The organism is Paracoccus onchidii, assembly GCF_028294535.1.
GTDB classification, from domain to species: Bacteria; Pseudomonadota; Alphaproteobacteria; order Rhodobacterales; family Rhodobacteraceae; genus Paracoccus; species Paracoccus onchidii.
This window is the reverse complement of record NZ_JAQBIE010000027.1, coordinates 1-49,502: the sequence shown is the minus strand read 5'-3', so window position 1 is coordinate 49,502 and position 49,502 is coordinate 1. Positions and strand designations below refer to the sequence as shown.

The following is a 49,502-nucleotide window of genomic DNA, read 5'->3' as shown; positions in this document are numbered from 1 at the left end:
GACCTTCAGGTTATGAGCCGATCAGAGGCGAAAATCGGAAATCTAATAAATTCAGCACGTTACGCGACAACCGTTTGATTTCTCGCGATTTCCATTCCTGCATTCGACTGCATCAAGCGCCTTCGAACGGCACAACACGCGCAAAAACCGCAGCCGAGGGTTGAGGTGGCGTTGAGGTAGGCGTTCTGTTGCTTAATCGGCCAGCTCTTTCTCGACCGATCAGTGCCGAGAAAGAGCGCGTTCTTGATGGCTCAACAGTATTTGCCTGCCATCAATCGGTATCGAGCGTTTCGCCGTCGAAAGGCTGCTTCTCCTTTACGCGGAAGAAGCGTCCGAGAACGATCGGCGCAACGAAGCCCGCAATTGCGAAAAGCCAGATGCCGATGGCGAGCGGGCTGTCGACAAGCGCCCACCAATCGCCGTCCGAGATGGTCAGTTCGCGGCGCAGGTTGGCCTCCATCAGCTTGCCCAGCAACACGCCGAGGATGATCGGCACCAGCGGGATGTCGAGTTTGCGGAACAGCCAGCCGATGACCCCAAACGCGATCATCACCAGAAGGTCAAAGGTCGAGCCGGATATGCCATAGACGCCGACGAAAGAGATCATCGCGACGGCTGGCATCAGGTAGCGGGTCGGCACCTGCAGGACTTTGACGAACAGCTTGATCAGCGGCAGGTTCAGCGCCAGCAGCATGATATTGGCGATGAACAGCGCCGCAATCAGGCCCCAGACCACATCCGGGTTCTGCTGGAACAACAGCGGACCGGGCGTGATGTTCAAGGCCAACAGCAGCGACAGCAGCACCGCTGTCGTGCCCGAACCCGGCACACCCAGCGCCAGCATCGGTACCAGCGCCCCACCGGCGGCGGCGTTATTGCCGGCCTCGGGGGCGGCGACGCCGCGTGGATCGCCCTTGCCGAAGGTCTTGTTCTTGTCCGAAACCTTCTTTTCCAGCGTATAGGCCAGAAACGAACCCAAAGAAGCGCCTGCCCCCGGAAGAACCCCGGCGACAAAGCCCACGACCGTGCTGCGGGCCATGGCCGGGGTCGTCTCGATCAGATCCCTTTTGGTGACGGTGGTGCGGCCCAAGGGCACGCTGTCGGTATCCATCCCCCCGCCCGAGCGGTTTTCGAGGAAGATGAACACCTCGGACAGGGCAAAAAGGCCGACGATCACCACCAGAAAGTCGATGCCGTCATAGAAATGGACATTGTTGAAGGAAAACCGCGTCACCCCGGTCTGTTGATCAACGCCGATCATCGCGATCAGCAGGCCAAAGCCGGTGGCCAGCAGCGATTTCATCTGGTTGCTGGCAGCGACGCCGCCGATGGTGGCAAAGGCGAGCGCGAACAACGCGAAATACTCGGCCGGGCCGAACAGCAGCGCGACATCGACCAGTTGCGGCGCAAGAAAGACCAGACCCCAGGTGGCGAAGAACGCGCCCACGAACGAGGCGATGCCCGAGATCGCCAGTGCTTCCCCGGCCCTGCCCGCTCGGGCCATCGGATAGCCGTCCAGGCAGGTCATCATCGCCGGTTCATCGCCGGGTATGTTCAGCAGGATCGAACTAATCCGCCCCCCATACATCGCCCCGTAATAGACCGAGGTCAGCAGGATAAGCGCAGGCGTCGCGCCAAGGCCAAGGCTGAAGGCCAGCGGGATCAGGATCGCCACACCGTTCGAGGGGCCAAGCCCCGGCAGCGCGCCGATGATCGTCCCGAGCAAACAGCCGATAGCCGCCAGCAGTAGGCTCTGCATGCTCAGCGCGACAAGGAAACCGTCGCCAAGTGAAGATAATGCTTCCATGATAGCCTCCTAGAAGCCAAGCGGCCCGACCGCGAGGGTCAGTCCAAGGGCAAGGTGAAAGACGGCGTAGATCCCCAGCGAAATTCCAATGCCGGCGATCGCCGCCTGAACCGGTGGGGCACCAAGCCGCCAGGCAAGGATGCCACCGGCGAAGAAGGTCGCGATGATGAAACCCAGGACGGGCAGCAATTCCGCATATGCGATGAAGACGACGACACCCAGCCCCACCTCCATGAAGCCGGACAGCTTGGGCCAATTTGGCTCTGCGTCCGGCTTCAGCATGACGCCCAGCCCAGCCAGCGCAAGCACGGCACAGATGATCACCGGAAAGGTCTTCGGTCCCAGCGGGTCCGAGATGAACGGAATTTCGATCAGGGTCGTTCGCCAGATGAAGAAAACAGCGACAAGGATGGCTATCCCGCCGACAATTCTGTCAGTGCGTAACATTCTCTCCTCCCAAAACAGGAATGGTGGCGGCCCGTTCAAGGGCCGCCAGGTGATCACTTGATCAGGCCGATCTCGCGCGAGAGTGTCTGGATCTCTTCGACAGAGCTGGCGACGAATTGCTGGAACGCCTCACCCGACAGATCCAGCGGTGCGATGCCGTTGGTCTCCATAACCTGTTTCCACTCTAGCGAATCGTAAAGCGTCTTGAGGTTTTGCGTCCAATATTGATAGGCATCGTCGGTCATTCCGCCGGGGGCGTAAAAGCCGCGCCAGTTGGCGCCGACAGCGTCGATGCCCTGTTCCTTGGCAGTCGGGAAGCCGGCGAAATCTCCCTCCATCCGCTCGGGTGCCAGAACTGCCAGCACCTTGATGTCGCCGGAATCCACAAAGCCCTTGGCTTCAGACGCATCGCCGGTGAATGCCTGAACGGAACCTGCGAGCAGCTGGGTGATCGCCTCGCCGCCGCCTTCGAAGGCGACATACTTGACCGTCCGGACATCTTCGACCCCAGCCTTCTTGGCCATGGACAGGACCTTCAGATGGTCCCAGCCGCCGACGGCAGAACCGCCCGCGAAGGCGACTGAGCTAGGGTCGGCTTTCACCTGGTCGATCAGTTGCGGCAGCGTTTCGACGGAGGAATCCGCTGCGACCGCGATGATGCCATAATCGGCCCCGACCGAGCCGATCCAGCGGACCTGATCCATGTTACCGCCTGGGAAAGCCCCTTGCGCAAGCCGTGTCGCCGTGGCCGATGATGCGGCGACGATGACATTGTTATCTTCGTTGCGCTTGTTGGTAATCTGGGCAAAGGCCACGCCGCCCGAACCGCCGGTCAGGTTCGTCACCTGCATTGTGCCCGAGATAAGGCCCAGATCCTGCAGGGTCTTGCCAACCTGACGGCAGGTGAAGTCCCATCCGCCGCCGGGATTGGCAGGCGCGATGCACTCGGTCGCGCCGGGATCAAAGGCCATTGCGGCACCGGGGAGCGTCAAGCCGGCGATGATGACGGCCGCTTTTGCGAAGTAGACATATTTCATAGGTAGTTTCTCCTCTCCATGTAAGGTTTTCTTGAGACGGGACGGGGTCCTCCCGGCTGCGTCCGCAACATCACTCGACATTCCGGGTGACCCATTCGGCCAGGAAGCCAGCGATCTCTAGATTGTTTTTCTCGAGCATCATCATGTGACCGTTTCCCTTGATGCCGTGGTCCTCGAGCCGTACGAAGTCGACATCCGCCCCCGCCTGCGCCAGGTAGCGGGCGGTGCAATGGTCATAGACGGCGTGGTAAGACGCCTCTCCGACAGCGATCAGGATCGGGATCCCCGCCAGGTTTGGGATCTTTCGCGCTGGCTCCGGCTGCATCCAGCACACAACGAGATCCGGCGCGTCGGCCTGTGCCTGCTTTTGCGGTTTCAAGTCCTCGGGCGCGCTTACCGGAGGGTCATAGGTAATCGCAATGTCCGTCGGCCCCCAAGGCCTGGCAGCACCGTCACCCAGAACCGCATCCTGAAAAGGCGGGCCAAGCGGCTCAATCGATACGATGCCCTTCACAAGGTCCGGGCGCGCGTCTGCGATCAGCCAGCCGAATGCTCCAGCTTGGGAATGGGTCAGCAAAATGGCAGGGCCAATCCTGTCAAGAAGTGCCGCCCCAGCCTTTTTAACCAGCGCCTGCGTATCGGCATTGCTTTTCAGGAATTCGACTTGCGTCGCATAGAACGCGTCGAAGGTCTCGTCGCCCTTCAGGCCGGTTCCAGGCCACTGATCGTGTTTTTGGGCCTGAGTCCATGTTCCTCCGTCGCGCGAGGCCGTGAACAGCTTCTGGATGATTGGCGCCGGAAAGTTTCTGAGTTCTCCATCGAATTCGGGGTGATAGGCAGAACGGCCGCGAGCTGGCTGATCAACCATGTAGACGACAAACCCAGCCTGCAGAAAGTAATCTGCCCATCCCTCGCGGCCATCGGGCGTCCCCATCCAATTGGTCGCGGTCTGCGCCGCACCGTGAAACAGAACCAATGGATAGGGCTGCGTGACATCATTCGGGACCAGCACCTCGACATACATCGCGCCGTCGACGACCTCTGCGCCTGGCTCGCCGACATACTCGCCGCCGGCGAAGAAATAGCCGCGTGCAGCCAGGTGAGCCTGGTCCTGAACGGCTATGCTACTCGGAACTTCATAGGCCGACGGTTTTGTTTCGGCTGCCGGCGTCTGAGCTGACACCGGCGCAGAGAAAGCAAGGATTGCTGCACTTGCCATGAATACTGTCTGTATCCGCTTCACGTTATGCTCCTTCCGACCCGACAGTCCGTTCACCCGGAGCCGGGCCGTCATAGGTGTAGAGAAACCGGGGCGGCACGGGCCCCTTGTTACGTCCGCCCTGCTGGGTCTGCTCCCAGGCATGGGCAAGGATTCCGACCGAGCGGGACAGGCAGAACAGCCCACGCGCCAGCGGCGGCTCGCAGCCCAGTTCGGCAAAGATGACGGCCGTGGCGCCGTCGATATTCATCGGCACCGGTGTACTGCGCCCGGCGCCGAGATGGTGCTCGACCGCCTCGCCGATATCGGCAAAGCGGCCCGAGACGCCGCCCTTGACTGCGACATTCCGCACCAGCTCCAGCAGGCGCGGCGCCCGCGGGTCCCCATACTTGTGGAATCGATGACCGAAACCGGGGATGAACTTTGTGCGGGTCTGCTGCCAGTCGGCAACTGCGGCTGCCGTTGCATCCTCAAGCGATGCGCCTGCATCCTGACGGGCAGCGATGTCGTAATAAAGCTCCAGCGTCTGCTGGCCAGCGCCGCCGTGCACGTCACCAAGCATATTCACCGCGCTTGCCATGGCATTGTTCAGCGCCAGCCCGCAGGTCACGGCGCTGCGCGCTGCCGCGATCGAAGGCGCCTGCGGGCCGTGATCGACACCGGCAACCAGTGCGGCGTCGAGTAGCTCGGCCTCGGCGCTGTTGGGCAGACGACCCGCAACCATCAGCCAGATCATCGCCGGGAAGCTGACATTGCCGATCAGCTCCTGAATCGGATATCCGCGGAACCCGATCACCCCGGGATGCATGTCGATGATCGACGTGCGCCACCAGTCACGGACGTCCTGTGCGTCGCTGCTCATATCTCTCCCCTTTCTCGCATGGACTGAATGTCGGCGGCCGCGTATCCCAGAGACGCTAGGATCGCGTCGTTATCGGCCCCGAGCGCTGGTGGAGGTGCCGCGACCGAGGGCGCCTCGCCATCCAGTTTGATTCCCGTTCGAAGCACCTGGACGGGCTTGCCGACGCCCGGCACATCAGAAAACTCGGCGACCATTCCGCGCGTGCGGATGACTTCGTGTTCAAGTACTTCCGGCAACTCGAGCACGGCGCCCGCAGGCACACCAAGGCGGTTGAGCTCCTTGGCGATCTGCCTCGCATCGCGCGACGCAAGTGCCGCCTCGATCTCGGCTTTCAGCATCATGCGGTTCTTCTTGCGGTCCTCTCGCGTCGCGAACTCGAGGCGCGACAGAAGATCCTCACGGCCGATATGTCGGGCAAGAATCTCCCATTGCTCATCCTTGTTGGCAGCGATGTTCAGCGGGCCTGTCCCGGTCGCGAATGTGCCCGAGGGCGCAGAAGTGAGGTTCTCGTTGCCGTTCGGCGTCGGCCGCTGGCCCGCAACCAGCCAATTCGAGACCGCCCAACCCATCGTGGCGATCAGCGATTCCAGCATCGACACGTCGATGAAGGTGCCCCGCTTCGGCGCATTCAACGCGGCCGCGATGGCGAAGGCGGCGGTCAGCCCGCCGACCGTGTCGGCAACCGGATAGCCGACACGCAAGGGCGCGCTATCGGCGTCGCCGGTGATCGACATGACCCCCGAAGCCCCCTGCACGATCTGGTCATAGGCCGGCCGATGGGTCCACGGGCCAGTCTGTCCGAAACCCGAGATCGCGCAATAGATCAGTTCGGGCCGCGCGGTCTTCAGAACGTCATAGCCAAGATGCAGCCGGTCCATCACGCCGGGGCGGAAGTTCTCAACCAGCACATCGGCCGTCCGAACCAGTCGCTTCAGCAACTCCTTGCCTGCCTCGGTCTTCAGATTGGCAGTCACCGATTTCTTGCCTGCATTCTGAGCAAGAAAGGACACTCCCATTCCCGCAACATTCAGTGCTGGGTCGGCGCCAAGATTGCGGGCCAGGTCGCCAGTCTTTGGCACTTCGACCTTGATCACCTCGGCACCCAGATGTGCCAGTTGGTGGCAGCAGAACGGACCAGCGAGGACATTGGTCAGGTCAAGAACTCGGACGCCCTCAAGTGGCTTATTCATGACCTGCTCCTTTGTATTTGAGAATGGAAACGGCAAGGATCACGGCGCCACCCAGGAAGGCCGTCCACCAGCCGGGCGCCATGATGAAAGCTGCTGCCAACCCGAGTGCGAGCCGCAACGGAATGCTGAGTTTGCCGAACAGGAAGCCAACATGCGCCGCCGAAAAGCCGAGGATCGCCAGCAGCAGGAACGGCATGATCATCAGCGCGTCGATGACGCCCGTGTCCTGCGTGCCGACCATGATCTCGGGGTGATAGATCCACGCAATCGGCAGGACGAAGCCAACAGCCGCAAGGCGCAGCGCGGTCATCGCAAGCCGGATTGGATTTTCCTTGGCAATAGCGGCGGCGGCGAAGATCGCCAGTGCAACCGGTGGCGTGATCGCCGACAGAACCGCGTAGTAGAAGACGAACATATGCGTCGACAGTTCCGAGATCCCGAGTTCCATGATAGCGGGGCCGGCGACGAAGATGACCATCAGGTAGGAAGCAGCCGTCGGCAGCCCCATGCCCAGCACGATCGAGCAGACTGCCGCCAAGACCAGGGCTGCCAGCAGGTTCTGATCGCCAAGCGCGGTGATCTCCTGGTTCAGCTTGATACCAAGGCCGGTGGAGGTAATGGCGGCGATAACGATGCCGATGGCCGCACAGGACAGCATCACCGACAGACCCTCGCGACCGGAATCGACGATGAAGGTCGGCCAGTCAGACCCTTTCAGCCGCGTATCGGGCAGGATCATGGCAACCGCGACGATGACGCCGCTCGCCACCAGGCCTGAATATGTCGCGGGATATCCCAAAAAAAGCAGCGTCAGCAACGTGCCGAAGCCCACTACCAGCACGGCCGCACGGCTATACATGCGGCGGTCCCATGCCGGGGCCTCGACGTCCAGCGGCGCGATGTTCAGACGACCGGCCTCTAGCGCGACGGCAACCGAGAGCGAAACCAAATAGAGGATCGCGGGCACGATCGCGGCCAGCATGATGGTCACATAGGGAATGCCGGTCACATCGGACATAATGAATGCACCGACGCCCATCACCGGCGGCATGATCTGCCCGACGCAAGATGCGGTCGCTTCGACCCCGCCCGCGAAGCGGCCGCTATAGCCGGCCTTGCGCATCATCGGGATCGTCAGGACACCGGTCGAGGCCACGTTGGCCGGCGCCGAGCCGTTGATGGACCCGAACAAGGCGGATGCAATGATCGCGCATTGCGCAGGACCCGAACGCTGCCTGCGCGTCAGCATCAGGGCAAGATCGTTGAAGAAATCGCCCGCTCCAGTCAGCCGCAGGGCGACGCCCAGGATCACGAAGACCAGCACGATGTCGACCACGGACCCAAGAGCCACGCCGAAGATGCCGCGATAGCCGTAGGAAATCTCCAGCACGCGGTTCATCGACATCGGCCGATGCTCCAGCAGGCCGGGCATCATGTGTCCGAAGAACAGGTAGATCAACGCCGCGATCACCACCCCGGTCAGCAGCCAGCCTTCCGCCCGATGCGCGCCGATGACCACGACCAGCGAGCCGATCGCATAGCAGAGCAGGTCCCAGTTGTTGGGAAGCCCTTCGCGGTTGGCGGCGATGTCGTCATACTGGTTGGTGTAGTAGGTATAAGCGAAGGTCGCGCCCGCAATCAGCAATGCGGTTACGACGAGATCCAGCGGCCGGCGCCGCCCGTACTTGTCGACAAACGCGGGGCGCAGGCAGAAGATGGCAACCAGCCCCAGGTAGAGAACGGTCCCATACTGCACTTCCGAGGGAAAGCGCCCGAAAAGCTGGGTGTATATGATGAATAGCGGGATCAGACCCGCCGCAGCAAGTCCAAGGGCCTGGACCGCCGCGTAAGGTGCACGATCATCTGCCGTGTCCGGCATGAGGCCGCGCACGAAGGCTTCAACCGAGACATTCATATGCTCGTTCCTTCGATAAGGTTGGCTGTTTGGCTAAAAGGATCCCCGGGCGATGCGCCTGGGTTGATTGACGGGCGGCCATAACGGCCGCCCGAATGCAATCACATGCGCCCGATCTCTTTGTAATAGCGGGCGGCACCGGGATGCAGTTCGGCCGAGATGGAGGTCAACGCTTCGTCAAGGTTGACCAGCGACAGGCCAGCAGAAGCATCGTTCACCTTCTGGATATTCTCCCACAGCGCCTTGGTCAGCTGATAGACGATTTCCTCGTCAATCTCGCCGCGCACCATGATCTGATAGGGGAAAGTCCAGAAATAGGCGTCCCCGTCAGCGGCGACCCGCCCTTCATAGGCCTTTTCGATAACGTCAGCCGGAACTCGCTGATAGACGTAATACTCGCCGTTGGTGATTGTGCTCTGGAACTCTTCCAGCGTCGTCGGATCGGGCGAGACGAAGCGCAGTTCCATCTGGCGCGACGCGTTGTCGATCACCGCGGTCGGGATCGATCCCCAGACAAGGGTGGCATCCATGGTGCTCGCCGCCATCTGGTCCAGCGCGGGGCCGTATTCGATCGCCTGTGCCTGGACCGAGTCGGCGATGCCATGAATCTGGAACAGCGTTTCTGTCACCTTGCCCGCATTGCCACCGGGTCGGCCGATACCGACCTTGTGGCCGGCGAGGTCCTTGAAACTCTCGATACCGGCATCCGAGCGCGCCACATACTGGGCCATCCCGACGGGCAGCGCTAGGATCGCCTTCATGGTCTTGTAGCCTTCGCGTAGGTCCTCGGGATCCTCGGAATAGCTACCGGTTCCGTCGACGGCGTCGAGGTAGTGAGGCGCCCCGACACCGACCATGTCGACCTCTCCCAGCGCTGCCTTACGCATCCCCGCGACGGTGCCGTTCTCGACCACCGTCATCGAAAGGCCCGCCTCACGCGCGATGCCCGACCATACGACACCCAGCTGGTAATCGTCTGACGTGGTCGAGACCCCGCTGAAGATGATGTCCTGCGCCTTGGCGACACCTCCGCTCATCGCGATGGCCGTCGACAGGATCATTGCCCGGTAAGTGAACGTCATGGCTTCTCCTCCCAATCGTTCTATCTAACAGAATGTTATTGCATCTAATAGAACGTTATGCTTTATTGATGCTGTTGTGTCAATCTTCTCCGAAAGGGAGGGACGAATGACCGAGGCAAAAGGCGTCGAAGCCGTTGAACGCGCTCTACAAATTCTCGATTGCTTCGATCCGGAATCGCCCGATCTCAGCTTGGCCGAGATCTCGAAACGAACAGGGCAATACAAAAGCACGATTCTCAGGCTGGGTGTCTCACTTGAGCGATTCGGCTACCTGATCCGCGACGAGGGCGGCCGCTTTCGCCTCGGCCCGACTGCTTGGCGTATCGGTTCGAACTATCGGCAGAGCTTCGACTTGGCAGGGGTAATGCGCCCCGAATTGAAGCAGCTTTCGGATGAAACCAACGAGACCGCTTCATATTACATCCGCGAAGGCGACAGCCGGGTTTGTCTGTTCCGCAGCGAGCCATTGCGTGCGATACGCCATTCCATCATCGAGGGCGCCCGGATGCCGATCACGCAGGGCGCCAGCGGCAAGGTGCTTCTCGCCTTTTCGCCCAAGCTAGGGGAAGGCGATCCAGTCATCCGCGCAGCGGGTCACGCCATTTCGCTCGGAGAACGCGACGGCGATGTCGCCGCCATCGCGGTTCCGATCATGTCAGCCAACGGCCAGCTTATTGGCGCACTTGCGGTATCGGGCCTGATCACGCGCTTCGCTCCCGATACCCGCCCCAGCCTGATCGCCGCCCTAGAGGCCAGCCGGCAACGACTGGTCAATCAATTGACCGCCTGAGGAGAGAAATCATGTCCTTCTACCCAGCACCACAGATCATCGACGCAGATGTCTGGACCACCATGCCTTCCGAGTTCCGCATCAAGAACACCTCTCCGGCTTGGGCTGCCGCCAACAAGCCGGGCCGAGAGATCGACAGCTTTCTTGAAGGCCCCAGCTTCGACCGCGACGGCAATCTATGGGTAACGGATATTCCCTATGGACGAGTATTCCGAATTTCTCCCGACCGAAAATGGTCGCTTGTCGCGGAATATGACGGTTGGCCGAATGGCCTGAAGTTTCATGGCGATGGCCGAGCATTCATAGCCGATTACAAAAACGGCATCATGGTGCTTGATCCGGTGACCGGCACTATCGAGCCGGTGGTGACCCATCGCCACTCCGAACATTTTCGCGGCTGCAACGACCTCGTCTTCGACAGTCGAGGAACGCTCTATTTCACCGATCAGGGTCAGAGCGGGATGCAAATGCCAAACGGCCGCGTCTATCGCTATCAGCCCGAACAGGATCGGCTCGACCTGCTCATCGACACAGGCCCGAGTCCGAATGGCATCGTGCTGAACGAGCATGAGGACGCGCTTTATGTGGCAATGACACGAGGCAACAGTGTTTGGCGACTTCCGTTGATGGCGGATGGTTCGGTTTCCAAGGTTGGTGTGTTCGTCCAGCTTTCCGGAGGTCTGTCGGGCCCGGACGGCTTGGCTGTCGATTCACAGGGAGGACTGTGGATAGCGCATGCGGGGAATGGATGCGTTTGGGGCGTTTCAAGAATGGGCGCGCCGACATATCGCGTTGTCAGCCAAACAGGCGTCACGACGACCAATCTCGCATTCGGCGATATGGCTCATCCTAGCCTGTTCATTACCGAATCCGACACTGGCAACATCCTACATGCGAGCCTAATGGTCGAAGGCCGGTCCATGTTTGGACAGGAGTAACGTTCCTCCTAGAACGTGCTTAGGGTAACTTCTGGGGCTTTCCTATGAAGGTCTGCGGGAACGGCCATCAAGATTGGTGTCTATCTGTTCAGTACCGGCACGTCTCCCTCCGACTTCCGCCACCTTCCGCCTCCCTGCCGGTCCGGGCGGCGATGTATGACTTGCCATGCGCGCGAGGCTGAGCCTCATGTGGGATGCAAGAAGGAGGCGCTGGGCATGGTGAAGCGATTGAGACTGAACGAGAAATCGGTGCGGGAGGCGGTGCCGGAACCGGGCCGGGACTATCAGATCTTCGACAGCGAGGTGCGGGGGTTTGCCATCTGCATCTACCGCTCCGGCAACCGCGCCTTCACGCTGGATTACCGTCATGCCGGGCGGCAGCGGCGGATGACGCTGGGGCGCTGGCCGGAATGGTCAACGGCGGCGGCGCGGGAGCGGGCGAAGGAGCTGCGGCGCGATATCGATGCCGGGGGCGATCCGCTGGGCGCAAAGGAGGACGGGCGGGACGCGCCCCGGTTCAGGGACCTGGCCGAGCGCTATGCCGAGGTGCATCTGCCCAATCTGGCCAAGACCAACGCCTCGGATCAGCGATCCATGCTGACGAAGCTGATCGGGCCGGACTGGAACAACCGCCTTGTCACCGAGATCACGCCCTATGATGTGGAAAAGCTCTTGAACCGGATCGCGGAGGGGCGGTGTCGGCCACACAAGGCCAAGCCCAACAACCGCGCGCGGAAGCTGCAGGGGTCGAAGCCCACCCCGGTGCGCGCCAACCGTGTCGGCGAGGTGCTTCGAAAGATGTTCACCTATGCCCAGAGCTGGGGCTGGCGCGAGGACAATCCGGCCTCGGGGTTTCGCCGCCGCATCGAAAACCCGCGCGAGCGATTCCTGTCGCAGGAGGAGATCCGCAAGCTCGCCGCCGCGCTGGACGCGGCCGAGGACCGACGCGCGGCTGATATCATCCGGCTCTGCATGCTGACCGGGGCGCGGGTCGGCGAGGTCCGGCAGGCAAGGTTCGAGCATTTCAACCTCGAACATCTGAGCTGGTCGAAGCCCGCCAGCATGACCAAGCAGCGCAAGATTCACCGTCTGCCGATCTCGGATGAAGCCGCCGCCATCGTCCGTCAGCGCCAGTTGCTGGTGCCGTGCGGCTGCGCATTTCTGTTTCCGGGCGATGTGCCGGGTCAGCCGGTGAAGGAAATCCGGAACTTCTGGAAACGGATCCAGAAACAGGTCGGGATCGAGGATGTCCGGATCCACGACCTGCGTCACACCTTCGCCTCGCTGCTGGTCAGCGGCGGCGCCTCGCTGGAGATGATCGGCAAGCTCTTGGGCCACAGCCAGACCCAGACGACGGCGCGCTATGCCCATCTGATGGATTCGCCGCTGCGCGCCGGGGTCGATGCCGTGGCCAGCGCCTTCCGCCCGAAGCCGGTGCTGGTGCATGATGCCGGGGATCAGGCCCGCAGGAGCGCCTGATCCTCGCCGCGCTGGCCGGTATGCTGCCCTGCCTTCAGGCATTCTCCCGCAGCATCTTCCAGATCGGCCCCAGCCTTCGCCGGATGGTACTTTCATCGGGGATGTCGCCGCCCTCGGAATGCTGCGCGAACCAATCCAGTGCGATGGCGATCAACTCGCCCTGTGTCGCGGGCACGCCCTCCCCATGTACCCGATGGATCAGAAAGGCCAGCAGGCCTTCCCAATTGTGGCGCGACGGCGCGCCGTTATTGATCGTCAGACGCCGCATCAGCCCGTGGGTCGTTTCGAAGCGGTGCATTTCCTCGACAGTGATCATCAGGCGACCAAGGTGAACCTTAACAAAATCGGCTGGGCTCTCGATCAGGATCCAGTCTTCTGTGCCGACAGGGCGAAAGCGCCGCAGGGTTGCGACGTCCGGCGCCCCGTGACCTGGCCAAAACAGCTCCAGAATATCAGCCGCCTCTACCACGACAAAGCCAGCATGGACATGGCCACCCTGAATCATCGGCCGGATCGCCGTCACGATCTCCAGTTTTCCGGTCGCGGCCCATCCAGCGAGGTCGCTCAACGCGCATTCCCAGCGAAGTGCTGCCTCCTGAACTGTGTAAAACGCGCGTTGTGGCAATGCCATTGGTGTCATCTCCCTGTCTTCCTGCGCCGGACAGTCGGTCCTTCCGACCATCGGCGCCCTGCCTCGATCACCTCCCTAAGGGCACAGCTCTAGCGTTCGCGGACTGCGCTGCAAGTCCACGTAAGTCGGCCGCTTCGGGCGTGATTGGGCAGATTTTTTCACCACCGGGACGCGATTTGGCAAGAGCCAATGGCTGGGGATAAGGGGAACATCGTTCTTGACACGTTCTGCACCGCAGCAATTGCAGATGTTTCCCGAACATGCAGCATAATGTCACACCGGCATGCTCGCCGCTTCGCCGGGGCGCCTGCCGGTCGAACGGATGCGAATCGCGCAAAACCCCAGCAAAATATGGGGTGGCGTAAGTCCGGGGGAATTACGCCACCTTCCGCCTCCCTGCCGGGGCTTTCGATGTGATTGTTCTTCTCCCCGTCAGCCGCCCGGTTCGGGCGATGCGAGAAGGAGGCAAGAGCATGACACAACCCATGAGTGCGGAACCGGCAATCCAGCCGCGCCTGCTGCGCGGCTGGATCAGCCGATATGACCTGGCCCAGGAACTGGGCCTCACGGTCGACACGCTGGGGCGCTGGGAGCGGCGGCGGAAGGGCCCGGCCTGCGTCCGTGCCGGCCGCAAGATCTTTTACCGGATGAGCGTTGTGCAGGACTGGCTGCAGTCGCAGGAGATGCCGAGTGTCGCGAAGAAGACCGCCAGCAAACCTCGGGGGCGGAAATGAACGCAATGTCACCGATCCACACCTCCGACGTCGGTTGCAACAGTACGGATGCGGCGCCCTGCCCGTCCGACTGGCCAGCCCAGCGTCTCACTGAGGCACGCGGAATCGTCGCCGACTTCGTGCATCACCCGGACAGCCTGATCGTCCTCGCCTGCCGCGCTATTGCCGCCCACAGCCCCGACCCGCAGGAAAGCCGCGAGGCACTCGCCCTCGCCGGTCTGCTGATCGCCGTGTCGAGCCGGAAGCCGAAAGGCGGTGCCGCATGACCCGCCGCACCCCTGAGGCCGATATCCAGCGCGCCATCGTCCACACGCTGCGCATCGTTCTGCCGCGCGATGCCATCATCCACCATTCCGCCAACGAGGTCGGCGGCGGCGGCAAGGCTGCCCGCCAACGCCAGGCTATTCTGACCGGCATGGGCGTCTGTCCGGGCTTTGCCGATCTGATCGTCCTCACCGGCGGTCAGGTACTGTTTCTGGAAGTCAAAAGTCCCTCCGGCAGGCTCAGCCCCGAGCAGATGGCATTCCGCGACATGGTGAAGGCGCAGGGCTTCGGCTGGGCGCTGGTCCGCTCGGTCGAGGACGCGCTGGGCGCCCTCGCCGATCACGGCATCACCACACGGGCGCAGGCCCTGAACCCGCGCCGGAGGGCCTGCGCATGAGTCACTATGCGACCAACTGGGCCATCCTGCAGCGCGGGTTGAAACCCGCGACCAAGATCGTGCTCTGGCATCTCTGCGATCGGCACAATCCCGATTTCGGCTGCTTTCCGACACAGGCGCGGTTGGCGGCGGATTGCGAGATCAGCCGATCCGCCCTGAACGACCATCTCCGCAAGCTGGAACTGGCCGGTCTGATCCGGCGCTGCGCCAGCGTCGACCCGGTGACGAAACGCCAGCAACCGACCCGCTACATTCTCGGTTTCGAGGACAGCTTCGATGACCCCCGATCCGACCCGTCTCCGGAATTCGGACATGGCGATTTTCCCGGGTTTTCAGACGATCATCCTGACGGCGAAAGCCGTCCAACGTCGCCCAACGCTGTCAACCCGTGTCCGGAAACTGCACACGGAGCCGTGTCCGGATTTCGGGCAGAGCCGTGTCCGGAAAATGGCGATTTCCGTGTCCGGAATCCGGACACTAACCTTGTAAGAGAACCTTTAAGGGAACCAGTAAAGGAGGAGGAGGAGGGCGCGCGAGCGCGCGATGATCGATTTGAGGAATTTTTTGGAGAGTTGCTCGACGCCCTCGGTTTCGACTCCGATGCCGGCCTTCCCGGCTGGTGGCAGGGCTGGCCACCGAGGGAGCACGTTCGTCGCTGGATCACCGATCTCGGCCTCAGCGAAGACCGGATCGTCGCCGTGGCGCGTGACAGCCGCAGCACGCATCCCGCACCGCCGGACGGACCGAGGGCGCTGGACAGGGCGATGGAACGGGCGGCACGGACCGCAGAGGTCAGGACAACCATTGAGGGCGACAAGCGCCGCAAGCGCGGCGGCAAGCCCGCTGACACACCTCGGGCCAGCATGGACGAAATCGCGGGCTTCTACGCCGGGCTGGTGAACGGGGATGGCTATCTGCCCTCCAACGCCATCTCGAACACGGTCCGCAATGCCATGCTGGAGCGCGGCCTGGTGACGGCCGAACGGCTGCGAGAACGGGGCGTGGCATGAGCATCCATGCACGCTTCCCGAACCGCTCATCCCGCATCCGCCGCACGCTTGGCGTCCAGCAGGTGCTGGAATGGGCCTTCCGGACCGAGAAGGCCCGGCTGGAACTGCCCGAGCCGCCCGACTCCGAACGCGGCGACGGTCCCGGCTTCGGCCTCGAATACGTGCTGATGCAACGCGCCGCGCTGGGCTGCCGCATCGATGGTGGCCGGTACAAGCCCGACAGTTCGACGCACGAGGATGCCGAGGTGATCGCCGCCTGTGTCGCGGGCCTGCCGACGTCGCTCGGTGGTCTGCGCATGGCCATCCGCATCGCCGAGCTGGCGCGCGCCGGCATGACGCCCGACTGGATGCCGGGCGCCGTGCCCCGCTGCGTGCCGGTCGAGATGAAGCGCAACCAGCATGGCGAACGCTCGATCACCATCGCCGTCGGCACGGTACGCGTGCTGTCACGCGGCAAGTGGCGGACGGTGGAACTGCGTGCCTGCCCGGTCACGTTCTCGCCGCACCCCGACCAGATCGACGCCGCGCATCGCCATTACGAGCGGTGGTGGCTGGCGCTCGGCTGGGTGCGGGAAGGACTGCGCGAAGGGGGCATGCTGCGGAGCATCGAGGTCACCGATGCTATGCCGAAACGGCAACCGTGGGCGCCCCGACCAAGACGCGAACAATTTGGCAACGAGCCCTGTTGACAGAGCTGCCCCTCTTGACTCATACATCAAACATCGAAGACGAGCACCCGGAGAATGGACCCCATCAGGCGCTTTTCGCAAAACCCTTCCAGCCCTACCCCCCTGCCATGGTTCCTCCCCGGCGCGATCCGTATTCGGGGGGGCGCAGCGCAGAAGTTTGCCAGCGTCAGGCGATTTCGCCGGGGAATCCACCCGGAATCCACCTGAGCCAACCGAGCGGTGTTTCGACCAATAAAACAAGGCTTTGAGCATTCCGCAGGGGTGGATTCCTGCTGGATTCCGGCGGGATCCAGGAAGCCACCTGCGGGATCCAGTTCGCGGAAGCCACCGCCAGCGGAATCCACCGGAATCCACCCGCCCTGAAGCCGCCCAAAACCACAGGACCTCCTCACTCCATGGACCTCGCCTTTGCGCCGCGCCAGATCGAGTTCTGGCCGATCGAGCGGCTGCGCCCCTATGCCCGGAACGCCAAGATGCACGGGGCCGATCAGGTCGCGCGCATTGCCGCCAGCATGGCCCGCTTCGGCTGGACGGTACCCTGCATGGTCGGTGACGATGGCGAGCTGATCGCGGGCCATGGCCGGGTGCTGGCGGCGACGGAGCTGGGGCTTCATGAGGTGCCGGTGATCCGGCTGGGCCATCTCGACGAGGCGGAGCGCCGGGCCTATCGCATCGCCGACAACAAGCTGACCGAACTCGGCGACTGGGACGAGGCGCTGCTGCGCGACGAGGTGGCGGGCCTGCTGGCCGATGACTTCGATCTGTCGCTGCTGGGCTTCGCCGAGGACGAGCTGGAAGCCCTGCTGCAGGATCCGGATCTCGGCGAAGATGGTGCCGCCGAGGGCGAAGACGAGGTGCCGGAACCGCCAGCCGATCCGGTCTCGGTGCCGGGCGATCTCTGGCAGCTCGGGCCGCACCGGCTGATCTGCGGCGACAGCACATCGGCCGATGTGGTCGCCAAACTGCTGGGCGATGTCCGCCCGCTGCTGATGGTGACCGACCCGCCCTATGGCGTCGAATACGATCCGTCATGGCGCAACCAGTCCGGCGCCTCAGCGACCAAACGCACCGGCAAGGTGCTGAACGACGACCGCGCCGACTGGCGCGAGGCCTGGGCGCTGTTTCCGGGCGATGTCGCCTATGTCTGGCATGGCGCGTTGCACGCCACCACCGTCGCCGACAGCCTGATCGCGGCCGGTTTCGATATCCGCTCGCAGATCATCTGGGCCAAGGACCGCCTGGTCCTCAGCCGGGGCGACTATCACTGGCAGCACGAGCCCTGCTGGTATGCGGTGAAGAAACGCGGCAAAGGCCATTGGGCCGGGGATCGCAAGCAGACCACGCTCTGGCAGATCGCCAACAAGGATCAGGATGCCGAAACGGCGCATGGCACCCAGAAGCCGGTCGAATGCATGCGTCGGCCGATCCTGAACAATTCCAGCCCCGGGCAGGCGATCTATGAGCCCTTCATGGGTTCCGGCACTACGCTGATCGCGGCCGAGACCACTGGCCGGGTTTGCTACGGGATCGAGCTGAACCCCGCCTATGTCGATGTCGCCATCACCCGCTGGCAGAACCTGACCGGCCAGGCTGCGGTGCTGGAGGGTACCGACCAGAGCTTCGCCGACCTGACCGCCAACCGACGCTGAGACAATGAATGACCTGGCTTTACCTGCCCCCGGACGCGATTCCGGGGCCGATGACACCTGCCTCTTCGGCCTCTCCCTCTGCTCCGGCGCGGGCGGGATCGATCTCGGGCTCACCCTCGCCCTGCCCGGATATCGAACTGTGGGCCATGTCGAGCGGGAGACCTACGCTGCGGCCACTCTCGTGGCGCGGATGGCGGACGCGGCCCTGGATCAGGCTGTTATCTGGGACGACATTGCCACCTTCGACGGCAAGCCTTGGCGCGGCGCGGTGGATATCGTCTCTGCGGGCTATCCGTGCCAGCCGTTCAGCGTGGCGGGCAAGCGCCGAGGCACCGAGGATCCCCGCCATCTCTGGCCGCATGTCGCCCGCATCATCGGCGAGGCCGAACCGCCCTTCGTCTTTCTCGAAAATGTCGCTCATCATCTCCGCCTCGGCTTCCCCGAAGTCGCCAGCGGATTGGTCGGCATGGGCTACCGCCTTGCGGCGGGATTGTTTACGGCGGCGGAAGTCGGCGCGCCCCATCGCCGGGAACGCCTGTTCATCCTCGCCATCCGGGAAGGCGACGAGCTGGCCGACCCCGCGCGCCTGCTCCGGCACCCGTTCGAGTGGCGGCAATCGCAGCGAGATCATGCGCCTCTGGCCGACGCCCCGGGCCAGCGCCAACGAGAACCGGCAGACGAAACCGACGCCATCACAGGCGGCGGGCAAGCACGGGATGAACCTCGCCACGAGGGCGGCGATGTGGCCAACGCCGCAGACCGACAGCTTTCGCAGCCGGGGCGGTGTGCGGAAACACGAAAAGGGGCTGGACGGCATGGCCCGGGACTGGCCGACGCCGCTGGCGACGGACGGCAACAAACCGAGCGCGGGCAATCGCAAATCGGCCGATCTAACCCATGCCAGCCGGATGTGGATGACGCCGACGGCGCGCGACCACAAGGATGGGGCGACCAGCCTTGCGAACACACCGGTCAAAGGCCTCCTTGGCCGCCAGGTCCTCACGACGCCGATGGCTGGACCCGATATTTGCGATCAGCGCCGGACCTTGAACCCGCTATTCGTCGAGGCGCTGATGGGCTGGCCTGCAGGGTGGACCGGCTCCGCCTCTGCGGCAATGGCGTGGTCCCACTGGTTGCCGCGCATGCGCTCCGAACTCTGGCGCATCAGTTGCTGGAAGATGGGTGATGCGGCGCCACATCAGGCCGAGTTCAGCCTATAGACCCTGCCCCTCTCGGCGAGTTTCTCGGATGTCACAGTCAGGCCCAGCTTCTTCTTCAGCGATCCGGAAATGGCGCCCCTGATGCTATGGTGCTGCCAGCCCGTCGCCTCAGCGATCTCGGCGATGGTCGCGCCTTCAGACGCCTGCAGCATGGCGATCAGCTGCGCCTGTTTGGTGCCGGGGCGCTGGGCGGCGGCGATGGCCTCGGGCTTGGCATCGCGCAGCGCGGCCATGGTCTTGACCACAACCGGATCGATGCCGATGGCGTCCATCCCGGCATCCGTGGCGATTAATGTCGTACCATGGCCATCGCCGGTCTCGCGCCAGAGCGGCTCATTGCGCCGGCGGTTGGCCTCGACCTCCTCGATGAAGCCGAGTTTGATCATCCGGCTGATGGCCATCTTCGCGGCGGCGCCATGCAGCCCTTCGGGCAACGGCAGCGCGAGATTGCCCGGCCGGGCGCTGGCCCGGGTCAGGATCAGGGCTTGGGTGTCGGTAAGTTTCGTCATGTCTGTCTCCGTGCATCGCCGCCGCAGGCTGCGGTCGGCTTCTACGGAGCCGGGCCCCGTTATCCGGGGCGTGGCGGGCGCCACTTGCCAGCCGGTCAGGCGGCGTGTTCGCCCTCGCCGAAGGCAAAATCGCTGATCTGCTTCAGCAGGTTCGCCTGATATTCGAGGCTGCCAACGTCGGCCCAGTTCAGACGTTCGGGATCTGCGCCGAAATGATCCTCGCTGAACGCCAGCAACCGGGCCAGCATGGCGTCGATTTCGGCTTTCTTCGCGATGAAGGCAGCGAGGGCGGCGTCGTTGGTTCGGGCGGGCTTGCGGGTCATTTCGGTCTCCGGGAGTTGCGTTTCGTTGATGCAGCATCGCTCTGGGGCGTCCTGAAGTGTAGAGAATTCGGAGCAATAACAGTGCTTTCTGATGCACATCACCATCATCTTCGGCGGCACCCATGCGGGGCATGAGCGAACGGGCCTATGCGGCCCATGCCGGGCTGTCGCGCGGGGCGATCCAGAAAGCGCGCAAGAGCGGCCGGCTGGTCCTCTTCGCCGATGGCTCCATCGACGCGGCGGCGTCGGACGCAAGGCGCGCGGCGACCACCGATCCGGATCAGCAGATCCGGTCGAAGGGCGGCACCGCGCGGCAGGCGGCGACATCCGAACGGGCGTCGCGGCCCGATACCAACCTCACCGCCCCGTCGATCTCCGGCCCGGGTGACAGTTCCTCCTACCTGAAGGCCCGGACGGCGCTGACGGTCTATCAGGCGCAGGAACGCCAGATCGCCATCCAGAAGAAGAAGGGCGTGCTGGTCGACCGGGCGCGGGCCGAGACGCTGGTCTTTCGCCTAGCCCGGCAGGAACGCGATGCCTGGGTGACCTGGCCCGCCCGCGTCGCCGCGATCATGGCGGCGGAATTGTCCGCCGAGATGGAAAAGACCACCGGAGAAGCAATGAGCATCGGCACCGGGGTGCTGCAGAGGGTGCTGGAAGCCCATGTCCGAGACCAGCTCACCGCCCTCGCCGACCTCAAGGTTTGTCTTGAATGATGACGATGGGAGCGATGATCACAGCCCCGATCTGAGTTTCGACGGCGCCCATGATATGCTGCGCGCCTGGTCGCGCGGCATCCGGCCCGATCCCGATCTGACGGTGTCGGAATGGGCCGACAGACACCGCTGGCTGTCGTCACGGGCGGCGGCCGAACCCGGGCGCTACCGCACGGCGCGGACGCCGTACTTGCGCGAGATCATGGATGCGCTTTCGCCCGGCCATCCGGCGCAGCGCATCAGCTTCATGAAGGCTGCGCAGGTGGGTGCCACCGAGGCCGGGAATAACTGGATCGGCTTTGTCATTCACCACGCCCCCGGCCCGATGCTGGCGGTGCTGCCTACGGTCGAGATGGCCAAACGCGCCTCGCGCGGACGCCTCGACCCGCTGATTTCGGATTCGCCTGCGCTTCGTGAGAGGGTCAGCCCGGCGCGATCCCGCGATGCCGGGAATTCGATGCTGTCGAAGGAATTCCCGGGCGGCATTCTGGTGCTGACCGGGGCGAACTCGGCCACCGGTCTGCGGTCGATGCCCGCGCGCTATCTGTTTCTGGACGAGATCGACGCCTATCCGCCCTCCGCCGATGAGGAGGGCGATCCGGTGACGCTGGCCGAGGCGCGCAGCACCACTTTTGCGCATCGCCGAAAGGTGTTTCTGGTCTCGACCCCGACGATCCGGGGGCTGAGCCGGATCGAGCAGGAATTCGAGGCCTCGGACCAGCGGCGCTATTTCGTGCCCTGCCCGCATTGCGGCGCGATGCAATGGCTGGAATTCGAACGTCTGCGCTGGGAGAAGGCCAAGCCCGAGACCACCGCCTATGCCTGCAATGCCTGCGAGGCGCTGATCGCCGAGCATCACAAGACCGCCATGCTGGAGGCAGGCGAATGGCGCGCGATGGCGGTTTCAACTGACCCGCACCATGTCGGCTATCACCTCTCGGCGCTTTATTCGCCCATCGGCTGGAAGAGCTGGGAGCAGATCGCCCGGGAATGGCTGGCCGCGCAGGGCAATGACGAGATGCTGCGCGCGGCGCGCAACACGCTGCTGGGTGAGACCTGGGTCGAGCGCGGCGAGGCACCGGAATGGCAGCGGCTGGCGGATCGCCGGGAAGCCTTCGCGGCGCAGATCCCCGAAGGCGGTCTGTTCCTGACCGCCGGGGCCGACATCCAGAAGGACCGGATTGAGGTCGATATCTGGGCCTGGGGGCGCGGGCTGCAGAGCTGGCTGGTCGATCACGTCGTCATTCCGGGCGGGCCGGACAGCCCGGCGGCATGGGCGGAACTGACCAAGCTGCTCGGCCGTACTTGGCAGCACGCCCATGGCGCGGTCATGCCGATTGCAAAACTGGCGATCGATACCGGCTACGAGGCGGCAGCGGTCTATGCCTGGGCGCGGGCGCAGGGGTTCGAGCAGGTCGTGCCGGTCAAGGGTCTCGAGGGCTTCAATCGCGCCACGCCGGTTTCCGGCCCGACCTTCGTCGATGCGACGGTGGGCGGCAAACGCCTGCGCCGGGGCGCCCGGCTGTGGTCGGTGGCGACCGCCACCTTCAAGATCGAGACCTATCGCTTCCTGCGGTTGGAACGGCCCGAGGAGGACCGGCCCGATCCGCCGGGCATGATCCATCTGCCGGACTGGGCCGACAGCGAATGGCTGAAGCAACTGGTCGCCGAACAGCTGGTCACGGTTCGGAACAAGCGCGGCTATGCCCGGCAGGAATGGCAGAAGCTGCGCGAACGCAACGAGGCGCTCGACACCCGCGTCTATGCCCGCGCCGCCGCCTGGATCATGGGTGCCGACCGCTGGGACGAACGCATGTGGCGGCAGCTGGAGGATCAGGCGGGCGTTTCGCCTCCAGTACCGGATGCGGGCGCAGCCCATTTTACGGACGACTCCGTGCCCACCGCAGAGCCGCCTGCCCGGCAGGCCGGTGCGCCACCAACCACGCCACGCCGCAAGCGGCAAACCTATACTCCGCGTTTCATGAGGTGAGAGATGGAGATCGACCGGATGCGGGCGCTGCTTTCGGCCCTGCATGAGGCCCGCTTCAGCGGGCTTCGTTCTGTCAGCTATGACGGCAAGACCCTGACCTATGGCTCTGATGCCGAACTGGCAGCCGCGATCAGCGATCTGGAAGCCCGCATCGCCCGCGCAACTGGTGCGACCCGCCGTCGGCGCTGGGGCACCGTGGCGACGAAAGGGCTCTGATCCATGGCGCTTGACGGCATCCGGGCGCGCCTCGGGGCGATCATCGGCGGGTTCGACGCGGCGCAGTCACACCGCCGGTTGCGCGGGTTCCGGGCATCCCGCGCCCATGTGAACACGCTGATCGCGGGCGCGGGCGAGACCATCACTGCGCGGGCCCGCTGGCTGGCGCGGAACAATGGCTATGCCTCGGGCGCGGTGGAGGCCTTCGCCAGCAATGTGGTCGGCGACGGCATCAAACCATCGTCCTCGATTGCAGACGCAGGCCAGAAGGAAACGCTGCAGAAGCTCTGGCACGCCTGGACGGATGAGGCCGATGCCGAGGGGCTGACGGACTTTTACGGCCTCCAGCGCCGTGCCGCGCGCGAACTGTTCCTGACGGGCGAGGTGTTTCTGCGGCTCCGCCCGCGCCGCCCCGAAGACGGGCTCTCCGTGCCGCTGCAGCTGCAAATGCTGCCCTCGGAGATGCTGCCGATGGATCTGAACCGGGAACTGCCCGGCGGCGGGACCATCCGACAGGGTATCGAATTCGACGGCATCGGGCGGCGCATCGCCTATCACCTGCTGCGCCGCCATCCGGGCGACATGACCGATCCGGGGCTGGTGGGTGAAACAGTCCGCGTGCCTGCCTCGGAGATCATTCACGTCCTTGACCCTGTCGAGGCCGGCCAGCTGCGCGGCGTCTCCCGTTTCGCACCGGCCATCGTCAAACTCTTCACGCTGGATCTCTATGACGATGCCGAGCTGGAGCGGAAGAAGACCGCGGCGATGTTCGCGATGTTCATCACCTCGCCTGCCCCGGAAACCCCGCTGGAACCGGCCGAAGAGGATCTGGAGGTCGAGCCCGGCCAGGTCGTCCGGCTGGACCCGGGCGAGGATGTCTCGACACCCGCCACGCCCGACTCCGGCTCGACCTATGAGCCCTTCCAATACCGAACCTTGCTGCAGATCGCAGCCGCGCTGGGCATTCCCTACCCTTACCTGACCGGCGATGCGGCACGCGGGAACTTCTCCAACACGAGGGTCGCGCTGCTGGACTTCCGCCGCCGGGTCTCGGCGATCCAGCACAGTGTGATCGTCCATCAGCTCTGCCGCCCGGTCTGGCAGCGCTGGCTGGATCTGGCGGTGCTGTCCGGTGCCATCGACCTGCCCGGCTATGACCGCGACCGGCGCGTGTTTCAGGCCGTCAGCTGGCTGCCGACGCGCTGGGACTGGGTCGATCCGATGAAGGACGCCTCGGCCGAGATCCTGCAGATCGAGGCCGGTCTCAAATCCCGCAGCCAGGCCATCTCCGAGCGCGGCTACGACGCGGAACAGGTCGACCGCGAGATCGCGGCCGAACGGAAACGCGAAGCCGCGTTGGGCCTCGATTTCCGCCGCCCTGGCTCGCCCGCGCAGGGACCGAAGGGCGAGGCTGTTGGCGATCGCGCCGACGCCACGAACGGCAAGGACGATGATGAAGACGGCGCCACCGACCCCGATGACGACGAGACCAAACCAAAGGAGGACCGCTGATGCATCACGCCCAGATCGCCCAGCGCGCCTTCGACACGCCGCTGATGATCGCCCCCGCCAAGGCGCTGGCCTTTCTGTCGGGTCTCGGACCCCGGATCACCGGGCAGGAAATTCGCTTTGACGGCATGACGGTCGCAGAACCGGAGCTGATCGCCGCACGGCAAACCACCCATGCCTCGCTGATCGGCGGCGATCTGGTCGGACGTCATGGTGAATACACCGATGCGCCGTTTCCGGTGATCGACGGTGTTGCCGTCATCGCCATCGCGGGCACACTCGTCCATCGCGGCGCCTGGATCGGCCAGAGCTCTGGCCTGACTTCGTATGAAGGCCTCGGCGCCCAGATCGACGCGGCGGTTTCTGACGACGCCATTCGTGGCATCGCGCTCGAAATCGACAGCTTTGGCGGCGAGGTGGCCGGGGCCTTCGATCTCGCCGACCGCATCCGCGCCGCGCGGGATGCAAAGCCGGTTCATGCCTTCTTGGCGGAACATGCGCTTTCGGCCGGTTACGCGCTGGCCTCGCAGGCAGATCGCATCACCCTGCCCCGAACCGGCGCGGCGGGCAGCATCGGGGTGATCACCATGCATACCGACATGTCCGGCATGCTGGCGCAGAAGGGCGTCGCGGTGACGCTGATCCACGCCGGGGCGCAGAAAGCCGATGGTAATCCCTATGCCGCCCTGCCGGAAGGCATTCGCGACCGGCTGCAGGCCGAGTTGGAGGATCTGAGGATCCTCTTCGCCGAAACGGTGGCGGCGGGGCGCGGTGCCAGGATGACCAGAGACGCGGCGCTCGCCACCGAAGCCGCGATCTTCCGGGGCCCGGCAGCCGTCGAGGCCGGTCTGGCCGATACCGTCGCCGATCCCCGTGCCGCCTTCCGCGCCTTTGCCGACAGCCTCGACCGCCCGGTTCTATCGGTCGGACGGACGCCGCCGCGCCAGACCCTTTTACCACCCCATCCCAAGCAGGAGATGATCATGAGCGATCAGACGGATGCCGATGCCCAGACACCGGCCCAGCAAAACCCGAAAGCCGCAGCACCCGGTGCAACCGCCACACCGCCGCAACCCACCACGCCGACGGCGCAGCAACCGGCAGAAGCATCGGCGCCAGCGGTTGAACCGTCCGCGCCCGCAGCCGCAGCGCCGAGCGATGCCACCGCCGATGCCATCCGCGCCGAGGCCGCCGAAGTGGCCTCGATCTGCGCCCAGGCGGCAAAGCTGGGTGTCACCCTGGACGCGGCCGATGCGGTAAGGCGCGGAGTAAGCCCCGATGCCCTGCGCGGCCAGATCCTCGACAGCCTCGCCGCCAAGAGCGACGCCAGCGGCATTCTCGCCAGTGCGCCCGGGCCCACCAACAAGCCGAGCCCGCTCGTGGCCGCTGCCCGCAAATCCGCCGACAGCGCCGCGCGCTGATCGCCTGACACCTTCAGGAGACCAAGATGCCCGTTCTGACCCAACCGCCCTCGATGGGCGATGCACTCAAATATGAGCTGAACCCCAACTATACCCGCGAGACCGTCACCCTCGCCGCGGGCACCGAATACCCGGCAGGCGCCGTTCTGGGCCGCATCACCACCAGCGGCAGATACACCTTCGCCAGCCATGGCGGCAGCGATGGCGCCGAGGTGGCTGTCGGCATTCTGCTCTATCCGGTCGATACGCGTCTCTCCGAGGCGACCGGCATCCTTCTGGCCCGTGGCCCGGCGATCGTGTCACGCGACGCCCTTTTCTACGATGGCAGCGTCGATGATGCGGCCAAGATCGCAGCCAAACATGCGGAACTGACCGCGCTGGGCATCGTCATCCGAGACAGCGCCTGACCGGCGGCTGCGACACCTCTTCCCCTCCTTCCCGACAAGGTTTCCCCATGACCATCATCCGCAATCCCTTCGATGCCGGCGGTTATTCGCTGGCCGAGATGACTCAGGCCATCAACATCCTGCCGAACCTCTATACTCGCCTCGGAGAACTGGGCCTCTTCCGCTTCGAGGGCGTCTCCCAGCGCAGCGTCATCATCGAACAGATCGAGGGCGTGCTGAACCTCCTGCCCTCGGTCCCCTTGGGCGGTCCGGCCACCGTCGGTTCCCGCGAGGGCCGCGCCATGCGCAGCTTTGCGCTGCCCTGGATCCCTCATGACGATGTGATCCTGCCCGCCGATATTCAGGGTGTGCCGGCGGTCGGTGCCGGGGACGAGGCCGATCCGCTGGTCGCGGTGATGACCCGCAAACTGACCCTGATGCGCCGCAAGCATGCCCAGACCCGCGAATATATGGAGATGAACGCGCTGCGCGGCATCGTGAAGGATGGGGCGGGCACCACGCTCTACAATTACTTCACCGAATTCGGCATCGCGCAGATCAGCGTCGATTTCGTGCTGGGCACCGCTGGTACCAACATTCAGGGCAAGGTCCGCGAGGTGCTGCGCGCCGTCGAGGACAATCTGCTGGGCGAAAGCATGTCGGGCGTCCATGCCCTGGTCAGCCGCGAATTCTTCGACAAGCTGATCTCGCACCCGAAGACCGAAGAGGCCTACAAGTTCTATGCCGCGACCGGCGCCCAGCCGCTGCGGCAGGATGTGCGGCGCAACTTCCCCTTCGCGGGCATCCTCTTCGAGGAATATGCGGGCGCGGTCACCCTCTCGACCAAGGCATCGGAACGGCTGGTCCCGGCGAACGAGGGCATCGCCTTCCCGACCGGCACCATGGACACGTTTACCACCTATGGCGGTTCGGCAAACCTGCTGGAGACCGCCAATACCATCGGTCTGCCGCTCTATGCCCGCCAGCATCTCGACCCCAAGGGCCGCTGGATCGACCTGATGACCGAGGCCTCGATCCTGCCGGTGAACAAGCGCCCGCGTCTCGCCATCCGGCTGCACAGCTCGAACTGATGAACGCGTTTGCCGCCGCCATGGATCGCATCTTCGCGCATCCCGACATGTCGGTATCTGCCGTCTGGATTGCGAGTGGCACATCGGAGGAACGCCCGATCCGCCTGATCCGCCGCGCGCCGGACCGGATCACCGAGTTCGGATCGGCGCGGATTCTTTCGGAAACCCTGACCGCCGATATCCGGGTCAGCGATCTCCCCGATCCCCGGCCCAGCGATCTGATCGTCATCGGCGCGGACAGCTTCGCCATCCAGGGCGAGCCGATCCGCGACCGCGACCGGCTGATCTGGACGGTAGAACTGGTGCCTGCATGAAGCTGAAGCTCGACATCGATCCCGATCTCGTCGCCATGATGCGGGCCGAGATCAGGGCAGGCGAAAAGGCCGTGACCTGTGCCATGCGCGAGGCGGGTATGGGCCTCAAGACCGCATGGCGCGGGCAGATCACCGGCGCAGGATTGGGACGGCGGCTGGCGAATTTGATCCGCAACGCCACCTATCCCAAGGCGGGCGAGAGCCTGAACGCCACCGCGCTGGTGTGGTCCAAGGCGCCGGTGATTGTCGGTGCCCATAATGCCGGGCCGCTGATCCGCTCCCGCGACGGGTTCTGGCTGGCCATTCCCACCGAGGCTGCCGGAAAATCCCTGCGCGGCGGGCGCATCACGCCCGGCGAATGGGAAAGGCGCACCGGGCTGCGGCTGCGCTTCGTCTATCGCAGGCGCGGACCAAGCCTGCTGGTGGCCGAAGGGCGGCTGAACACCAAGGGCCATGCGGTGGCGTCACGTTCCAAAACCGGACGCGGGCGCACCACGGTGCCGATCTTCCTGCTGGTGCCGCAGGTCAGGCTGCCCAAAAGGCTGGATCTGGGGCAGGATGCGGAAAGGGCGGCGGATGCGGTGCCTAGGAGGATTGTGGGGAAGTGGGTCGAGGGGCGATGAAAAGAAAATTCAACGACTTGTGTCGCTATCAGCACTTCCAGCTGTTACCCAGTTCCAAAATGCCCCAACAAATTGCTTGCAACCGCAGATATTCTGCACGACCATCAATTCACCACAGTATGTTGATTTGAGGTTTTAGGATGGGTAGCACAGGCTCCGGCAGCTTCTCGGATTACCCGGGCTCTCGCCCCAAAACGGATGGGCAAGGGGCTGGTGGTGGCGGTGCAAGTGGCGAAGATCGTTGCGCCCGCGCATTTTCCAGCAATCTGGAAGAAGTAGAGCAATGCGAGTATTTTAGAACCAACGGTGACGTTCCTGTCACGGGCACAGCCCTATCAATCGAACAGCATGGCAGATTGTTCGCCGTCGATGCATCGGGCCAGAAGGTGGGGGCGCTACCCACTCGACTCAACTATCTTGCGGACTGTATCGCCGCAGGCTTCAGCTATACCGGCCGCGTCAACGCATCAGCGTCTTCACCGGTCGCATCGGTCAGCGCAGACTTCGCCCCCACCGCTCCATGAGCGCTGATCGCGGTCTATTGCTCATCGGCGAAGTCTACGTAGATTTTACGCTACCATCGCCAAATTCTCAAAGTAAGTTGCGGCTTGGCGGAATAGTCCATGCGGCCCGGGGGCTCTGGGCGATAGACGCGAGGTTTGCTGTGGCGGCTGTCTGCCCAGCATATCTGGTCGATCAGGCACGAGCATATCTTGAAAGCTTGGGATGTGCGGAATTTATTTGGCTGGCCGAGGTCAGCGGCGCGCCAAACCTCATGGCAATCGGCGACCCGACCGAACTAGCCGATCAAGCCTATCAAGACATATTGAGAGACGAGAAATCCGTAAGATATCGGGACGATTCTTCCAAGCTCGGAAACTTCGCCTCCTGCCTTATTTTTCCCGGCAGATTTGATCTCACCGACTTGGCAGCCCTTTTAGGCGGCAAAGCACGGATTAGTTTTGACATCGCGTACGATCTAGCGGATTTGCAGGCGCTATCAGCGTTTCGAGGCCGTCTGGCTGCGCTCATTACATCAACCTCGTCTGAGTTGTTTCTAGAGAAGGCGTCGGACGACTTATCGGCGCTTACCCTCGAGCTCAGCGAATTGTCGCCAAGCGCTGTGCTGCTCAAGGAAAATCGTGGCGGCAGCAGGGTGATTGACCTTGCCAGCGGCCAAACAGATGAAGTGCCGGCACTTCTCGGCGGTACAGTGAACTCGGTTGGAGTTGGCGACGTCTATTCCGCAGTGTTCGTATCGTTGCTCGGTGCTGACGTTTTCGACGCTGCTTGGAAAGCTGCACGCGCCGCAACATGCTACGCTCAGACAACCTATCCCGATGACTTCAAAAGGGATGTTCAGCGAAGCCTCGCGGTCAGCGTCGCTCAAATGCGGGAGCTGGGCGGGACAGTCCTACCATGGCATGTGCGGCCAACCTTCCAGATTTACTTTGCCGCACCGGACTTCACATACATTGACCGCACCCATCTTGAAGAAGCGCTGGATGCTCTGGGCTATCACAACTTCAACGTCAGACGTCCCGTGCAAGAGAACGGCGAACTAAAGCCGCAGAGCCAAATGCACGAAATGCGCGCCGCCTATCTTGGGGATCTCCGACTCCTTAGTGAGTGCGAAATAGTATTCGCGCTGCCTCAAGGCCGCGACCCTGGCACGCTGGTGGAGATCGGGCTGGCCCTCGCGGCCGGAAAACCTGTCATTACCTATGATCCGCTTAACGAAAACGCCAACACCATGGTGATCGCAGGTAGCACAGTTTATTCGAACAGTCTCGATGCCTGCCTGAACGGGCTGTTCGAGGCCATGTCCAGCCTGAGATCCAAGAAATGAGACAAGCGCTTGTCATGGTCTCTGGCGGCCTCGATTCAACAACGGTATGCCACATGCTGGTCCGTGAAGGTGTTGATGTGCACCCCGTTTTCTTCGATTACGGTCAGCACTGTGCAGAGACGGAATGGGGAAAAGTTCTCTCCGTTCTACCGCCGACTTCCCTGCCACCCGAACGCTTGGACATATCGGATATTTTCAGGGGTTCGCCGTCACGCATGATTGTGGAGGCCGACCTCTGGAACGAAAGAATCACCGATGACGATCTGTACATTCCATACCGCACAATGCTGTTTTTTTCCGTCGCGGCCGCTCGCGCACAGACTCTGAAGATCATGAATGTCTATTCGGGCTTCATCAACAGCAACCATGCCAAGGAGATCGACTGCAGCGCTGCCTTCATGAACGGTCTCGAAGAGCTTTCGAAGGACGTCGGCGCTGTTCGGTTTCATTCGCCCTTGCGCGAAATGTCGAAGACCGATGTTGTGCGGCTGGCACTTGAGCTCGATGTCCCCATCGGCCGCACCTTCTCATGCCAGGCATGCAGTTCGTTTCCTTGCGGGGCTTGCCCCAACTGCGTAGAGAGGCTGAATGCCTTGGCTGAGGCAGGAATCACCTGAGTGGATACGTGTGCAAATGGCAGAAAAGCAGAACACCATGGATGCGCTTCACGCCGCGCGTTGCATCGCAGACCACGCTGTTCGCTCTGGGGTTTTGGAATCTCGTGCTTCCTGTAGGCCAGTCTACCATCACATGGGCGCGGTGCTAGCTGACTCCGTTCTCCAGGCAGGTTTGAACTATGCTAAAGTAGTGCGCCCACGCATTGCCTCAATCCTGCGCCTATTTCCGCAAGCAGCAACCCTAACGGCTCTGATCGACGTGGTCGACCGCGAGGGCAGCGTCAAGTTTCTGCAGTGGGAACATAGCGAGAAAGTTTCGCGCTTCGATGCCTTGGTCGATTTCGTGGCCGAAGAGAAAATTGACAGCACAGCCGAGCTAAGCCGAGCACTTCAAGACAGTGCTTTCCGCGCGCAAATCAGGAACGTGAGGGGCGTCGGGCCTAAGACTGTCGATTACATGGCTTGCCTTGTTGGCGCCGATTGCATCGCCGTTGACCGTCACATCAGAGGCTTCGCTGAATGCGCAGGTCTTGAAGACACCAGTTACGACTATCTGCGCGACGTTTTCAGCTACGCAGCTGACCTGCTATCGATATCTCGGCGAGAATTCGACGCAGGCATTTGGCTGTATCAATCTGAAAAATCAGCCCGCCAGCTTTCGTTCGAATTCGCGTAGCATGCGGACTTCTTGGTGAGGGTCCGACGCCTCGCGTCCCTAGGAACTCAGATGCCTACCCTCCGCGAAACCATCCTGACCGCACTGCACGCGTGCCTTTCTTCGCTGCCCGCCACTGCCCTGCGCGGCGACGTCCTGCCCGAGCGCGTGCCGGCCGGCGGCCTGCTGATCCTGCGCGATGGCGACCCGGGCGAACCCGAGGTGACGCTCTCTCCGCTCCAATATCACTACCAGCACCGCGCCGAGATCGAGGCAGTCGTTCAGGGTGTCGACCGTGATGCGACCTTCGACACCGTCTGCGCCAGCGTCGGCGCGGTGCTCGCCGCCGACCGGACGCTCGGAGGTCTCTGCGACTGGGTCGAGGCGGAAGCGCCGCGTCCGGTCGATCTTCCCGTCGAGGGCGCGGCGAGCCTGAAGGCGGCGGTGATCCCGGTCATCCTGCACTATACCACCGCCGATCCGCTCGACTGAATCACCCTAAAATCGAGGAGAACACGATGGCACGAGCCCAGGGGGCGCGGGCGCAGATGGCGCTTGCGTTCGAGACCGTCTATGGCACGCCGCCGGTGGGCGGTTTCACGAAGATGCCCTTCGCCAGCACCACGTTGGGAGCCGAGCAGCCGCTGCTGAACTCCGAACTCTTGGGCTATGGCCGCGATCCGCTGGCACCGATCAAGGATGCGGTGACGGCCGATGGCGATGTGGTCGTACCGATCGATGCGGAAGGTTTCGGCTTCTGGCTGAGGGCGGCCTTCGGAGACCCGGTCACTACCGGCACCGGGCCCTGGACGCATGAGTTCCGCTCCGGGGCTTGGACGCTGCCCAGCCTCTCGATCGAGACCGGCATGCCCGAGGTGCCGCGATATGCACTCTATTCCGGCTGCGTGCTGGACCAGCTCAGTTGGCAGATTCAGCGCTCCGGCCTGCTGACCGCGACCGCGCGGCTGGTCGCGCAGGGCGAGACAGTCGGGACCGTCAGCAATGCTGGCACACCTGCCCCCATCGATCTGAAGCGTTTCGGCCATTTCAACGGCGCGATCACCCGCAATGGCGCGGCGCTGGGCAATGTCGTCTCGGCCCAAATCAGCTATGCCAACAATCTCGACCGGATCGAGACCATCCGCGCCGATGGCCGCATCGATGGCGCCGATCCGTCGATTGCCGCGCTGACCGGATCCATCGAGGTCCGGTTCTCGGACAGTACGCTGGTGACACAGGCCATGGATGGCGATCCTTGCGCGCTGGACTTCTCCTATGCCCTGCCTTCCGGAGAGAACTTCGCCTTCACCGTCCATGCCGTCTACCTGCCCCGCCCCCGGATCGAGATTTCCGGGCCGCAGGGCGTACAGGCCACATTCGACTGGCAGGCCGCGCGCGACAGCGTCTTGGGCCGCATGTGCACCGCAATCCTGATCAACGACCGCGAGGAATACTGATGCTGACACTCGACCTGAGCAATGAACCGCGCTGGCACGATCTGGCGCCCGGCGTCCGGGTGCGGCTGCGCCCGCTGACCACGGCGCTGATGGTCGCCACCCGCAGTGGTCCGGAGGTGGAAGCTGTCTCGGGCGATACCAGCGACGAAATCCGCGCCCTGATCTTCGCCAAGGCACTGGCCCGGCGCGCGGTGCTGGCCTGGGAAGGTGTCGGCGACGCCGAGGGGAATATCATCACCCCCAGCCCTCAGGCCATCGACGCGCTTCTGGACATCTGGCCGATCTTCGAGGCGTTCCAACTGGTCTATGTCTCGAAGGGCCTGCTGCTGGAACAGGAAAAAAACGTCTCCGCGCCCTTGCCGAATGGTCCTTCGGTGGGGGCGACAGCTATTGCGCGGCCTGCGAAGGGACGTGCCCGGACTGCCCGGGCCGCGCAAACCAGCCGCTGACATTCGAAGGCTGGCAGGTCTGGGATCTGGTCGGACGGTTGGGCGGTCAGTTGCGCGTGCTGACGGGCGCGGTGATCGGCTGGGATCTGACCGCCGCGCTGGGGCTGGCGACGGCGCTGGGTATCCCGCCTCCGGCCGCCGCCGAACTGCTGCCCATCGTCGAGGCAGTGATGGTCCGGAAGATGAACGAACAGATGGAAAGATGAGATGGCAGAAAAACGCGTCAGCGTCCGCCTTGCGGCGGTGGGCGGGCGACAGGTGCGCGCCGAGCTGGAAGGTGTCGGCGAGGCCGGGTCTCGCGGCTTCGGGCGGCTGTCGCGCGAGATGGAGGCGGCGAATGCCCGCATGGCCGGGTTCACGCGGAAGGTCGGTGTCGCGGCAGCCGCTGCAGTCGCCGCAGCCACGGCTGCTGGCATCGCCATGGTGCGGTCGGGACTGCAAACGGTGGATGCGCAGGCCAAGCTCGCCCAGTCGCTCGGCACCACGGTCGCCTCGATCCAGACGCTGGAGCGTGCAGGGGAACTGGCGGGCGTGTCGATGTCCGGCATCGAACAGGCGACCAAGGATCTGACACGGCGGCTCAGCCAGGCGGCGGCGGGTGGCGGCCCGGCCGCCGATGCGCTGGAACGGCTGGGACTGACTGTGGGGGACTTGCTGGCCCTGCCGCTGGACCAGCGCGTCGGGGCAATCAATGCCGCCATCGAGGCCTTCGTCCCCGTCGCCCAGCGCGCGGCCGTGGCGGGCCAGCTCTTCGGCGAGGAAGGCTCGATTGCGATGGCGCGCATCGACACCGCCACCTTGCGCCAGGCAACCGAGGATGTGCGCGCCTTCGGTGTCGTGGTCTCTGAACAGGATGCCGACCGGATCGAACGGACAAACGACGCCATCTCGCGGTTGGGGCTGATTTGGCGCGGGCTGTCGAATCAACTGGCCGTGGCCGCCGCACCCGCCCTCGAAGCCGTCGCCAATACCATGGTGGCGCTGGCCAGCCGCACCGGACCGCTTGGGATGGCCATCAGCGGCCTCTTCGACCAGATCGGACGTCTGTCCACCTATGCGGCCAGTTTCGCGGCTTTCATGGCCGGACGCTGGGTGGCGGGACTGGCGACCGCGGCACTGTCCGTCCGAGGTCTCGCCACGGCGCTGGTGGTGCTGCGCGGCGCGCTGATCCGAACGGGCATCGGCGCCCTGATCGTCGGGGCCGGGGAACTCGTCTATCAGTTCACGAAGCTGGTCAGGGGCGCGGGCGGTTTCGGCAATGCCATGGCGCTGATGGGCGATGTGGCCAAGGCGGTCTGGGAGGGGATCAAGGCGACGGCCATGTCCTTCGCCGACGATTTCCGGGCCATGCAATCGGAGATCGAGGCGATCTGGACCCGGCTGATGGCATTCCTCGCCGGGAAATGGGCGGACTTTCTGGGGATGATCGCGCCGACCTTCAACAAGGTTGCCGAGGAGATTGGCTCGGACACCCGCATCGATGTCTTTGAAGCGCTCGGCCGGGCGTCCATGCTGGAACATGCGGCCAGCAATTCGGCGCATATGGCGGGGCGCTATCGCGACCGGGCCGGTTCCAGCCGGGCCTCCGCCTTCGATGGCTTCGGCCCGGCCATGGACGCGTTGCGCGCCGCGATGTCGGGCGGCGAGGATATCGGAAGCGCGGCGCTGGACGTGGCGACCGAAGCCGCCGGGCGCTATGAAGATGCGCTGGGCGGGGTCGAAACCGCCGCCACCGGTGCGGGCGCGGGCGCGAAGGACGCCGGGGCCGCAGGCAAAGCGGCGGCGGAAGAGGCAAAGCCCGTGACTGAGGCCACGGCCACCGCCTGGAAGGCCGTGACCGAGGCCCTGTCGGATTATGCGAAGAAGGCCAAAGACATCGGTGCCGATATCGGCCAGGCGCTGGTCAGCGCATTCCAGAGTGCGGAAAACGCGGTCGGCGAATTCGTGAAAACCGGCAAGCTCGATTTCCGCGATCTGGTCACCTCGCTGCTGGCCGATTTGTCGAAGCTGGCGGCGCGGCGGTTCCTGCTAGGGCCCATCGCCAATGCGCTCTCCGGCGCGCTGGGCGGCGCGGGCGGAATCTTTGCAAGCATCATGCATACAGGCGGGATGGTCGGTGCGGCAGGTCCTGGCCGCATGGTTCCGGCGCTGGCCTTTGCCGGGGCGCCGCGCATGCATGCCGGTGGCATGGTCGGACTGCGCCATGACGAGGTACCGGCGATCCTTCAGCGCGGGGAACGGGTACTGTCACGCCGCGAGGCAGCGAGCTACGGCCAATCCGGTTCCCCAGCCGTCAACGTCACGATCAATGCCCGCGATGCCGAGAGCTTCCGGCAGTCCCGCACCCAGATCGCCGCCGACATCGCCCGTGCTGTCTCGCTGGGCCGTCGCGGCCTCTGACAGATCCCCACGAAAGGAAGGTGAAGGATGGCATTTCACGATGTCCGGTTTCCGGACAATATCAGCCGCGGCGCGCGGGGCGGGCCGGAACGGCGCACCCAGATCGTCGAACTGGCCTCGGGCGACGAGGAGCGCAACGCCAGCTGGGCCAACAGTCGGCGGCGCTATGATGTTAGCTACGGCATCCGCCGCGCCGACGATCTGGCGGTGGTGGTGGCCTTTTTCGAGGCACGGAACGGGCGGCTTTATGGCTTCCGCTTCAAGGATTGGGCCGATCATCGGTCATGTCTGCCTTCACGGACCCCGTCGCCGACCGATCAGCAGATCGGGACTGGCGATGGCGTGACGACCAGTTTCCAGCTGGTAAAGCGTTACGCCTCGGGCGGGCAGTCCTGGACGCGGGCGATCACCAAGCCGGTCGCTGGGTCAGTCCAGATCGCCCTGAATGGTGCGCCACAATCCAGCGGCTGGTCGGTCGATCACAAGACCGGCCTCGTCAGCTTCGACACTGCTCCAGCCACCGGCATCGCCATCACCGCTGGGTTCGAATTCGATGTGCCGGTGCGCTTCGACAGCGACGCGCTGGACGTGACGCTGGATATCGAGCGGCTGGGTTCCATCACATCAATCCCCCTGCTGGAGATCCGGCGATGAAGACGATCCCGCCCGCGCTGCAGACCCATTTCGACAGCGGCACCACGACGCTCTCCTGGTGCTGGCGCATCAACCGTGCCGATGGCATGGCTTTCGGCTTCACCGACCACGACCGGGCGCTGACATTCGACGGCACCGAATTCGAGCCGGAAAGCGGTCTGACGGCGAGCGAGATCCGCTCAGGCGCCGATCTCTCGGTGGACGCGCAGGACGCAGCAGGCGCTTTGCGCTCGGACCGGATCACCGAAACCGATATTTTGGACGGACGCTGGGACAATGCCGAGGTCGAGCTCTGGCGTGTGAACTGGCAAATGACAAATCAGCGCGTTCTGATGCGACGCGGCGCCATCGGTCAGATCCGGCGCGGGCGGCATGCCTTCGTGGCCGAGATCCGCTCGATGTCGCATGTCCTCGGCCAGACCGTCGGGCGGGTGTTTCAGGCCAGCTGCGACGCGGCGCTGGGCCATCCCCGCTGCGGTGTCGATCTGGAGGATCCGGCGTTTCGCGGCACCGGCACCGTCATCGACAGCCTGCGCGACCGCGCCTTTACCGCCTCGGGTCTGGGCGGCTTTGCACCCGGCTGGTTCCGCTTCGGCACGCTGGAATGGACCACTGGTCCCAATGCCGGTCGCCGGGCCGAGGTTCTGGCCCATGACCGCAGCGATGGCATTGCCGTTATCACGCTGCTGGAAGCGCCCATTCGGCCCATGGGCACGGGCGATGGCTTCGCCATCCGCGCCGGCTGCGACAAGCGCATCGCGACCTGCGGCACAAAATTCGGGAATGTGGTGAACTTCCGGGGTTTTCCGCACATCCCTGGCCAGGACACCATTTTGCGCTATGCCAGCGAGGATGGCACCCATGACGGAAGCGTGCTGTGACCCGGCTGCAAACCGCCACCGATCCGGACCGCGTCATCGCTACCGCGCGCACATGGCTCGGCACGCCCTATCACGATCAGGCCAGCCTCAAAGGCGTCGGCTGCGACTGCCTCGGGCTGGCGCGCGGCGTCTGGCGCGAACTCGTGGGCGAGGAACCTTTCCCGATCCCGCCCTATAGCCGCGATTGGGGCGAGACCGGCATGCGCGAAGTTCTGGCAGACGGCGCTCGGCGGATGATGATCGAACTGCCGGTCGCGGATGCCGGTCCCGGCGCGCTGGTGCTGTTCCGCATGCGTCCCGGCGCCATCGCCAAACATGTCGGCATCCTGACCGCGCCGGACCGCTTCATCCATGCCTATGAGCGGCTGGGCGTCATTGAAGAACCCCTGACGCCTGCCTGGCAGCGGCGCATCGTCTTCGCCTTTCTCTTCCTCAGCATCTGAAAGCTCCTAATCATGGCCACCCTTGTTCTTGCCTCGGTCGGCGCCACGATTGGCGGCGGCTTCGGCGGCGCGATCCTCGGCTTTTCCGGCGCAGCCATCGGCGGCATGATCGGCTCCACCATCGGCGCGGCCGTGGACAGCTGGATCGTCTCTTCCCTCGCCCCCGCCCAGCGCATCGAAGGCGCGCGGCTCGACAATCTGCGCATCACCGCCTCGACCGAGGGCGCGGTCATCCCGCGCGTCTTCGGCCGCATGCGTTTGGGCGGGAATATCATCTGGGCGACGGATTTCCGCGAGGAGACCCGCACCAGCCGCCAGGGCGGCGGCAAAGGCGGCGGGCCGAAAGTCGAGACGACGGAATATCTCTACTATGCCTCCTTCGCGGTCGCATTGTGTGAAGGTGACATCACCGGCATCGGTCGCATCTGGGCAGATGGCAAGCCGCTCGATACCTCGGGCCTCACCTGGCGCTGGTATCCAGGCTCCGAAACGCAGCAGCCCGACCCCTTCATCGCAGCCACCATGGGCGTGGACCAAACACCTGCCTTTCGCGGCACCGCTTATGTCGTCTTCGAGGATCTGTCGCTGAACGACTATGGCAACCGCCTGCCACAGCTGAGTTTCGAAGTGTTCCGGCCGCTGGCCGATCCTGACACGGCAGAAGGTCTGACCCGCGCCGTCACCCTGATCCCGGCTTCTGGCGAGTTCACTTATGCAACGGAACCAGTACGCAAGGGCGGTTCTGGCGACAGCACAGCCGAGAACCTGAACGCCACCCCGGGCAGCCCCGACATGATCGTGGCGCTGGATCGGCTGCAGGCGACGGCCCCGAAGGTCGAAAGCGTCAGCCTGGTCGTGGCCTGGTTCGGCAACGATCTGCGCTGCGGGCATTGCACCATCCAGCCCGGCGTCGAGGTGTCCGAGAAGGCGAGCAGCCCGAGGACATGGTCAGTGAATGGCGTCGCCCGTGCCGATGCCCATCTCGTCAGCCACGATTCCGAGGATCGTCCCGTCTATGGCGGCACGCCAACGGATTTCGCGGTGGTGCAGGCGATCCGGGAGATGAAGGCGCGCGGGCTGCATGTCACCTTCTATCCGTTCATCCTGATGGACGTGCCCCCGGGCAACGCCCTGCCGGATCCCTATTCGGGTCATGCCGCGGGCACCGGCCAGCCCGCTTTTCCGTGGCGTGGCCGCATCACCTCTTCGCCTGCGGCGGGTCAGGCAGGCAGCGCCGACAAGACGGCGGCTGCGGCTGAACAGGTTGATGCCTTCTTCGGTGCTGCCAGTCCCTCGGATTTTACTGTCAGCGGCGACGAGGTCCGCTGGGCGGGCGATCCGAACGACCACGGGCTCCGGCGCATGGTGCTGCATTACGCCCATCTCTGCGCCGCAGCGGGCGGCGTGGACAGTTTTCTCATCGGATCGGAGATGCGCGGCCTGACCACGATCCGGGCAAGCGGAAACAGCTATCCGGCCGTCGCGGCCTTCCGCACGCTGGCCGCCGATGTGCGCGCCATTCTCGGGCCGGGCACAAAAATCAGCTATGCCGCCGACTGGTCGGAATATTTCGGGCATCAGCCAGCCGATGGCAGCGGCGATGTCTTCTTCCACCTCGATCCGCTCTGGTCCGACCAGAACATCGATTTCATCGGCATCGACAATTACCTGCCGCTTTCGGACTGGCGCGATGGCTTCGACCATCTGGACGCGCAGGCAGGATGGCCCGCGATCCATGATCGGGCCTATCTGCAATCGAATATTGTCGGCGGCGAAGGGTTCGACTGGTTCTATGCCACGGAGGCCGACCGTGCGGCACAGGTCCGAACCCCAATCAGCGATGGTGCGCTGGGCAAGCCCTGGGTGTTCCGCCCGAAGGATCTGCGCGCCTGGTGGTCGAACCGACATTTCGACCGGCCGGGCGGGGTCGAGGCCGAGACGCCGACCGCATGGCTGCCCGCGTCAAAGCCGATCCGCTTCACCGAGCTCGGCTGTCCGGCCATCGACCGGGGCACCAATCAGCCCAATGTCTTCTACGACCCCAAGTCATCCGAAAGCTTCGTGCCATACCATTCGCGCGGCTGGCGGGATGACGCGATCCAGCGCGCTTATCTTGAGGCGACATACATGTTCTGGGGCAAGGCATCGAACAACCCGGTCTCGACGGAATATGCGGGCCGCATGGTCGAGGTCTCGGAATGCGCTGCCTGGACCTGGGATTCCCGGCCCTATCCCTTCTTTCCGGCGCTGGGCGATGTCTGGACCGATGGCGCCAACTGGCGGCTGGGACACTGGCTGACCGGACGGCTGGGCGCGGTGTCACTCGCGGCCCTTGTCCGCCATCTTTGCCTCCGCGCCGGGCTGCCGGAAGCCCGCATCGATGTCTCCGGCCTCTGGGGCGCGGTCGAAGGCTATGCGATCACCGCGCTGGAAAGTCCCCGTGCCTCGATCACCACGCTGGCGCGGCATTTCGGGTTTGATGCGGTCGAGAGCGAAGGCCTGATCCGATTTGTCATGCGCGGCCGGGCACCGGTTGCCGCCGTCGGCCATGACGATCTGGTCGTCGGCAATGCGGACGGCGAAGCCATCGAGCTGACCCGGGCGCAGGAGACGGAGCTGCCGCAGGCATTGAAGTGGCAGGTCGCCCGGGCGGACGAGGATTACGACGCCGCGCTGGTAGAGGCGTCCCGCATCACCGTCGACACCAGCCGTATCGCCTCCGAGAGCTTTCCGATGGCGGTGCCGCCCGAAGAGGCCGAGCGCCGCTGCCGTCGTGCCCTGCAGGAAGCCTGGGCGGGCCGCGAAAGCGCGGTGTTTCGGCTGCCGCCCTCACGGCTGGCGCTCGACCCGGCGGATGTGATCGCACTGGACCACGATGGTCGGGTCCAGCAGTTCCGCCTGACCGCCATCGCCGATGCCGAAGCGCGCGGCATCGAGGCGGTGCGGCAGGACCGCGAGGCCTATGTTCTACCGCCCGGCACCGAGCGACCGGCGACCCTGCCCCGCGCCGTCACATTCGGACCGCCCGCAGTCGTCATTCTCGATCTGCCGCAGTTGCGCGACGAGATCCCTGCGCATCAGCCGCTGATCGCGGCCACGGCAAAACCCTGGCCTGGTGCGCTGGCGGTGTATCGCAGCCCGAGCGAGGATGGGTACGAACTGGTCACGACGGTGCGGCGCCGAGCGAACTTGGGGCGTCTCACATCCGACCTCTGGCCCGGACCCACCTCACGCTTCGATATGGGCAATGTGCTGACCCTCGATCTGGCAAGCGGTCAGCTGGAGAGTGTCAGCGATCTGGCGCTGTTCGGTGGGGCGAATGCAATGGCAATCGAAACGACACCGGGGCGCTGGGAGATCGTCCAGGCGGGCCATGCCGAGCTGATCGCGCCGGGGCGATACCGCCTGACCCGGCTGCTGCGCGGCCAGCGCGGCACTGAACAGGCCATGGGCAATCCCACCCCGGCCGGAGCGCGGGTCGTGCTGTGGAACGAGGTCCTGACCCCGCTCCCGATCCCCGAAGCCGATCTCGGTATTCCGTTCAACTGGCGCATCGGTCCCGCCCGCCACCCGGTCAGCAGCGACACCTTTGCCGCCATGAGTTTCACACCCGAATGCGAAGGGCTGCGCCCGTTCTCGCCGGCCCATGTCGACCAGCCATGGCGGCGCCCGCATGTGCCGGGCGATCTGGTGATCCGATGGACACGGCGCTCCCGCAGCCTTGCTGCCGACAGTTGGCAGGGGATTGAGGTGCCGCTGGGCGAGGAACAGGAGATCTACGAGGTCCAGATTCTCGATGGCAGTGCCGTGAAGCGGACCCTGACCAGCAATGCGCCCTCGGTCACCTACACCGCCGCCCAGCAGGTCGCCGACTGGGGCGCAGAACTGGCGCCGGGCGACAACCTGACCATCCGCATCTTCCAGCTTTCGGCCCGCATCGGGCGCGGCACCGCACGCACCACCACCCTTTATCTCTGACGACCGGGAAACCAAAAAATGTCCGACAGCACAACGAACCTGCTGCTGCCCTATCTGATGGCGGCGCAGGCCCAGAAACACGTCACCCATAACGAGGCCCTGCGCCTGCTCGACGGGCTGGTGCAGCTCTCTGTCAAAAGCCGGGGGTTGACGGCACCGCCCGCCAGCCCGACCGATGGCGACCGTTACATCGTCGCTTCCGGCGCGACCGGGGCTTGGGCGGGCTGGGATCTGAATGTGGCCCTCTGGACCGATGGGACCTGGCTGCGATTGCCACCACGCGAGGGCTGGCGGGCATGGGTCGAGGATGAATCGGTCCTGCTGGTCCGGAACGGCACGGGCTGGGAGCCGCTGATCCCGACTGCCCTCGACGATTTGACCCGGCTCGGCATCGGCATGGCAGCCAGCGCCGGTTCGCCCTTTTCGGCAAAGCTGAACAACGCCCTCTGGACCGCGCTCTACTCGGCCGATGGCGGCAGCGGCGACCTGACCCAGACCCTGAACCGGGAAACGGGTACTAACGATGCCGGGATGATCCTGCAGACCGGCTTTTCCACCCGGGCGCTGATCGGCCTTTTCGGATCGGACCAGCTGCGCATCGCCGTCTCGTCCGACGGGTCGGGCTTCCGCGATGCGCTGGGCGTCGATCCGGCCACAGGGATCGCCAGCCAACCGAACCTGCCGCGCTTCAAGGCTTATACGAATTACGACAACTATGTCGCCACCGACAGCTGGACGACGCTCGGGATCAATGTGGCCGAATACAATGACCAGGGCTGCTTTGACGCCGCGACCAATCGCTTCGTCGCACCTGTGACGGGCACATATCTCTTCGGCGCATCGCTGCTCTTCAAGATCAATGCCAGCAGCAACGCCCGGATGCGCGGGCGGCTGGTGCTGAACGGGTCCACGGAAATCCGGGGATCGTTCGGTGAGATTTCCAGCGCGCATGTCTCGGAAGCGACCGCCCTCTGGCTGCAGACGATGGCTTCGCTGGATGCGGGCGACACCGTCACGCTGCAGGGCAGCTTTCGTGCGGCGGATGGATATTTCGCCACCGACCACACCACATTCTGGGGAGCGAAGATCGGATGACACCCAAACGCCTCGACGACATGCTGCAGATGAGCGAAAGCGAATTCGAAGAGCTGCTGGCCCGGGCCGCGCAGGAAGGTGCACGCCGCGCGCTGGTCGATGCCGGGCTCGATGGCAGAGAAGCCGCCCTCGACATCCGCGATCTGCGCGCGCTGCTGGAGGGCATCCGCCTGATGCGCCGCACCGCCGCCCAGACCATCATTCGCATGCTGACCGCCGGGCTGATCCTGACCCTGCTGGGCGGGATCGCGCTGAAGCTGAAACTCTTCGGCGAGGGCGGCTGATCCACCGCGCGGCGATCAACGCTCACCACATTCCATTCACCCCACGGCCCGCCCTCCCGGCGGGTCTTTTCATATCCGGAGGATATCCATGACCACCCGCTTCTATCGCCACTGGCGCGACGTGCCGAAAGAAACATGGCGCTGGCCGAATTTCTCGCCCGCCGAAATCGCCTGTCGCGGCACTGGATCGATCCTGATCCATGACGAGGCCCTCGACCGGCTGCAGGCTTTGCGCAGCAGTCTTGGCAAGCCGCTGATCGTGAATTCCGCCTATCGCAGCCCCGAGCACAATGCCCGGGTGCGTGGGGCGAAGCGCTCGAAGCACCTGGTAGGCATCGCCTTCGACATCTCCATGGCCAATCACGATCCGGTGGTGTTCGAGAAGGCAGCCCGGGCCGAGGGCTTTCTGGGTTTCGGCACCTATCCCCGCTCGGGCTTCATGCATATCGATCTCGGCCCTGCCCGGCGCTGGGGCGAACCCTTTCCGGCACGCGCCATCCCCTTCGCCGAGGATCAGCCGCCCGCACGGGAACATCTGACCGACAGCCGGACCCTGAAGGGCAGCGGCGCGGCAGGACTTGCGACCGTCGGTGCGGCAGGGATCGAAATCGCGCAGGACACGCTGAGCGATGCGCAGTCGGCCATTCAGCCGCTGATCCCCTATCTCGACGCGCTGCGCTGGGCCTTCATTGCCCTCGCGCTGGCCGGGATCGGGCTCACCGTATGGGCCCGGCTCGACGACTGGAACCGGGGGCGGCGATGATTGGCGCCCTCGCTGCGTTGATCGCGTCGCGCTGGGCGCGGCGGCTGGCCATCGGGATCGCGCTGATCGGCGCGGTCCTCCTCTTCCTTCTTAACCTGCGGCGTACCGGTGAAACCGCCGGTCGCTGCGCCGAACGCCTGAACCAGATGGAGCGCCAGAATGACATCCAACGCCGCATGCTTGAGGCATCCAGCAATCGCCCTCGTGATCGCGACGATCTCGCTGACCGCATGCGCGACGGTCAGTTCTGATCCAGGCGGCGCGGTGTGTCCGCCGGTCGTGGGTTATGATCAGGCGGTGCGGGACCGGGCGGCGGCGGAGCTCGAAGCGCTGCCCCAGGACGCCGTGCTGGTCGGGATGATGGCGGATTATGCCGTCATAAGGGCGCAGGCGCGGGTGTGCGCGGGCTGATCGCCAATGTCAGGACGCATCGGGCGGGGCGTCCACCAGCGCCAATTGTCCATCCGGCAGCGGGCGTTGCAGCTTGCTGGCGATTTCGATCGGTGCCGAAAGCCAGGTCTCCCAATCCCGGGGATCGGTCATGATGACCGGCATGGCTTTCGGATGCACCGATTTCACTTCGGCATTGGGCGCGCAAGTCAGAAATGCATAGAGATCGTCGGTGGTCTCGCCATCCTTCACCTTCCGAACCGAAGTCCAGCCCCGAACCTCGATCCCGGCGAAGAACATCGGCGTCCCTGCTTCGGCCGGGGCAAACCACTGATTGCCGCCCTTGATCGGTTCGGCGAAGGCCGTGACCGGCACCAGGCAGCGATGTGCGGGCCCCAGCCAGCGCCGCCAATGCGGCGAGGTCAGGTTGCGGACATTGGTGACGCCCGGATCCCGTTGGGTCTTCAAAACCGAGGGCGGCGATGGCATCCCCCACCGTGCCTTCACCAATTCCAGCGAAGCGCCGTCATGGCGGATGATCGGAGCCAACTGATCCGGATAGACCTTGCCCGGCGCGACATTGCCCGCGCGGTCGGTCATGCTCAACCCCTTGAAAAGCTGGCGCATCGCCTCCTGCGTGGTGGTCTGATTGTAAAGGTTGCACACGCTGTCGTCGTCCTCGGAGCGGCCAAAGGGAAGATAGGGTGAACTGTAGCCCGGAAGGCAGGTTCCGTCAGCCAATTCCAGGTCCGGAAATGCGGTCAGGCAGGCGCTGGCAGCATCCGGTTCACGGAAATAGAGCGCGATCCGGTCCCGCGTGCCACCGCGCCCGCCACCATGCCAGGCATAGTTTCCACGGCCGATCCGCGTCGCCAGCCACTCATGCAGCGCATCGGACCGACGGCCAAAGCCCATCTCCGGCACGCAGATCAACACCCGGACCGGAAAGGCCGAATCGTCGATCTTGGCTTGAGGTGTGCTGCGGCGTGTCATGGGTCAGAACAAACGCAGAACCGCATCTGAAACTCAAGCTTTGACTTGAGGGCGATTGAACGTTGACGCTCTCCCCCCTTCTTGCCAACTGCAGATAACAAATTCGGATGGTAACAAGACCGCATAGATCGGCCTTAGACCCATGCCAAAATCAGAATGCAGGCAATTGCGTTAGACTCGCATGGGAGCGATCAATCCCATATATTGGGGTGGACGTTCAGACTCAGGGCAAATGGTGGGCATGTGCCTACCGTACAAACTATCACTCTCGCTCCTAGTAGGTTCGTATATCGCGCATTGAACGCGCAGCCGAAGCAACGTCAGCTAGGTCCTCTTAGCTGCAATGAACCTAGTTGGTGAAAACGTGGTGAAGATCGAGAAGCCAGGCAAGGGTACGAAAATTAGGGAAGGAACCCGCAGCACGGTTGAGGCGGCGCTATCGCTGGTGCCAGGCGGCAGCGCACTTGTTTCGTTTGGGCGCTGGGCAATACCATCGAAGCTAGACAAGCAGAATCAGAATTGGCAGGAGCGCATCACCCAAGCGACCAACCAACAAGGCGAAGAGATTGAGGGCCTTACCGCGCAGACTGAACTACTGCGCCTTGAGCAGTCTGACCTTGCAGAGCGCGTTGATGACACCAAGGAGCATGTAGATGCTCTCGTGCGGAAAGTGGAAGTTGGAATTATCGAAACAGATCCACTTGACGGGGAACTAGAGATTTGCCGCGGTTTAGTGCTTTCCGAAAAGTTTCAGACTGCTTTGGACCTTTTAACTGACAGGTTCGATGATCCCAAAAGGTCGAATCAGATTTCTCCGAAGTTGAGGGCGCGGGTACTCGGGCTCAAGGGCTCCTGTCTGAAAAGCTTGGGAAAATATGATGAGGCTGCACAGCACTTTCTGTCCGCGCTGGAAATCGATCCTGACAACCTCAAGATTAAAGCCAACGCGGTAGTGGGCCACCTAATTCAAGAAAATTCAGCAGCGGCGCTCGAACTACTGCAAGAACTCCTTGAAGAGGAACCAAATGCTTCGATGCATTGGGCTAACTTTATCTACGTGAAAAGCAGCGTCGGCGAAGCGATCGAGTCGGATGCAATTCCAGCCACAGTTCGGCAATCAGAAGATGTACTGACAGCATTTGTAGACGCAAAGCGACAAAACAGCGATCCCGGATGGGTTACAAGCGCACAGGAGCTTGCGAGGCTGTATCCTGAGTCAAAGCGCGCGATGCGACTTGGCGCCGAGGCTGATCTCGACATTGCCGTTCGGGCTATCGTTACCGACACCGGCAATCCAGCAGACCGCACCTACGCGATGAAGCGCGCTTCAAAGGCAGCCAGCATGTTGGAAAGCCAATGGAATAGTCATCTTGAAGCAGAATCTGGTCGGTTGGCCCCGGATGTGACGCTGCTACAGAATACACTTGTCGCACTCCGGATCACCGGCAACAAGGAGGCCGCATCAAGGCTCGTCACGAACCACCTGGATCTTCTACTTAGCGATAATCAGGCCAAGCAGGCGGTTGGGGCATTTGCCTTGGATGCCAGAGACAATGATCTTCTGGCACGCGTTCTGGCGACCGACTTTGACGGTTCTGCAATCCTCAGACTGGAGAGCGCGCTACGCGAGGGCGATTGGCGCCGGGCGCAAGAAATATGTGAAACTCATCCTGATGAGATTTCACGTTCAGGCAGAATTGATAGCGCCTTTGCGCGGGATCTCTTGGACGCAATGTTGGAAGGACAGGCCTGTCAGCCAGCAGCGTTCCAGGCGATCTTCCACCGAGAAGGCCCGCCACGCGCAGAAAACGATCTATTCCTTGCACAGATGGCTTCTAAAGCGGGGCTTGATGAACTCTCCGCGGCTGCATTCGACCGAGCCATTTCTTCAGGAGCCGGCGCAGATGCTGAGCTTAGGCGGGCTTTGGCAGGCGAAGCCATGGATCGCGACATGCCTGACCTAGTTGTCGACTTGCTCGAAGAGCATGTCGATCCCGCTCGGGATGATTTGTCGCGCCGGTGGCTAGCGATTTCCTATGCCCGCTCGGATGTAGCCCGCCAATCGGGTGTTGCCTTCTTCGCGGCCCTCCGAACTTCGTCAAATTCTGACGCAGAGCTGAACCGAGCTGGTGGGCACTTCCATCTGAATAGGCGCCAACCCCGAGAGGCAGCGTCCTGGTTTAAACGTTCCTTGCTTTCGGAGCCGCATAACGTCCGGACCCAGCTTGCCTACTGGCAATCACTCAGCCGCGATGGTGCAACACGTAGAGCACGAGACTTTTTGAGTAGTGTTGACTTAGTGCAACTTGAAGGTCCCGTCGATGACCGAATTGCGCTTGCGCAGTTGGTCTGGCGGAATGGTCGTGCTGACGCACTCGAGTATGCGTACAATCTGACTTCAAGAAATCGGAACAACTTTAAGGCCTGCCTGGGATATAGCGGACTGCTTCTTGCAGATGCATTTGACAGCGCAACCCCTCCAGTACCGTCGATTCACGAGGTGTCCACCGATGCGATGGTGACGTTCGCGAGGCCGGGGTACGAGGATTGGACGATTGTAATCACCGACGTCGCATCGGATTTGACCAATCATATAGAAATTACTAACTCTGTAGTGCAGGCCGCTCTTGGGAAGCGCTGCGGCGATCAGTTTGAGACCTCTTCTGGCCCGACCCGCTTCTCCTGGACCATCAAAGAAATCAAATCGAAATATCTCCATCTTTTCCACGATATCACACGAACTCTGCAGGATCAGTTCCCCGACAACGGCAGCTTCTATACCGTGAAGATTGTCGGCGATGATATCACCCCCATTCTGGAAAGCGTGCGTGAACGACGGGAAGCAATAGAGCGCTTGGAGAAAATTTACCTCGAAGGACCGATGCCAATTGGTGCAATGGCACGGGCAGGTGGCGGAAATTCGATTGATTTCGCGATCCATCTAGCGAAATCCGGTAAGAAGATTTTCAGCGCGACAGGCTATGCTGAAGATACGTCTAGAGAGCTAGAAACAGCCCGTCGTGCAACCAACCGAATATTGGTTCTGGATGCCTACACTGCTTGGTTGCTCGAGACGCTAGGTGTTCTCGATGCCATCAAAGATGTGTTTCCGAAGTTGACGATCCCCGCGTCGGCATTAGATGAGTTTGGCGAGATCATCGAAAATTTGGGCAGAAGCCCTGATGGTAGAAGATCGATGGCTGAGCATGAGGATGGCTTCGTGCTCGAAGAGCACTCGGCAGATGAGGTTGCAAGGCAAGCCCAACTGATTCAAAGCATCAGCTGCAAGATCGCTTCCGTTTGCGATGTTGTCGGCATTGAGGTTCCGAGTAAAATCGACAGGGAGCTTGTTCGCTTGGCGAACTTCATGGGCCCTCAGTTTGATTGTCTTGCCGTTGTGGCCCGCGAAGAAGGCGTCCTTCTCTCTGCTGACCTTCGACTACGCCAGATTGCTTCCGCAATAGGGAAGCAAGAGGCCTTTGGAATCGATGCGGTACTTCGCGTTCTTGCAATAGAAGGCTCTCTTTCGACCGAAGCTTATACCGATGTGTTGCTACACTTATGTTTCCACGGCCATTCATATGTTGCTTTGAACAGTTATATTCTGCTTAGCATGCTTAGGGTCGACGACACCCCGAACCTCGAAAGATTCGCCGCCGCGGCAGAATATCTCGGGACGCCGGACGCGGATCTGGTCAGTCATATTAAGACCGCCGCTGAATTTATTCAAAAAGCTTTTGCCTACTATCATGGTGGAACGACTGCGCAGCGCTCCGCTAGTATCGTGTTACGGCGCATGATGCATCTTCAAGGGATCCAGCTTTCGGATATAATCAGCATCTTGATCACGCAGGTCGACGATTTCCGGGCGACTCAGTATTTTGTCGATTGGCTCCGCGGGCACTTTCTTATGGATGTGTATGAGCGTCAGATGGAGGAGAACAAACGCGATTGATCTTCGCCCACTGCAAGGTCGTCGCCACCCGTCTTTGCAAACGTTGATGTGGCGTTGATGTAAAGTTACGCTTGCGATGCCTGACTGTTTTGGTCGGCATCCAAGCGTTTGATATGTGGTAATTTTTTGGTTGCGGGGGTAGGATTTGAACCTACGACCTTCAGGTTATGAGCCGATCAGA

48 protein-coding genes and 1 pseudogene are annotated in these 49,502 nt (G+C 63.3%); 37 read left to right on the top strand and 12 right to left on the bottom strand.

Features of this window, described 5'->3' with window-relative positions; all coding sequences use genetic code 11:
• Nucleotides 1-271: 271 nt before the first annotated feature.
• From PAF17_RS16935 to PAF17_RS16900, 8 genes are all read right to left on the bottom strand, one after another.
• On the bottom strand, nt 272-1,807 hold the full coding sequence (locus PAF17_RS16935; RefSeq protein ID WP_271890278.1) for a tripartite tricarboxylate transporter permease: 1,536 nt from the start codon (nt 1,805-1,807) through the stop codon (nt 272-274).
• A 9-nt stretch (nt 1,808-1,816) separates the two neighbouring features.
• Complete coding sequence (locus tag PAF17_RS16930) at nt 1,817-2,254, bottom strand: tripartite tricarboxylate transporter TctB family protein (protein WP_271890277.1); 438 nt, start codon at nt 2,252-2,254, stop codon at nt 1,817-1,819.
• A gap of 53 nt (nt 2,255-2,307) precedes the next feature.
• Nucleotides 2,308-3,225 (bottom strand): Bug family tripartite tricarboxylate transporter substrate binding protein, encoded by a 918-nt coding sequence (locus PAF17_RS16925; RefSeq protein WP_271890280.1) that lies wholly within the window; start codon nt 3,223-3,225, stop codon nt 2,308-2,310.
• 136 nt (nt 3,226-3,361) lie between these two features.
• Nucleotides 3,362-4,534, bottom strand: a complete 1,173-nt coding sequence (locus PAF17_RS16920) for an alpha/beta hydrolase (RefSeq protein ID WP_271890276.1) — start codon at nt 4,532-4,534, stop codon at nt 3,362-3,364.
• Nucleotide 4,535: 1 nt separating this feature from the next.
• Nucleotides 4,536-5,372 carry a citryl-CoA lyase gene (locus PAF17_RS16915; protein ID WP_271890275.1) on the bottom strand — a complete coding sequence of 279 codons (837 nt, stop codon included), beginning with the start codon at nt 5,370-5,372 and terminating at the stop codon, nt 4,536-4,538.
• The gene (locus PAF17_RS16910; protein ID WP_271890274.1) at nt 5,369-6,562 is read right to left on the bottom strand and encodes a CaiB/BaiF CoA transferase family protein; all 1,194 of its coding nucleotides are present in this window, start codon (nt 6,560-6,562) and stop codon (nt 5,369-5,371) included. Before PAF17_RS16910 ends, PAF17_RS16915 begins: the two co-directional genes overlap by 4 nt.
• Nucleotides 6,555-8,477, bottom strand: coding sequence for a TRAP transporter permease (locus tag PAF17_RS16905; RefSeq protein WP_271890273.1), 1,923 nt, complete (start codon nt 8,475-8,477; stop codon nt 6,555-6,557). The genes PAF17_RS16910 and PAF17_RS16905 overlap by 8 nt, the downstream gene beginning before the upstream one ends.
• A 101-nt stretch (nt 8,478-8,578) precedes the next feature.
• Nucleotides 8,579-9,559, bottom strand: a complete 981-nt coding sequence (locus PAF17_RS16900) for a TAXI family TRAP transporter solute-binding subunit (RefSeq protein ID WP_271890272.1) — start codon at nt 9,557-9,559, stop codon at nt 8,579-8,581.
• A 106-nt stretch (nt 9,560-9,665) separates the two neighbouring features.
• On the opposite strand from PAF17_RS16900, the gene PAF17_RS16895 reads away from it, so the two are divergent.
• The 3 genes from PAF17_RS16895 to PAF17_RS16885 all read left to right on the top strand — a co-directional run bounded on the left by PAF17_RS16895 (nt 9,666) and on the right by PAF17_RS16885 (nt 12,766).
• Entirely contained in the window at nt 9,666-10,349 is a 684-nt protein-coding gene (locus tag PAF17_RS16895; protein WP_271890271.1) for an IclR family transcriptional regulator, read from the top strand.
• A gap of 11 nt (nt 10,350-10,360) precedes the next feature.
• Complete coding sequence (locus PAF17_RS16890; protein ID WP_271890270.1) at nt 10,361-11,287, top strand: SMP-30/gluconolactonase/LRE family protein; 927 nt, start codon at nt 10,361-10,363, stop codon at nt 11,285-11,287.
• Between the two features lie 216 nt (nt 11,288-11,503).
• Nucleotides 11,504-12,766 carry a tyrosine-type recombinase/integrase gene (locus PAF17_RS16885; protein ID WP_271890269.1) on the top strand — a complete coding sequence of 421 codons (1,263 nt, stop codon included), beginning with the start codon at nt 11,504-11,506 and terminating at the stop codon, nt 12,764-12,766.
• A gap of 34 nt (nt 12,767-12,800) precedes the next feature.
• Here the strand turns inward: PAF17_RS16885 and PAF17_RS16880 are convergent, their stop codons facing one another.
• A complete protein-coding gene (locus PAF17_RS16880; protein WP_271890268.1) occupies nt 12,801-13,406 on the bottom strand; it encodes a hypothetical protein in 606 nt (201 codons plus the stop codon).
• Between the two features lie 464 nt (nt 13,407-13,870).
• Here PAF17_RS16880 and PAF17_RS16875 point away from each other — a divergent pair, with 464 nt between their 5' ends.
• The 8 genes and pseudogenes from PAF17_RS16875 (at nt 13,871) to PAF17_RS16840 (ending at nt 19,360) form a co-directional block, all read left to right on the top strand.
• Nucleotides 13,871-14,131, top strand: a complete 261-nt coding sequence (locus PAF17_RS16875; protein ID WP_271890267.1) for a helix-turn-helix transcriptional regulator — start codon at nt 13,871-13,873, stop codon at nt 14,129-14,131.
• Nucleotides 14,132-14,136: 5 nt separating this feature from the next.
• Nucleotides 14,137-14,397, top strand: a complete 261-nt coding sequence (locus tag PAF17_RS16870; protein WP_271890266.1) for a hypothetical protein — start codon at nt 14,137-14,139, stop codon at nt 14,395-14,397.
• Nucleotides 14,394-14,792: a VRR-NUC domain-containing protein gene (locus PAF17_RS16865; RefSeq protein WP_271890265.1), complete on the top strand. Its 399-nt coding sequence runs from the start codon at nt 14,394-14,396 to the stop codon at nt 14,790-14,792. Before PAF17_RS16870 ends, PAF17_RS16865 begins: the two co-directional genes overlap by 4 nt.
• Nucleotides 14,789-15,802: a helix-turn-helix domain-containing protein gene (locus tag PAF17_RS16860; RefSeq protein ID WP_271890264.1), complete on the top strand. Its 1,014-nt coding sequence runs from the start codon at nt 14,789-14,791 to the stop codon at nt 15,800-15,802. The genes PAF17_RS16865 and PAF17_RS16860 overlap by 4 nt, the downstream gene beginning before the upstream one ends.
• Nucleotides 15,799-16,491, top strand: a complete 693-nt coding sequence (locus PAF17_RS16855; protein WP_271890263.1) for a hypothetical protein — start codon at nt 15,799-15,801, stop codon at nt 16,489-16,491. Before PAF17_RS16860 ends, PAF17_RS16855 begins: the two co-directional genes overlap by 4 nt.
• Nucleotides 16,492-16,886: 395 nt before the next feature.
• Nucleotides 16,887-18,140 (top strand): DNA methyltransferase, encoded by a 1,254-nt coding sequence (locus tag PAF17_RS16850; protein ID WP_271890262.1) that lies wholly within the window; start codon nt 16,887-16,889, stop codon nt 18,138-18,140.
• Between the two features lie 4 nt (nt 18,141-18,144).
• Nucleotides 18,145-18,666: pseudogene (locus PAF17_RS16845) on the top strand (DNA cytosine methyltransferase); the annotation flags it as partial.
• 103 nt (nt 18,667-18,769) lie between these two features.
• Complete coding sequence (locus tag PAF17_RS16840) at nt 18,770-19,360, top strand: hypothetical protein (protein WP_271890281.1); 591 nt, start codon at nt 18,770-18,772, stop codon at nt 19,358-19,360.
• On the opposite strand, the gene PAF17_RS16835 is transcribed toward PAF17_RS16840, so the two are convergent.
• Both PAF17_RS16835 and PAF17_RS16830 read right to left on the bottom strand, forming a co-directional pair.
• The gene (locus tag PAF17_RS16835; RefSeq protein ID WP_271890261.1) at nt 19,339-19,869 is read right to left on the bottom strand and encodes a DUF3489 domain-containing protein; all 531 of its coding nucleotides are present in this window, start codon (nt 19,867-19,869) and stop codon (nt 19,339-19,341) included. The genes PAF17_RS16840 and PAF17_RS16835 overlap by 22 nt on opposite strands.
• Before the next feature lie 95 nt (nt 19,870-19,964).
• Nucleotides 19,965-20,300, bottom strand: a complete 336-nt coding sequence (locus tag PAF17_RS16830; protein WP_408636440.1) for a hypothetical protein — start codon at nt 20,298-20,300, stop codon at nt 19,965-19,967.
• Nucleotides 20,301-20,314: 14 nt separating this feature from the next.
• Between PAF17_RS16830 and PAF17_RS16825 the strand changes: the two genes are divergently transcribed.
• The 25 genes from PAF17_RS16825 (at nt 20,315) to PAF17_RS16705 (ending at nt 44,234) form a co-directional block, all read left to right on the top strand.
• Nucleotides 20,315-20,908, top strand: coding sequence for a hypothetical protein (locus PAF17_RS16825; RefSeq protein WP_271890260.1), 594 nt, complete (start codon nt 20,315-20,317; stop codon nt 20,906-20,908).
• Nucleotides 20,856-22,898 (top strand): phage terminase large subunit family protein, encoded by a 2,043-nt coding sequence (locus tag PAF17_RS16820; protein WP_271890259.1) that lies wholly within the window; start codon nt 20,856-20,858, stop codon nt 22,896-22,898. The genes PAF17_RS16825 and PAF17_RS16820 overlap by 53 nt, the downstream gene beginning before the upstream one ends.
• A gap of 3 nt (nt 22,899-22,901) precedes the next feature.
• A complete protein-coding gene (locus tag PAF17_RS16815; RefSeq protein ID WP_271890258.1) occupies nt 22,902-23,114 on the top strand; it encodes a phage head-tail joining protein in 213 nt (70 codons plus the stop codon).
• A gap of 3 nt (nt 23,115-23,117) precedes the next feature.
• The gene (locus PAF17_RS16810) at nt 23,118-24,626 is read left to right on the top strand and encodes a phage portal protein (protein WP_271890257.1); all 1,509 of its coding nucleotides are present in this window, start codon (nt 23,118-23,120) and stop codon (nt 24,624-24,626) included.
• Nucleotides 24,626-26,044, top strand: a complete 1,419-nt coding sequence (locus tag PAF17_RS16805; protein ID WP_271890256.1) for a S49 family peptidase — start codon at nt 24,626-24,628, stop codon at nt 26,042-26,044. The genes PAF17_RS16810 and PAF17_RS16805 overlap by 1 nt, the downstream gene beginning before the upstream one ends.
• A gap of 26 nt (nt 26,045-26,070) precedes the next feature.
• Nucleotides 26,071-26,451, top strand: coding sequence for a head decoration protein (locus PAF17_RS16800; RefSeq protein ID WP_271890255.1), 381 nt, complete (start codon nt 26,071-26,073; stop codon nt 26,449-26,451).
• Nucleotides 26,452-26,498: 47 nt separating this feature from the next.
• A complete protein-coding gene (locus PAF17_RS16795) occupies nt 26,499-27,521 on the top strand; it encodes a major capsid protein (protein WP_271890254.1) in 1,023 nt (340 codons plus the stop codon).
• On the top strand, nt 27,521-27,835 hold the full coding sequence (locus PAF17_RS16790; RefSeq protein ID WP_271890253.1) for a head-tail joining protein: 315 nt from the start codon (nt 27,521-27,523) through the stop codon (nt 27,833-27,835). Before PAF17_RS16795 ends, PAF17_RS16790 begins: the two co-directional genes overlap by 1 nt.
• Entirely contained in the window at nt 27,832-28,458 is a 627-nt protein-coding gene (locus PAF17_RS16785; RefSeq protein ID WP_271890252.1) for a DUF6441 family protein, read from the top strand. Before PAF17_RS16790 ends, PAF17_RS16785 begins: the two co-directional genes overlap by 4 nt.
• Before the next feature lie 520 nt (nt 28,459-28,978).
• Nucleotides 28,979-30,307: a nucleoside 2-deoxyribosyltransferase gene (locus PAF17_RS16780; RefSeq protein WP_271890251.1), complete on the top strand. Its 1,329-nt coding sequence runs from the start codon at nt 28,979-28,981 to the stop codon at nt 30,305-30,307.
• The gene (locus PAF17_RS16775) at nt 30,304-30,924 is read left to right on the top strand and encodes a 7-cyano-7-deazaguanine synthase (protein WP_271890250.1); all 621 of its coding nucleotides are present in this window, start codon (nt 30,304-30,306) and stop codon (nt 30,922-30,924) included. The genes PAF17_RS16780 and PAF17_RS16775 overlap by 4 nt, the downstream gene beginning before the upstream one ends.
• Before the next feature lie 16 nt (nt 30,925-30,940).
• On the top strand, nt 30,941-31,600 hold the full coding sequence (locus PAF17_RS16770) for an HhH-GDP family DNA glycosylase (RefSeq protein WP_271890249.1): 660 nt from the start codon (nt 30,941-30,943) through the stop codon (nt 31,598-31,600).
• A gap of 51 nt (nt 31,601-31,651) precedes the next feature.
• Entirely contained in the window at nt 31,652-32,071 is a 420-nt protein-coding gene (locus PAF17_RS16765; protein WP_271890248.1) for an acyl-CoA transferase, read from the top strand.
• A 26-nt stretch (nt 32,072-32,097) separates the two neighbouring features.
• Entirely contained in the window at nt 32,098-33,036 is a 939-nt protein-coding gene (locus PAF17_RS16760; RefSeq protein WP_271890247.1) for a phage tail tube protein, read from the top strand.
• Complete coding sequence (locus PAF17_RS16755) at nt 33,036-33,485, top strand: hypothetical protein (protein ID WP_271890246.1); 450 nt, start codon at nt 33,036-33,038, stop codon at nt 33,483-33,485. The genes PAF17_RS16760 and PAF17_RS16755 overlap by 1 nt, the downstream gene beginning before the upstream one ends.
• A 38-nt stretch (nt 33,486-33,523) precedes the next feature.
• Nucleotides 33,524-33,691 carry a DUF7697 family protein gene (locus tag PAF17_RS16750; protein WP_271890245.1) on the top strand — a complete coding sequence of 56 codons (168 nt, stop codon included), beginning with the start codon at nt 33,524-33,526 and terminating at the stop codon, nt 33,689-33,691.
• 1 nt (nt 33,692) lies between these two features.
• A complete protein-coding gene (locus PAF17_RS16745; protein WP_271890244.1) occupies nt 33,693-35,885 on the top strand; it encodes a phage tail tape measure C-terminal domain-containing protein in 2,193 nt (730 codons plus the stop codon).
• A 27-nt stretch (nt 35,886-35,912) separates the two neighbouring features.
• A complete protein-coding gene (locus PAF17_RS16740) occupies nt 35,913-36,539 on the top strand; it encodes a DUF2460 domain-containing protein (RefSeq protein WP_271890243.1) in 627 nt (208 codons plus the stop codon).
• Complete coding sequence (locus tag PAF17_RS16735) at nt 36,536-37,420, top strand: DUF2163 domain-containing protein (RefSeq protein WP_271890242.1); 885 nt, start codon at nt 36,536-36,538, stop codon at nt 37,418-37,420. The genes PAF17_RS16740 and PAF17_RS16735 overlap by 4 nt, the downstream gene beginning before the upstream one ends.
• A complete protein-coding gene (locus tag PAF17_RS16730; RefSeq protein WP_271890241.1) occupies nt 37,417-37,863 on the top strand; it encodes an NlpC/P60 family protein in 447 nt (148 codons plus the stop codon). Before PAF17_RS16735 ends, PAF17_RS16730 begins: the two co-directional genes overlap by 4 nt.
• A 12-nt stretch (nt 37,864-37,875) precedes the next feature.
• Nucleotides 37,876-41,841 (top strand): baseplate multidomain protein megatron, encoded by a 3,966-nt coding sequence (locus PAF17_RS16725; RefSeq protein WP_271890240.1) that lies wholly within the window; start codon nt 37,876-37,878, stop codon nt 41,839-41,841.
• 18 nt (nt 41,842-41,859) lie between these two features.
• Nucleotides 41,860-42,936 (top strand): DUF2793 domain-containing protein, encoded by a 1,077-nt coding sequence (locus tag PAF17_RS16720; protein ID WP_271890239.1) that lies wholly within the window; start codon nt 41,860-41,862, stop codon nt 42,934-42,936.
• Entirely contained in the window at nt 42,933-43,220 is a 288-nt protein-coding gene (locus tag PAF17_RS16715; protein WP_271890238.1) for a DUF6127 family protein, read from the top strand. The genes PAF17_RS16720 and PAF17_RS16715 overlap by 4 nt, the downstream gene beginning before the upstream one ends.
• A gap of 88 nt (nt 43,221-43,308) precedes the next feature.
• A complete protein-coding gene (locus PAF17_RS16710) occupies nt 43,309-43,983 on the top strand; it encodes a YcbK family protein (protein WP_271890237.1) in 675 nt (224 codons plus the stop codon).
• On the top strand, nt 43,980-44,234 hold the full coding sequence (locus PAF17_RS16705; RefSeq protein WP_271890236.1) for a hypothetical protein: 255 nt from the start codon (nt 43,980-43,982) through the stop codon (nt 44,232-44,234). The genes PAF17_RS16710 and PAF17_RS16705 overlap by 4 nt, the downstream gene beginning before the upstream one ends.
• A 169-nt stretch (nt 44,235-44,403) precedes the next feature.
• On the opposite strand, the gene PAF17_RS16700 is transcribed toward PAF17_RS16705, so the two are convergent.
• A complete protein-coding gene (locus PAF17_RS16700) occupies nt 44,404-45,366 on the bottom strand; it encodes an SOS response-associated peptidase (protein ID WP_271890235.1) in 963 nt (320 codons plus the stop codon).
• Between the two features lie 367 nt (nt 45,367-45,733).
• Between PAF17_RS16700 and PAF17_RS16695 the strand changes: the two genes are divergently transcribed.
• Nucleotides 45,734-49,321 (top strand): tetratricopeptide repeat protein, encoded by a 3,588-nt coding sequence (locus tag PAF17_RS16695; protein WP_271890234.1) that lies wholly within the window; start codon nt 45,734-45,736, stop codon nt 49,319-49,321.
• The last annotated feature ends 181 nt before the right edge of the window (nt 49,322-49,502 follow it).

Bases quoted from the DNA above. Each gene is read 5' to 3' on its own strand.
- PAF17_RS16935 (WP_271890278.1), bottom strand. From the start codon at position 1,807: ATGGAAGCATTATCTTCACTTGGCGACGGTTTCCTTGTCGCGCTGAGC.
- PAF17_RS16930 (WP_271890277.1), bottom strand. From the start codon at position 2,254: ATGTTACGCACTGACAGAATTGTCGGCGGGATAGCCATCCTTGTCGCT.
- PAF17_RS16925 (WP_271890280.1), bottom strand. From the start codon at position 3,225: ATGGCCTTTGATCCCGGCGCGACCGAGTGCATCGCGCCTGCCAATCCC.
- PAF17_RS16915 (WP_271890275.1), bottom strand. From the start codon at position 5,372: ATGAGCAGCGACGCACAGGACGTCCGTGACTGGTGGCGCACGTCGATC.
- PAF17_RS16910 (WP_271890274.1), bottom strand. From the start codon at position 6,562: ATGAATAAGCCACTTGAGGGCGTCCGAGTTCTTGACCTGACCAATGTC.
- PAF17_RS16905 (WP_271890273.1), bottom strand. From the start codon at position 8,477: ATGAATGTCTCGGTTGAAGCCTTCGTGCGCGGCCTCATGCCGGACACG.
- PAF17_RS16900 (WP_271890272.1), bottom strand. From the start codon at position 9,559: ATGACGTTCACTTACCGGGCAATGATCCTGTCGACGGCCATCGCGATG.
- PAF17_RS16895 (WP_271890271.1), top strand. From the start codon at position 9,666: ATGACCGAGGCAAAAGGCGTCGAAGCCGTTGAACGCGCTCTACAAATT.
- PAF17_RS16890 (WP_271890270.1), top strand. From the start codon at position 10,361: ATGTCCTTCTACCCAGCACCACAGATCATCGACGCAGATGTCTGGACC.
- PAF17_RS16885 (WP_271890269.1), top strand. From the start codon at position 11,504: ATGGTGAAGCGATTGAGACTGAACGAGAAATCGGTGCGGGAGGCGGTG.
- PAF17_RS16880 (WP_271890268.1), bottom strand. From the start codon at position 13,406: ATGACACCAATGGCATTGCCACAACGCGCGTTTTACACAGTTCAGGAG.
- PAF17_RS16875 (WP_271890267.1), top strand. From the start codon at position 13,871: ATGACACAACCCATGAGTGCGGAACCGGCAATCCAGCCGCGCCTGCTG.
- PAF17_RS16870 (WP_271890266.1), top strand. From the start codon at position 14,137: ATGTCACCGATCCACACCTCCGACGTCGGTTGCAACAGTACGGATGCG.
- PAF17_RS16865 (WP_271890265.1), top strand. From the start codon at position 14,394: ATGACCCGCCGCACCCCTGAGGCCGATATCCAGCGCGCCATCGTCCAC.
- PAF17_RS16860 (WP_271890264.1), top strand. From the start codon at position 14,789: ATGAGTCACTATGCGACCAACTGGGCCATCCTGCAGCGCGGGTTGAAA.
- PAF17_RS16855 (WP_271890263.1), top strand. From the start codon at position 15,799: ATGAGCATCCATGCACGCTTCCCGAACCGCTCATCCCGCATCCGCCGC.
- PAF17_RS16850 (WP_271890262.1), top strand. From the start codon at position 16,887: ATGGACCTCGCCTTTGCGCCGCGCCAGATCGAGTTCTGGCCGATCGAG.
- PAF17_RS16840 (WP_271890281.1), top strand. From the start codon at position 18,770: ATGCGCCTCTGGCCGACGCCCCGGGCCAGCGCCAACGAGAACCGGCAG.
- PAF17_RS16835 (WP_271890261.1), bottom strand. From the start codon at position 19,869: ATGACGAAACTTACCGACACCCAAGCCCTGATCCTGACCCGGGCCAGC.
- PAF17_RS16830 (WP_408636440.1), bottom strand. From the start codon at position 20,300: ATGATGGTGATGTGCATCAGAAAGCACTGTTATTGCTCCGAATTCTCT.
- PAF17_RS16825 (WP_271890260.1), top strand. From the start codon at position 20,315: ATGCGGGGCATGAGCGAACGGGCCTATGCGGCCCATGCCGGGCTGTCG.
- PAF17_RS16820 (WP_271890259.1), top strand. From the start codon at position 20,856: ATGTCCGAGACCAGCTCACCGCCCTCGCCGACCTCAAGGTTTGTCTTG.
- PAF17_RS16815 (WP_271890258.1), top strand. From the start codon at position 22,902: ATGGAGATCGACCGGATGCGGGCGCTGCTTTCGGCCCTGCATGAGGCC.
- PAF17_RS16810 (WP_271890257.1), top strand. From the start codon at position 23,118: ATGGCGCTTGACGGCATCCGGGCGCGCCTCGGGGCGATCATCGGCGGG.
- PAF17_RS16805 (WP_271890256.1), top strand. From the start codon at position 24,626: ATGCATCACGCCCAGATCGCCCAGCGCGCCTTCGACACGCCGCTGATG.
- PAF17_RS16800 (WP_271890255.1), top strand. From the start codon at position 26,071: ATGCCCGTTCTGACCCAACCGCCCTCGATGGGCGATGCACTCAAATAT.
- PAF17_RS16795 (WP_271890254.1), top strand. From the start codon at position 26,499: ATGACCATCATCCGCAATCCCTTCGATGCCGGCGGTTATTCGCTGGCC.
- PAF17_RS16790 (WP_271890253.1), top strand. From the start codon at position 27,521: ATGAACGCGTTTGCCGCCGCCATGGATCGCATCTTCGCGCATCCCGAC.
- PAF17_RS16785 (WP_271890252.1), top strand. From the start codon at position 27,832: ATGAAGCTGAAGCTCGACATCGATCCCGATCTCGTCGCCATGATGCGG.
- PAF17_RS16780 (WP_271890251.1), top strand. From the start codon at position 28,979: ATGAGCGCTGATCGCGGTCTATTGCTCATCGGCGAAGTCTACGTAGAT.
- PAF17_RS16775 (WP_271890250.1), top strand. From the start codon at position 30,304: ATGAGACAAGCGCTTGTCATGGTCTCTGGCGGCCTCGATTCAACAACG.
- PAF17_RS16770 (WP_271890249.1), top strand. From the start codon at position 30,941: ATGGCAGAAAAGCAGAACACCATGGATGCGCTTCACGCCGCGCGTTGC.
- PAF17_RS16765 (WP_271890248.1), top strand. From the start codon at position 31,652: ATGCCTACCCTCCGCGAAACCATCCTGACCGCACTGCACGCGTGCCTT.
- PAF17_RS16760 (WP_271890247.1), top strand. From the start codon at position 32,098: ATGGCACGAGCCCAGGGGGCGCGGGCGCAGATGGCGCTTGCGTTCGAG.
- PAF17_RS16755 (WP_271890246.1), top strand. From the start codon at position 33,036: ATGCTGACACTCGACCTGAGCAATGAACCGCGCTGGCACGATCTGGCG.
- PAF17_RS16745 (WP_271890244.1), top strand. From the start codon at position 33,693: ATGGCAGAAAAACGCGTCAGCGTCCGCCTTGCGGCGGTGGGCGGGCGA.
- PAF17_RS16740 (WP_271890243.1), top strand. From the start codon at position 35,913: ATGGCATTTCACGATGTCCGGTTTCCGGACAATATCAGCCGCGGCGCG.
- PAF17_RS16735 (WP_271890242.1), top strand. From the start codon at position 36,536: ATGAAGACGATCCCGCCCGCGCTGCAGACCCATTTCGACAGCGGCACC.
- PAF17_RS16725 (WP_271890240.1), top strand. From the start codon at position 37,876: ATGGCCACCCTTGTTCTTGCCTCGGTCGGCGCCACGATTGGCGGCGGC.
- PAF17_RS16720 (WP_271890239.1), top strand. From the start codon at position 41,860: ATGTCCGACAGCACAACGAACCTGCTGCTGCCCTATCTGATGGCGGCG.
- PAF17_RS16715 (WP_271890238.1), top strand. From the start codon at position 42,933: ATGACACCCAAACGCCTCGACGACATGCTGCAGATGAGCGAAAGCGAA.
- PAF17_RS16710 (WP_271890237.1), top strand. From the start codon at position 43,309: ATGACCACCCGCTTCTATCGCCACTGGCGCGACGTGCCGAAAGAAACA.
- PAF17_RS16705 (WP_271890236.1), top strand. From the start codon at position 43,980: ATGATTGGCGCCCTCGCTGCGTTGATCGCGTCGCGCTGGGCGCGGCGG.
- PAF17_RS16700 (WP_271890235.1), bottom strand. From the start codon at position 45,366: ATGACACGCCGCAGCACACCTCAAGCCAAGATCGACGATTCGGCCTTT.